The organism is Ruminococcus sp. J1101004sp1_RTP21198st1_B9_RTP21198_201120, assembly GCF_040924245.1.
Taxonomy (GTDB): Bacteria; Bacillota; Clostridia; order Lachnospirales; family Lachnospiraceae; genus Blautia_A; species Blautia_A faecis.
The window spans coordinates 1-54,598 of sequence record NZ_JBCOMI010000011.1; the positions used below are offsets into that span (position 1 = coordinate 1).

At 43.8% G+C, this 54,598-nt stretch carries 70 protein-coding genes, 2 tRNA genes and 1 other RNA gene (1 of these 73 cut by a window edge); 65 read left to right on the forward strand and 8 right to left on the reverse strand.

Going from position 1 to position 54,598, the window contains the following annotated elements:
- Window positions 1–361: 361 nt before the first annotated feature.
- Window positions 362–1,081 (reverse strand): hypothetical protein, encoded by a 720-nt coding sequence (locus AB5618_RS09010; RefSeq protein WP_368366674.1) that lies wholly within the window; start codon window positions 1,079–1,081, stop codon window positions 362–364.
- An 85-nt stretch (window positions 1,082–1,166) separates the two neighbouring features.
- Here AB5618_RS09010 and AB5618_RS09015 point away from each other — a divergent pair, with 85 nt between their 5' ends.
- Complete coding sequence (locus tag AB5618_RS09015) at window positions 1,167–1,340, forward strand: helix-turn-helix domain-containing protein (RefSeq protein ID WP_368366712.1); 174 nt, start codon at window positions 1,167–1,169, stop codon at window positions 1,338–1,340.
- 307 nt (window positions 1,341–1,647) lie between these two features.
- On the opposite strand, the gene AB5618_RS09020 is transcribed toward AB5618_RS09015, so the two are convergent.
- Window positions 1,648–2,022 carry a hypothetical protein gene (locus AB5618_RS09020; RefSeq protein ID WP_368366675.1) on the reverse strand — a complete coding sequence of 125 codons (375 nt, stop codon included), beginning with the start codon at window positions 2,020–2,022 and terminating at the stop codon, window positions 1,648–1,650.
- A 158-nt stretch (window positions 2,023–2,180) separates the two neighbouring features.
- Between AB5618_RS09020 and AB5618_RS09025 the strand changes: the two genes are divergently transcribed.
- A complete protein-coding gene (locus AB5618_RS09025; RefSeq protein WP_368366676.1) occupies window positions 2,181–2,324 on the forward strand; it encodes a hypothetical protein in 144 nt (47 codons plus the stop codon).
- 170 nt (window positions 2,325–2,494) lie between these two features.
- Here the strand turns inward: AB5618_RS09025 and AB5618_RS09030 are convergent, their stop codons facing one another.
- On the reverse strand, window positions 2,495–2,866 hold the full coding sequence (locus AB5618_RS09030; protein WP_148463809.1) for a hypothetical protein: 372 nt from the start codon (window positions 2,864–2,866) through the stop codon (window positions 2,495–2,497).
- 209 nt (window positions 2,867–3,075) lie between these two features.
- Between AB5618_RS09030 and AB5618_RS09035 the strand changes: the two genes are divergently transcribed.
- The 53 genes from AB5618_RS09035 (at window position 3,076) to AB5618_RS09295 (ending at window position 40,734) form a co-directional block, all read left to right on the forward strand.
- On the forward strand, window positions 3,076–3,411 hold the full coding sequence (locus tag AB5618_RS09035; RefSeq protein ID WP_368366677.1) for a hypothetical protein: 336 nt from the start codon (window positions 3,076–3,078) through the stop codon (window positions 3,409–3,411).
- Between the two features lie 144 nt (window positions 3,412–3,555).
- The gene (locus AB5618_RS09040) at window positions 3,556–3,804 is read left to right on the forward strand and encodes a hypothetical protein (protein WP_195992385.1); all 249 of its coding nucleotides are present in this window, start codon (window positions 3,556–3,558) and stop codon (window positions 3,802–3,804) included.
- 87 nt (window positions 3,805–3,891) lie between these two features.
- A complete protein-coding gene (locus AB5618_RS09045; RefSeq protein ID WP_368366678.1) occupies window positions 3,892–4,137 on the forward strand; it encodes a DUF3846 domain-containing protein in 246 nt (81 codons plus the stop codon).
- Window positions 4,110–4,253: a hypothetical protein gene (locus AB5618_RS09050; RefSeq protein WP_368366679.1), complete on the forward strand. Its 144-nt coding sequence runs from the start codon at window positions 4,110–4,112 to the stop codon at window positions 4,251–4,253. The genes AB5618_RS09045 and AB5618_RS09050 overlap by 28 nt, the downstream gene beginning before the upstream one ends.
- A 3-nt stretch (window positions 4,254–4,256) precedes the next feature.
- Window positions 4,257–5,549: an AAA family ATPase gene (locus AB5618_RS09055; RefSeq protein ID WP_368366680.1), complete on the forward strand. Its 1,293-nt coding sequence runs from the start codon at window positions 4,257–4,259 to the stop codon at window positions 5,547–5,549.
- Window positions 5,550–6,701, forward strand: coding sequence for an AAA family ATPase (locus AB5618_RS09060; RefSeq protein ID WP_368366681.1), 1,152 nt, complete (start codon window positions 5,550–5,552; stop codon window positions 6,699–6,701).
- 16 nt (window positions 6,702–6,717) lie between these two features.
- Entirely contained in the window at window positions 6,718–7,164 is a 447-nt protein-coding gene (locus tag AB5618_RS09065; RefSeq protein WP_173772648.1) for a hypothetical protein, read from the forward strand.
- A 3-nt stretch (window positions 7,165–7,167) separates the two neighbouring features.
- Window positions 7,168–8,757: a DEAD/DEAH box helicase gene (locus tag AB5618_RS09070; protein ID WP_368366682.1), complete on the forward strand. Its 1,590-nt coding sequence runs from the start codon at window positions 7,168–7,170 to the stop codon at window positions 8,755–8,757.
- Window positions 8,758–8,759: 2 nt separating this feature from the next.
- Complete coding sequence (locus AB5618_RS09075) at window positions 8,760–10,997, forward strand: AAA family ATPase (RefSeq protein ID WP_368366683.1); 2,238 nt, start codon at window positions 8,760–8,762, stop codon at window positions 10,995–10,997.
- Window positions 10,998–11,213: 216 nt separating this feature from the next.
- Window positions 11,214–11,414, forward strand: a complete 201-nt coding sequence (locus tag AB5618_RS09080; RefSeq protein WP_195409182.1) for a hypothetical protein — start codon at window positions 11,214–11,216, stop codon at window positions 11,412–11,414.
- Between the two features lie 3 nt (window positions 11,415–11,417).
- Complete coding sequence (locus AB5618_RS09085; RefSeq protein WP_368366684.1) at window positions 11,418–11,813, forward strand: RusA family crossover junction endodeoxyribonuclease; 396 nt, start codon at window positions 11,418–11,420, stop codon at window positions 11,811–11,813.
- Window positions 11,810–12,043, forward strand: coding sequence for a hypothetical protein (locus AB5618_RS09090; protein WP_368366685.1), 234 nt, complete (start codon window positions 11,810–11,812; stop codon window positions 12,041–12,043). The genes AB5618_RS09085 and AB5618_RS09090 overlap by 4 nt, the downstream gene beginning before the upstream one ends.
- 3 nt (window positions 12,044–12,046) lie before the next feature.
- A complete protein-coding gene (locus AB5618_RS09095) occupies window positions 12,047–12,325 on the forward strand; it encodes a hypothetical protein (RefSeq protein WP_368366686.1) in 279 nt (92 codons plus the stop codon).
- On the forward strand, window positions 12,312–12,629 hold the full coding sequence (locus tag AB5618_RS09100) for a hypothetical protein (RefSeq protein ID WP_368366687.1): 318 nt from the start codon (window positions 12,312–12,314) through the stop codon (window positions 12,627–12,629). Before AB5618_RS09095 ends, AB5618_RS09100 begins: the two co-directional genes overlap by 14 nt.
- A gap of 4 nt (window positions 12,630–12,633) precedes the next feature.
- On the forward strand, window positions 12,634–12,795 hold the full coding sequence (locus AB5618_RS09105) for a hypothetical protein (RefSeq protein WP_215659648.1): 162 nt from the start codon (window positions 12,634–12,636) through the stop codon (window positions 12,793–12,795).
- The gene (locus tag AB5618_RS09110; RefSeq protein WP_368366688.1) at window positions 12,792–13,103 is read left to right on the forward strand and encodes a hypothetical protein; all 312 of its coding nucleotides are present in this window, start codon (window positions 12,792–12,794) and stop codon (window positions 13,101–13,103) included. The genes AB5618_RS09105 and AB5618_RS09110 overlap by 4 nt, the downstream gene beginning before the upstream one ends.
- Complete coding sequence (locus AB5618_RS09115; RefSeq protein WP_368366689.1) at window positions 13,100–13,249, forward strand: hypothetical protein; 150 nt, start codon at window positions 13,100–13,102, stop codon at window positions 13,247–13,249. The genes AB5618_RS09110 and AB5618_RS09115 overlap by 4 nt, the downstream gene beginning before the upstream one ends.
- Window positions 13,203–13,397 carry a hypothetical protein gene (locus tag AB5618_RS09120; protein ID WP_195992373.1) on the forward strand — a complete coding sequence of 65 codons (195 nt, stop codon included), beginning with the start codon at window positions 13,203–13,205 and terminating at the stop codon, window positions 13,395–13,397. Before AB5618_RS09115 ends, AB5618_RS09120 begins: the two co-directional genes overlap by 47 nt.
- Complete coding sequence (locus tag AB5618_RS09125; protein WP_173772667.1) at window positions 13,390–13,599, forward strand: hypothetical protein; 210 nt, start codon at window positions 13,390–13,392, stop codon at window positions 13,597–13,599. The genes AB5618_RS09120 and AB5618_RS09125 overlap by 8 nt, the downstream gene beginning before the upstream one ends.
- Window positions 13,538–13,996 carry a hypothetical protein gene (locus AB5618_RS09130; protein WP_330602727.1) on the forward strand — a complete coding sequence of 153 codons (459 nt, stop codon included), beginning with the start codon at window positions 13,538–13,540 and terminating at the stop codon, window positions 13,994–13,996. Before AB5618_RS09125 ends, AB5618_RS09130 begins: the two co-directional genes overlap by 62 nt.
- Before the next feature lie 549 nt (window positions 13,997–14,545).
- Window positions 14,546–15,595: a DUF4325 domain-containing protein gene (locus tag AB5618_RS09135; protein ID WP_173773420.1), complete on the forward strand. Its 1,050-nt coding sequence runs from the start codon at window positions 14,546–14,548 to the stop codon at window positions 15,593–15,595.
- Window positions 15,596–15,789: 194 nt separating this feature from the next.
- Complete coding sequence (locus AB5618_RS09140; RefSeq protein ID WP_195992367.1) at window positions 15,790–16,296, forward strand: terminase small subunit; 507 nt, start codon at window positions 15,790–15,792, stop codon at window positions 16,294–16,296.
- Window positions 16,296–17,687, forward strand: coding sequence for a terminase (locus tag AB5618_RS09145; RefSeq protein WP_195992366.1), 1,392 nt, complete (start codon window positions 16,296–16,298; stop codon window positions 17,685–17,687). The genes AB5618_RS09140 and AB5618_RS09145 overlap by 1 nt, the downstream gene beginning before the upstream one ends.
- A 5-nt stretch (window positions 17,688–17,692) precedes the next feature.
- Window positions 17,693–19,300, forward strand: coding sequence for a phage portal protein (locus AB5618_RS09150; RefSeq protein ID WP_368366690.1), 1,608 nt, complete (start codon window positions 17,693–17,695; stop codon window positions 19,298–19,300).
- A gap of 112 nt (window positions 19,301–19,412) precedes the next feature.
- Window positions 19,413–21,503: a phage minor capsid protein gene (locus AB5618_RS09155; protein WP_368366691.1), complete on the forward strand. Its 2,091-nt coding sequence runs from the start codon at window positions 19,413–19,415 to the stop codon at window positions 21,501–21,503.
- A complete protein-coding gene (locus AB5618_RS09160; RefSeq protein WP_148463738.1) occupies window positions 21,496–21,726 on the forward strand; it encodes a transposase in 231 nt (76 codons plus the stop codon). The genes AB5618_RS09155 and AB5618_RS09160 overlap by 8 nt, the downstream gene beginning before the upstream one ends.
- 138 nt (window positions 21,727–21,864) lie before the next feature.
- Window positions 21,865–22,176 (forward strand): hypothetical protein, encoded by a 312-nt coding sequence (locus AB5618_RS09165; protein WP_368366692.1) that lies wholly within the window; start codon window positions 21,865–21,867, stop codon window positions 22,174–22,176.
- A gap of 23 nt (window positions 22,177–22,199) precedes the next feature.
- A complete protein-coding gene (locus tag AB5618_RS09170) occupies window positions 22,200–22,445 on the forward strand; it encodes a DUF6275 family protein (RefSeq protein WP_233456040.1) in 246 nt (81 codons plus the stop codon).
- Between the two features lie 10 nt (window positions 22,446–22,455).
- Window positions 22,456–22,854, forward strand: a complete 399-nt coding sequence (locus tag AB5618_RS09175; RefSeq protein WP_368366693.1) for a hypothetical protein — start codon at window positions 22,456–22,458, stop codon at window positions 22,852–22,854.
- A 32-nt stretch (window positions 22,855–22,886) separates the two neighbouring features.
- Window positions 22,887–23,144 carry a hypothetical protein gene (locus AB5618_RS09180; RefSeq protein ID WP_148462432.1) on the forward strand — a complete coding sequence of 86 codons (258 nt, stop codon included), beginning with the start codon at window positions 22,887–22,889 and terminating at the stop codon, window positions 23,142–23,144.
- Entirely contained in the window at window positions 23,122–23,304 is a 183-nt protein-coding gene (locus tag AB5618_RS09185) for a hypothetical protein (RefSeq protein WP_148462431.1), read from the forward strand. The genes AB5618_RS09180 and AB5618_RS09185 overlap by 23 nt, the downstream gene beginning before the upstream one ends.
- 53 nt (window positions 23,305–23,357) lie before the next feature.
- Entirely contained in the window at window positions 23,358–23,957 is a 600-nt protein-coding gene (locus tag AB5618_RS09190) for a phage scaffolding protein (RefSeq protein WP_148462430.1), read from the forward strand.
- Between the two features lie 2 nt (window positions 23,958–23,959).
- Window positions 23,960–24,916 carry a major capsid protein gene (locus tag AB5618_RS09195; protein WP_148462429.1) on the forward strand — a complete coding sequence of 319 codons (957 nt, stop codon included), beginning with the start codon at window positions 23,960–23,962 and terminating at the stop codon, window positions 24,914–24,916.
- A gap of 10 nt (window positions 24,917–24,926) precedes the next feature.
- Window positions 24,927–25,133, forward strand: coding sequence for a hypothetical protein (locus AB5618_RS09200; protein WP_148462427.1), 207 nt, complete (start codon window positions 24,927–24,929; stop codon window positions 25,131–25,133).
- Between the two features lie 11 nt (window positions 25,134–25,144).
- A complete protein-coding gene (locus AB5618_RS09205) occupies window positions 25,145–25,531 on the forward strand; it encodes a hypothetical protein (protein ID WP_368366694.1) in 387 nt (128 codons plus the stop codon).
- Between the two features lie 3 nt (window positions 25,532–25,534).
- A complete protein-coding gene (locus AB5618_RS09210; RefSeq protein ID WP_368366695.1) occupies window positions 25,535–25,873 on the forward strand; it encodes a hypothetical protein in 339 nt (112 codons plus the stop codon).
- Window positions 25,870–26,253, forward strand: a complete 384-nt coding sequence (locus AB5618_RS09215; protein WP_226815808.1) for a minor capsid protein — start codon at window positions 25,870–25,872, stop codon at window positions 26,251–26,253. Before AB5618_RS09210 ends, AB5618_RS09215 begins: the two co-directional genes overlap by 4 nt.
- Window positions 26,250–26,657, forward strand: a complete 408-nt coding sequence (locus tag AB5618_RS09220; protein ID WP_368366696.1) for a minor capsid protein — start codon at window positions 26,250–26,252, stop codon at window positions 26,655–26,657. The genes AB5618_RS09215 and AB5618_RS09220 overlap by 4 nt, the downstream gene beginning before the upstream one ends.
- Window positions 26,647–27,126 carry a phage tail tube protein gene (locus AB5618_RS09225; protein WP_233456039.1) on the forward strand — a complete coding sequence of 160 codons (480 nt, stop codon included), beginning with the start codon at window positions 26,647–26,649 and terminating at the stop codon, window positions 27,124–27,126. The genes AB5618_RS09220 and AB5618_RS09225 overlap by 11 nt, the downstream gene beginning before the upstream one ends.
- Window positions 27,127–27,162: 36 nt before the next feature.
- Window positions 27,163–27,459: a hypothetical protein gene (locus AB5618_RS09230; protein ID WP_148462418.1), complete on the forward strand. Its 297-nt coding sequence runs from the start codon at window positions 27,163–27,165 to the stop codon at window positions 27,457–27,459.
- Window positions 27,460–27,493: 34 nt separating this feature from the next.
- The gene (locus AB5618_RS09235) at window positions 27,494–27,799 is read left to right on the forward strand and encodes a Gp15 family bacteriophage protein (protein ID WP_270414106.1); all 306 of its coding nucleotides are present in this window, start codon (window positions 27,494–27,496) and stop codon (window positions 27,797–27,799) included.
- A complete protein-coding gene (locus AB5618_RS09240) occupies window positions 27,792–27,941 on the forward strand; it encodes a hypothetical protein (RefSeq protein WP_173773407.1) in 150 nt (49 codons plus the stop codon). Before AB5618_RS09235 ends, AB5618_RS09240 begins: the two co-directional genes overlap by 8 nt.
- Window positions 27,942–27,983: 42 nt before the next feature.
- Complete coding sequence (locus tag AB5618_RS09245; protein ID WP_368366697.1) at window positions 27,984–30,998, forward strand: hypothetical protein; 3,015 nt, start codon at window positions 27,984–27,986, stop codon at window positions 30,996–30,998.
- A complete protein-coding gene (locus AB5618_RS09250; protein ID WP_148462413.1) occupies window positions 30,999–31,385 on the forward strand; it encodes a hypothetical protein in 387 nt (128 codons plus the stop codon).
- Window positions 31,386–31,389: 4 nt separating this feature from the next.
- Window positions 31,390–34,953: a hypothetical protein gene (locus AB5618_RS09255; protein WP_368366698.1), complete on the forward strand. Its 3,564-nt coding sequence runs from the start codon at window positions 31,390–31,392 to the stop codon at window positions 34,951–34,953.
- 5 nt (window positions 34,954–34,958) lie between these two features.
- Window positions 34,959–35,870, forward strand: coding sequence for an Ig-like domain-containing protein (locus AB5618_RS09260; protein ID WP_368366699.1), 912 nt, complete (start codon window positions 34,959–34,961; stop codon window positions 35,868–35,870).
- Between the two features lie 15 nt (window positions 35,871–35,885).
- Window positions 35,886–36,179, forward strand: a complete 294-nt coding sequence (locus AB5618_RS09265) for a PF13754 domain-containing protein (RefSeq protein WP_270414082.1) — start codon at window positions 35,886–35,888, stop codon at window positions 36,177–36,179.
- Entirely contained in the window at window positions 36,163–36,432 is a 270-nt protein-coding gene (locus AB5618_RS09270) for a hypothetical protein (RefSeq protein ID WP_368366700.1), read from the forward strand. Before AB5618_RS09265 ends, AB5618_RS09270 begins: the two co-directional genes overlap by 17 nt.
- A gap of 1 nt (window position 36,433) precedes the next feature.
- Window positions 36,434–36,610: a hypothetical protein gene (locus tag AB5618_RS09275; RefSeq protein WP_173773403.1), complete on the forward strand. Its 177-nt coding sequence runs from the start codon at window positions 36,434–36,436 to the stop codon at window positions 36,608–36,610.
- Between the two features lie 6 nt (window positions 36,611–36,616).
- Window positions 36,617–37,063 carry a hypothetical protein gene (locus AB5618_RS09280; RefSeq protein ID WP_368366701.1) on the forward strand — a complete coding sequence of 149 codons (447 nt, stop codon included), beginning with the start codon at window positions 36,617–36,619 and terminating at the stop codon, window positions 37,061–37,063.
- Between the two features lie 454 nt (window positions 37,064–37,517).
- Window positions 37,518–38,516: a tyrosine-type recombinase/integrase gene (locus AB5618_RS09285; RefSeq protein WP_368366702.1), complete on the forward strand. Its 999-nt coding sequence runs from the start codon at window positions 37,518–37,520 to the stop codon at window positions 38,514–38,516.
- 936 nt (window positions 38,517–39,452) lie between these two features.
- Entirely contained in the window at window positions 39,453–39,911 is a 459-nt protein-coding gene (locus tag AB5618_RS09290; RefSeq protein ID WP_368366703.1) for a holin family protein, read from the forward strand.
- Window positions 39,912–39,942: 31 nt separating this feature from the next.
- Window positions 39,943–40,734, forward strand: coding sequence for an N-acetylmuramoyl-L-alanine amidase (locus AB5618_RS09295; protein ID WP_368366704.1), 792 nt, complete (start codon window positions 39,943–39,945; stop codon window positions 40,732–40,734).
- A 359-nt stretch (window positions 40,735–41,093) separates the two neighbouring features.
- Here AB5618_RS09295 and AB5618_RS09300 read toward each other — a convergent pair.
- Window positions 41,094–41,178: transfer RNA gene (locus tag AB5618_RS09300), tRNA-Leu, on the reverse strand.
- A gap of 66 nt (window positions 41,179–41,244) precedes the next feature.
- Window positions 41,245–41,329, reverse strand: a tRNA-Leu gene (locus AB5618_RS09305).
- A 211-nt stretch (window positions 41,330–41,540) separates the two neighbouring features.
- Here AB5618_RS09305 and AB5618_RS09310 point away from each other — a divergent pair.
- The 8 genes from AB5618_RS09310 (at window position 41,541) to rnpB (ending at window position 50,422) form a co-directional block, all read left to right on the forward strand.
- Complete coding sequence (locus AB5618_RS09310) at window positions 41,541–42,551, forward strand: deoxyguanosinetriphosphate triphosphohydrolase (protein WP_148462392.1); 1,011 nt, start codon at window positions 41,541–41,543, stop codon at window positions 42,549–42,551.
- Window positions 42,552–42,651: 100 nt separating this feature from the next.
- Window positions 42,652–44,445, forward strand: a complete 1,794-nt coding sequence (dnaG, locus tag AB5618_RS09315; RefSeq protein WP_368366705.1) for a DNA primase — start codon at window positions 42,652–42,654, stop codon at window positions 44,443–44,445.
- A gap of 38 nt (window positions 44,446–44,483) precedes the next feature.
- Window positions 44,484–45,611 (forward strand): RNA polymerase sigma factor RpoD, encoded by a 1,128-nt coding sequence (gene rpoD / locus AB5618_RS09320; protein WP_118578714.1) that lies wholly within the window; start codon window positions 44,484–44,486, stop codon window positions 45,609–45,611.
- A 10-nt stretch (window positions 45,612–45,621) separates the two neighbouring features.
- Entirely contained in the window at window positions 45,622–46,431 is an 810-nt protein-coding gene (locus AB5618_RS09325) for a class I SAM-dependent methyltransferase (RefSeq protein WP_173716357.1), read from the forward strand.
- The gene (locus AB5618_RS09330; RefSeq protein WP_368366706.1) at window positions 46,421–47,203 is read left to right on the forward strand and encodes a Nif3-like dinuclear metal center hexameric protein; all 783 of its coding nucleotides are present in this window, start codon (window positions 46,421–46,423) and stop codon (window positions 47,201–47,203) included. The genes AB5618_RS09325 and AB5618_RS09330 overlap by 11 nt, the downstream gene beginning before the upstream one ends.
- A gap of 141 nt (window positions 47,204–47,344) precedes the next feature.
- Entirely contained in the window at window positions 47,345–49,009 is a 1,665-nt protein-coding gene (locus AB5618_RS09335; protein WP_368366707.1) for a nucleoside kinase, read from the forward strand.
- A 38-nt stretch (window positions 49,010–49,047) separates the two neighbouring features.
- Complete coding sequence (locus AB5618_RS09340) at window positions 49,048–49,953, forward strand: type IV pilin protein (RefSeq protein WP_368366708.1); 906 nt, start codon at window positions 49,048–49,050, stop codon at window positions 49,951–49,953.
- 117 nt (window positions 49,954–50,070) lie between these two features.
- Window positions 50,071–50,422, forward strand: an RNA gene (gene rnpB / locus AB5618_RS09345) — RNase P RNA component class A.
- Window positions 50,423–50,682: 260 nt separating this feature from the next.
- Here rnpB and AB5618_RS09350 read toward each other — a convergent pair.
- From AB5618_RS09350 to AB5618_RS09360, 3 genes are all read right to left on the reverse strand, one after another.
- The gene (locus AB5618_RS09350; protein ID WP_118578704.1) at window positions 50,683–51,120 is read right to left on the reverse strand and encodes an aspartate carbamoyltransferase regulatory subunit; all 438 of its coding nucleotides are present in this window, start codon (window positions 51,118–51,120) and stop codon (window positions 50,683–50,685) included.
- Window positions 51,114–52,037, reverse strand: coding sequence for an aspartate carbamoyltransferase (gene pyrB, locus AB5618_RS09355; RefSeq protein ID WP_148462381.1), 924 nt, complete (start codon window positions 52,035–52,037; stop codon window positions 51,114–51,116). The genes AB5618_RS09350 and pyrB overlap by 7 nt, the downstream gene beginning before the upstream one ends.
- A 133-nt stretch (window positions 52,038–52,170) precedes the next feature.
- A complete protein-coding gene (locus AB5618_RS09360; protein WP_148462379.1) occupies window positions 52,171–52,560 on the reverse strand; it encodes a hypothetical protein in 390 nt (129 codons plus the stop codon).
- 114 nt (window positions 52,561–52,674) lie between these two features.
- On the opposite strand from AB5618_RS09360, the gene AB5618_RS09365 reads away from it, so the two are divergent.
- Both AB5618_RS09365 and pheA read left to right on the forward strand, forming a co-directional pair.
- On the forward strand, window positions 52,675–53,967 hold the full coding sequence (locus AB5618_RS09365) for a folylpolyglutamate synthase/dihydrofolate synthase family protein (protein WP_148462378.1): 1,293 nt from the start codon (window positions 52,675–52,677) through the stop codon (window positions 53,965–53,967).
- A gap of 129 nt (window positions 53,968–54,096) precedes the next feature.
- On the forward strand, window positions 54,097–54,598 hold the 5' end (the start) of the coding sequence (gene pheA / locus AB5618_RS09370) for a prephenate dehydratase (RefSeq protein ID WP_148462375.1). The gene runs 629 nt beyond the window's last position; 502 of the gene's 1,131 nt are visible here — the first part of the coding sequence; it begins with the start codon at window positions 54,097–54,099; its stop codon lies off the right edge, out of view.

Here is a 54,598-nt window from a genome sequence, read left to right on the forward strand (position 1 = left end):
TATGTCAATAACTGTTGAGCTTTCAGTATAAAAGGTTGGCGGTTATTTTTCTATACACTGTTTTATTTGACGCTTACCTCATACCGCTCACAGAATTTGAATTTGCCATTTTTCGATTCTTCAACCCACATGATATCATCCTCCTTATACGGACCATTCCGGCAGAATCACCGAGATGGTTTCTTTTTTATTGCGCCGGCGCAAGTGCCGGGAAAAATAAGTACAAAAATAACAGCCAGCGCGAACAAAGGTTCCGCTTGCATGGCTGCCCCGAAGATGATACAATATTTTTGCTAAAGATTGGTATCTCTTCGGAGATCCTTGCCGCTCTGGTGCTGGTAACACTGGGGCGGTTTTTATATCATGAATTGTGAGCAATAACATCTAATACAGATAATATTTTATGAGACTCCTCAAAAGCAACTTGATATTCTTTTGAAGAGGTTTTCATAGGCTTGGTTATTAATGGAATCAAGATACACGGTGTATTGAAATCATTTAAAGTTACTTTTATATATAGGGATTCCACTTTCTTTTTCTGTGTTCGTTTGCCGGTGATTGCGCCTGCAACAGCTCCGGCACCGCCAAATACAGCGCCGCCAATAAGTGCCTGGCCGACTCCGCCGCTTGTTACAAGAGAATCATCTTCCAGAAGCTCGTAGCTTATAAGTGCAGAAAATGGGAACCATTTGTTTGTTCCGGCTTTTTTTCCTCCGGAAATCATTTTTTCAGCAGCTAGTGATAATCCCATTGTACTTACAGCCATGATTCCCTTGAAAGATTTTCCAATAATACCTGTTTTCTTTCCATTGGTCGGAACAGTACCATTTATTTGAAACATATGATTTGCTTCATCTATTTTTACAGCACTTACTTTTTGAGTCACATGCGGTTTTGCTGGGGCAGCAGGTGCTGATACTTTTGAAGGAACGGTTTTCCAGATAGCTGATAAATCCTCCGCTGGCGATTCATCTTCTTTTGGATTTATATTCATTTCACTTGTAGGACAACCGCAGTTAGGACATGCAGATGCCTTACTTGAAAATTCTTTTCCACACTCAGAACATGTTATTAAAGCCATGGCTTTCCCTCCCATTTTTTCTTCCTGTATATATTTTTTTATTCTCTACATACTACATAGTATGAAAATCTTATTGTCCCAAATTATGTATGAGCAACATGTATCTGTACGGCGATTATCAGAGTTAACCGGAATCCCGAAATCAACGATTGGTAACATTATGAATGAAAAGTATTCACCCACGATGGACAACTTGGAAAGGATTGCCCAGGCGTTACAAGTAAGAATTTCTGATCTCTACGACTCACCGTGTAAGTAATTTGAAAAAAGTGTCCAGCATGCTGGACGATTGCGCTTCGTTCCCTATTATTGCCCTTTGTTTGTCGTATAATAAGTATAGGGCAAAAAACTTATCCGAACAAATGTTTGCGAACATATTGCATTCCAGAGTGAAAAGTAGTATATTCAAAACAAACAAACGTTCGAAAAACAAGAACGGAGGGCGTACATATGAATACTGAAGAGAAAAAAGAAAAAATACGTGAGCTTATAGACAAAATAGAAGATGATGAAATGCTATCATTTATCTACAAACTCATCAAAAGATTGATGGACTGAGGATATCCTTAGTCCTTTTCTTTTGCAATTTTTTCTACAATTTTTTCTAATAGTTCCCATTCGGATTCATCTAAACTGGCTAAGGCAAAAATAAGACGTTCTTTAAAGGAATTCTTTTCTCCTTTAAACAGGTCTGCTGTAAGTTTAGCAATTTCGTCTTGGCGATCCAGCGGTTGATCGGGATCACCCTCTCCATTTAATAGCCATTTTTTTCGGATGTGATATTTCTCGCATATATCATCAACCAAAAGTTCACTTGGGTTTCCGGTTTTTACTAATTTGGAGATATATTGCTGAGAAACATTCAAAGATTCTCCAAAAGCAGTTTTGGTTTTTCCAGAACGTTCTAGTACGAATCCAATTCTATCATTGATCGTTTCCATGCCGTCCTCCTTTCTTTGAGACAAGTATACATCGTGAGAAAACAGAAGTCAATATAAAAATACAACTAAGTTGTGCAAAAATAGTTGACAGCACAACATAATAGTGATATTATACAACTAAGGCGTGAGGAAACACAACAAAAAGTGAGGTGAATATTATGTCAGAAAAAGAGAAAGAAATTTTGAAACGCCTTTCTGAAATCCTCCCCAATCTTCCAGATTCTAAAAAAGAAAGAATCTTGGGAGTAGCTGAGGGAATGAGCATTATGAAAGAAAGCACGGAAATCAAAAAGACAGGTTAACAGGAAAGGAGAAGGATATGGAAACATTGTGCTTAGCATGCTGTTTTATTGGCACTGGATTATTAATATTATCAGTCATTCTCTGTATAGTATCTGACAACATAATATTGTGGCAAGTGATTTTAATAATTGGAGAAATAGTAGCGTTTTTCGGCTACATGCCAGTATTTTTAAAACTCTTTTGAAAGCAGGCGAATGCAGCGCTCATACAGCTTATCGGTTGATTTTGAAGCACCATTCTGAAGCACCGTATTAGCAAGTCTGAAAAGAGCACGGCGAGATGATCTGCGCTTACAAATCGCGGCAAGCTTTAAAGCTTGCTTGTAAAAAGTTAAAGCAAATCCGATTCTCTCCTTACCATATTGACAGTGAGAATAAGAATCGGAGAAAAGCTCACAAAGCTTTAAACGTTCGTCTATAGTATGGCTCATTTTGTAAATCTTATACTCCTTAACGGAGTGGATGAGAGCAGTAATTGCTGGAGCAATAATAGCGGCAATAGCTGTTATATACGCAGATGTAACGGTGAAATCATTATCCATAAGATTTAACTTCCTTTATGCATTTGATATTTAAAGGATAAGAGAATCTAAGGGAAAAGTCAATGGCATTTGGAGAAGTAACAGGAAAGGAGATGAAGCAAGATAGAGAATACAGCATTACTGATAAATTTATTTGCAACGCTGTTGAATTCGATAGCAATAATTTGCCTTGCACTTAGCATGAGAAGATAACAGGAGGCGGCTTAAAGATGGTTTATACAGAATCCATACGGGGGTATCCATACATGAAAAAAGAGCAACTCGCAAAGGAATTCCAGATCAGCACTGGAACCGTAAGAACGAGACTATTCGAAATTGAGAATCAGATAAAAAATGGACGCTACAACGATTACGCCATTATCCGGGATGGAAACATTGTCCTGATCAACGTTCTGGTGTTTATTGATTATCTTACTTATCGGCGTCAGCTTCTGGACAGCAATGCCAGGAAGTATACTCCGGCATTTCATCCGGAAAAGCTGGTGCAGATGATCGGTTGGAGCAACCGGGCTGTTGTGGAAGAAGGTGCCGGTGGTGAAGCGTAACATAATCATATCTGTCATCATAGGCACCCTTGCTACATACCTGCCGTTCTGGCAGTGGGACGGACTGCAGGTTGCAGGAGCTATAGCATTATCAATGCTTGCATGGATGCTGATACAGGGCACAGAGCCAGAAGGGAGGAGACCATGATTTTAGAAAAAATGATAGATGAGTTGTATGAGCTTTCGAAGAAAGCTATAGCAAGCGGAATCCATGTAAGTTTCGAAATAGGATTAGCTGGATATCCATGCCGGATTTGGGTGGAGGAACCTTCAGAAAGCAAAATGACTGCTTATGATATCTATCGTGAAGAAGTAATGATGAAAGAATCCGTTAAAAACTACGAAGCAGCCAGGGAGCATCTTACACGGTTGTTAAAAGAAAATGGATCCTGAGAGTGAGAGCTCATCAGGATCCGGTGTCCAAATGGACAAAAACAGTTTATCACCCTTTCATTGTAGAGGAGAAAGAGAGAAAAATCAATGAAAACATTAAAAATTTCAGCAGATAACGAAATCTCAATTATTGATGTGAATTTTGATGATTTCAAGAGTATTCAAAAAGCTTTAGGAGGCCATTTTGAAACTGTCCATACTGTCAAAATGAATAATTACTTTCAGGGACCAGTGATTATGCTGGTGGATGAGGATGGGCATTTCAAAAATCTTCCATTAAACCGTTTGGGAGCTGGATGTATGACATGCCAAGACATGGTTCTCCAATCTTAGGAGATGTGCTCCTGGCGGAAGCGCGTTATGAAGATATTATGGCAGTGCAGGAACCAGAAAAACTGATGGAGAAACTGCTAAATGATTTTGAGTTTTTGAAAAAGGAGAAAAGATAAGATATGAGCATGAAGATTAACCGTCTCGAAATCGAGAATGTAAAACGTATCAAAGCAGTAAAGTTGGAACCTGCACAGAACGGCTTAACCATCATTGGCGGAGATAACCAGCAGGGCAAAACCTCAGTTCTGGATTCCATCGCCTGGGCACTTGGCGGGGAACGTTACAAACCTTCCCAGAGTACAAGAGAAGGCTCCATGGTGCCGCCGAACTTACATATTGTGATGAACAATGGTTTGGTAGTGGAGCGTAAGGGAAAGAACAGTGCCCTCAAGGTTACGGACCCGAATGGTCAGAAGGCCGGACAGCAGCTGCTTAATGAATTTGTGGAACAGCTTGCCCTGGATCTTCCAAGATTTATGGAAGCCTCCGGAACAGAGAAGGCAAAAGTGCTTTTGCAGATCATTGGCGTGGGACCTCAGCTTGCAGAACTGGAAAAGGAAGAAAAAGAGCTTTACCAGGAGCGTCTGTATGTAGGACGTACCGCTGATCAGAAAGAGAAATTTGCAAAAGAGCAGCCCTATTATCCGGAGGCTCCAAGAGATCTGGTGTCACCCTCCGAGCTGATCAGACAGCAGCAGGAGATTTTGGCAAGGAATGGCGAGAACCAGAGAAAGCGTGATCAGGCTGCGCAGCTCCGGGAATCTGTGAAGCGTGCCCATGAGGAAGTAATCAGATTGTCTGAGCTTCTGGAAGCAGCCAAGCTGAAACATCTGCAGCTGGTAAAAGATCTGGATATTGCAGAGACTTCTGCAAAGGATCTGACGGACCAGTCCACAGAAGAACTGGAAGCTAATATCTCCAATATCGAGGAAATCAACCGTAAAGTCAGAGCCAACCTGGATAAGGAAAAAGCGGAGGATGACGCCAAAGAGTACCGTACCAAGTACGACAATCTAACAAAGCAGCTGGAAGAGACAAGGGATAAGAAGAATGAGCTTCTGACTTCTGCAGAGCTTCCTCTTCCAGAGCTATCCGTAAAAGATGGAGAGCTGGTCTATAAAGGCCAGAAGTGGGACAACATGTCCGGTGCGGAACGTCTGAAGGTTTCTACCGCTATTGTCCGCAAACTGAACCCGCAGTGCGGTTTCGTTCTTCTGGACAAGCTGGAGCAGATGGACAGAAAGACACTGCAGGAGTTTGGAGAGTGGCTGGAAGCAGAAGGACTCCAGGCAATTGCTACCAGAGTTTCTACTGGTGATGAGTGCAGCATTATTATTGAAGACGGTTATGTGGTTGGACAGGAACATCCGGAAGAACCACAGCAAAAAGCATGGAAGGCAGGTGCATTTTAAATGGAAATTATCAGAGGTGTGATTCCCTGTGCAAAGAAGGTGGTCATTTACGGACCAGAAGGAATTGGCAAATCCACTTTTGCCAGCAAGTTCCCAGATCCGGTGTTTATTGACACGGAAGGAAGTACCAATTCAATGGATGTTGCGAGACTTCCCAAGGCGTCCAGCTGGCAGATGTTGCTGGACCAGGTGGATTATGTCCGCACACATCCGACTATGTGCAAGACACTGGTCATAGATACCATTGACTGGGCGGAATCTATGTGTATCCGGCATATCTGCGACAAGCACAGAAAGTCCGGTATTGAGGATTTTGGTTACGGAAATGGTTATGTTTATGTAAAAGAAGAATTGGGGAAATTCCTCAATCAGCTGACAGAAGTTGTAGAGGCTGGTGTCAACGTGGTCCTTACTGCACATGCGCAGATCCGGAAGTTTGAACAGCCGGATGAACTGGGAGCTTATGACAGATGGGAGTTAAAGCTTGGAAAGAAAACAGCATCCCAGACCTCCCCACTGATCAAGGAATGGGCGGACATGCTACTGTTTGCCAATTATAAAACATTCTCTATTGCGGTGGATGATAAAGGGAAAAAGAGGAAAGCCCAGGGCGGTGAGCGTGTGATGTATACCACCCACAATGCCTGCTGGGATGCAAAGAACCGCTACGGTCTGCCAGATGAAGTCCCATTCAGTTATGATTCCATCCGGACAATCATTGAGGGAAATGCCGTGCCAGTAAAAGAAACACAGCCAAAATCCGTACCAGCGCAGCAGCCGATACAGGCTCAGCCAACTGTACAGCCTCAGCCGACTACGGTACAGGAAGCTACAAAGACAGAACCTGCTGTTACTGTTGGGGAGCAGATGAACCTTCCGCTTAATGAACCACAAAAGACTCCGGAACCGACAGCAAGGAGCAGCACCATTGATCCCGGAATCCCTAAAGCTTTACGTGACCTGATGGAGAGTAACCAGGTAGATGAATGGGACATCCAGAACGTAGTGGCAGCAAGAGGGTATTACCCCTCTGATGTAAAGGTGAAAGATTATGACATGGACTTTATCAATGGCTGTCTGATCGGGGCATGGCCACAGGTCTATGGAATGATCAAAGAAATGAAAGCGACACAACAGGTGCCGTTCAATTAAAGGAGGATAAAAATTTATGGCAGCAGAAGGAAGAGAGTTAGGCTGGGAGGATTCCATCAAACAGGATGCCCAGGATTATGAGCCAATTCCAGAAGGGGATTATAACGTAACAATTGAGAAATTTGACCGCAGCAGATCTAAAGGTGAGGGGAAGCTCCCTCCATGCAATATGGCAGTTGTTTATTTTACGGTGCATGTTCCAGAACGTGAGGTTACCATCCGTGAAAATTATGTACTGCATACCAGTTTGGAGTGGAAGCTGTCTGAGCTGTTCCGTGGCGTTGGCCTTAAGAAGGAGGGAGAAGAACTCCGGATGGACTGGAGTGCACTTCCTGGCAAGACTGCGCGCGCTAAGATCGGACTGAAGCCTGGAATTAAGGATCCAAACAAGAAGTTCAATTACATTGAAAAGCTGTATCCAAAGGATACCAGTAAACCTGCATTTACACCGGGAGGCTTTTAAAACATGGAACTAAGGCCGTATCAAAAAGAAGCGAAGGAAGCTATTTTTGAACAGTGGGACAGCGGGGTGTTAAAAACCCTGCTGGTCCTTCCTACAGGCTGTGGAAAGACTGTGGTATTTGCCAAGGTAACAGAGGAATGTGTCCGTAAAGGTGACCGCGTACTGATCCTGGCACACAGAGGGGAGCTGCTCGATCAGGCAGCAGATAAGCTGATGAAGACAACCGGGCTTGGATGTGCCTTGGAAAAGGCAGAAAGCTCCTGCCAGGGCAGCTGGTTCCGGGTAGTGGTTGGCTCTGTACAGACATTGATGAGAGAAAAGAGGCTGGGAAGTTTCCCGGCTGATTATTTTAATACCATCATTATTGACGAAGCCCATCACTGTATATCTGACAGCTATCAGAGAGTGCTGCAGCATTTTCCGGAAGCACAGGTGTTAGGCGTAACGGCAACGCCAGACCGTGGGGATATGCGGAACCTTGGCGTATATTTTGAATCCCTGGCTTATGAGTACACCCTTCCTAAGGCAATCAAGGAAGGATACCTGTCCCCGATCAAGGCGCTGACAATTCCACTCAAGATCGATATGAGCAACGTTTCTGTACAGGCAGGGGACTTCAAGGCAAGTGAGATTGGTACTGCGCTGGATCCATACCTGGAAAGAATTGCCCAGGAGATGCAGAAATACTGCATGGATAAAAAAACTGTGGTATTTCTGCCGCTGGTAAAGACCAGCCAGAAGTTCCGGGATCTCCTAAATGCTTATGGTTTCCAGGCGGCAGAAGTAAACGGAGACAGCCAGGACAGGGCTGAGGTATTAAAAGATTTTGATGCTGGTAAATACAACGTGTTATGTAATTCCATGCTCCTGACAGAAGGCTGGGACTGCCCGTCAGTTGATTGCATTGTGGTATTAAGACCTACAAAGGTAAGAAGCCTTTACTGCCAGATGGTGGGACGTGGCACAAGACTTTCACCAGAAACAGGAAAAGATCATCTGTTGCTGTTGGATTTCCTTTGGCATACAGAGCGGCATGAGCTGTGCCACCCCGCAAGTCTGATCTGTGAGAATGAAGAAGTAGCCCAGAAGATGACGGAGAACCTGGAACGAGAAGCCGGCATAGCTATTGATATTGAAGAGGCGGAAAAGACTGCCTCAGAAGATGTAGTCGCACAGCGTGAGGAATCCCTGGCTAAACAGCTGGCAGAGATGAAAAAACGGAAAAAGAAGCTTGTAGATCCACTGCAGTTCGAGATGTCTATTCAGGCAGAAGACCTGTCCAGTTATGTTCCGTCTTTTGGATGGGAGATGGGACCGCCATCTGACAAACAGAAGCAGACACTGGAAAAGCTGGGAATCATGCCGGATCAGATTGAGAATGCAGGGAAGGCAGCTAAGATTCTTGACCGTTTGGACAAGCGTAGAAATGAGGGGCTTACTACCCCGAAGCAGATCCGCTTCCTGGAGGGCAGGGGATTTAAACATGTAGGTACCTGGCAGTTTGACACAGCCAAGAATTTAATTGACAGGATTGCCGGGAATGGATGGAAGATCCCGAACGACATTGTACCACAGGAATATAAAGGAGCGTAAACATGGAGCAGAGGACAAGCCTTACAGAGATAATTGAATACATCGATCCCGGTTCCCTGGATTATCAGGACTGGGTGAATGTCGGAATGGCACTGAAGCTGGAAGGCTATCCGGTAAGCGTCTGGGATCAGTGGAGCCAGAAGGACTTTGGACGGTACCATGCCGGAGAATGTGAGAAGAAGTGGAGAAGCTTTTCCGGTTCTTCTTCTCCGGTAACTGGCGGGACTATTGTACAGATGGCAATGGAGCGCGGATGGGTGCCGGAAAAAGGTCATGAGCTGGACTGGAACGACAGCATACAGGTAGACAGTGACCGTGTGGTAGTGGATAAGAACTGGCTGGAAGGCAGGGAAATCCAGGAACCAAAGAACTGGAACCCGGCAGAGCAGCTGATCACATATCTGGAAACCCTGTTTGAAGCTGGGGAAAACGTAGGGTACGTAACTGGAAGTTGGGAAAAGACAGACGAGAAAGGTACCAGATGGCTTCCACAAAAGGGAAGCTGGGACCGTACTGCAGGACAGCTGATCGAGCAGCTGAATACCTGCAAAGGCGACATTGGAGCTGTGCTGGGTGATTACAATCCGGAAGCTGGCGCGTGGATCCGTTTCAACCCACTGGATGGAAACGGCTGTAAAAACGAAAATGTAACAGACTACCGGTATGCTCTTGTAGAATCTGATCACATGGAAATCGACCAGCAGAACGCCATCCTACGTGAGCTGGAGCTTCCCATTGCCTGCCTGGTGTATTCCGGAAAGAAAAGCCTTCACGCAATCGTGAGGGTGGATGCAGCGGATTATAGCGAGTATAGGAAGCGCGTTGATTATCTGTATGAAGTCTGCCAGAAGAACGGGATTGATGTAGATACCCAGAACCGGAACCCTTCCAGATTGTCCAGGATGCCAGGTGTAGAACGTGGGGAAAAGAAGCAGTTCATTGTGGATACCAACATAGGAAAATCCTCCTGGAATGAATGGTATGAGTGGATTGAAGGTGTGAATGATGATCTTCCAGAGCCGGAAGGTCTGGAAAGTGTCTGGGATAATCTTCCGGAGCTGTCTCCCTGTCTCATTGACGGGGTGCTCCGTAAAGGGCATAAGATGCTGATCTCTGGACCATCCAAGGCTGGTAAGTCTTTCCTTCAGATTGAACTGTGTATCGCCATAGCAGAGGGCAAGAAGTGGCTGCAGTGGCATTGTGCGCAGGGACGTGTGATGTACGTGAACCTGGAACTTGACCGGGCGAGCTGTCTTCACCGTTTTAAAGATGTATATGAGTCCCTTGGCTATGTCTCAGACAACCTGCAGAACATTGATATCTGGAACCTTCGAGGAAAGTCTGTGCCTATGGATAAGCTTGCACCAAAGCTGATCAGAAGGGCAGCAAAGAAGAATTATGTAGCGATCATTATAGACCCGATTTATAAGGTCATTACTGGTGATGAGAACAGTGCCGATCAGATGGCGAACTTCTGTAACCAGTTCGATAAAGTGTGTACAGAGCTTGGCTGTGCCGTGATCTACTGTCATCATCACAGCAAAGGAAATCAGGGCGGTAAGAAGTCCATGGACCGCGCTTCTGGATCCGGTGTATTTGCCCGTGATCCGGATGCACTTCTGGATTTGATCGAGCTAGAGCCGACAGAGGCATTGATGAAACAGGAAGAAAATAAGGCTGTCTGTGGAACTTGTAAAGCATATCTGGATGCACATTATAAGTGGCAGGATGACCTCTCACAGGACGATCTGTTGAGCAGTGCACAGATGTTGGGTTACTGTGAGGCACACCTGGACAAATGGCAGAAAATAGCCCTGGATAAGCAGATAACGGCTGCAAAAGTGGCAGTACAGGCGCGTACTGCATGGAGAATTGAGGGAACCCTAAGGGAATTTCCGAAGTTCGAACCGGTCAATATGTGGTTCGATTATCCGGTACACAGGATTGATCAGGTGGGAAGCCTGAAAGATCTGCAGTTGGAAGATGATAAGCCAGCATGGCAGAAAAAACAAAAATCTCCAGAAGAAAGAAAAAAAGATAAGGAAGATAGTCTGAGGTTAGCGTTTGAAGCGAATGACATGGACGGAAATGGCAGTGTGAAAATATCTGATCTGGTCACATATATGGGTGTTACTTTAAACACAGTTAAGAAATATGTGGACAGCTCAAAAGAATTTAAACGTGAAAATGGAATGATCTTTAAGGTGTCAAAGGTGTCAAAAACAATGAATGACATTTGACAGCGAGGTGTCAAATCTGTCAAAAAGTATAAAATTGACATTTTTGACAGTGGTGTCAAAAGTGTCAAAAACACTAATTTGATAGGTGCAGTGAGGTGTCAAAAAATGGGGTGTCAAATACCCCTATATATATAGGGGTATTTGACACACACCCAATTTTGACACACACACCTCTAAGCAAAATTGACAGGAAGAATTGACAGGGGGATGAAAATAATGGAAACGAATGAAAAGTATTATTGTCCTTTTGCGAAAAATGAATGCATGACTTATGGCTGCGGATTATATAGTCCATTTTATGAAAGCTGTTCGTTTCTCTTAATCGCAGAGGGTATGAAAGAAATTTCTTTTTCTGCTGATGATACAAATTTAGATTGTGCACTAAGAGTTAGCATTCAAAAACCAAAAGGGGAGTAATTTATGAGCAATGAGTTTTTCATGGTAATGGTTCCGCCGACTGTAACCCATCAGGAAAAACAGGTCAGGGTTGCCGGAGGAAAGCCAGTGTTCTATGAGCCACCGGAATTAAAAGCAGCCAGACAGAAACTGGTGGCATATCTTGGTCAGCATGTACCAGATGAACCATATCACTGTGGAGTCAGGCTGATCACAAAATGGTGCTTCCCCAGGGGAAAACATTTGGATGGTACCTACAGACTTTCCAAACCGGATACGGACAATCTGCAGAAACTATTAAAGGACTGCATGACGAAAGTTGGTTTCTGGGATGATGATGCACTGGTGGCTTCGGAGATCGTGGAAAAGTTCTGGGCGGAAGTCCCTGGGATTTATGTCCGGATCGACAGGCTGCCATGATCTGGCTGACGCCCCAGGAACGAAAAGCTCTCTGGGAAGAATATCCGGAAGTACAGGAGATGTATGAAAAGTACAACGGTATTCTTCCGGAAGATGATGGAGCCTGGGAGAGAGTTGCAGAACGTTGTCACCAGATTAGAGAACAATACCAGACGATGCAAGTAGAAGTCGCACTGCTGGATGTAGTGTGGCAGCTGGAATGTCTGGCAAAAAGAAAAAGAGGAGATTAAGCTATGCTACAGGAAATGAAGTTAGAGGACGCATTGAAGAAGTTTCTCCAGGGGAGAAAAGTCCTGGTCATGTACGATGAGACACTGGAAGCTGATAAGCTGGCGTTTACAGTAGAGCCGCTGGAAGAAATGCTGAAAAGAAATCGCTTCCTGGTTGAGGTGCCGGCTGTGGAGAATCCGGATTTTAAAGAGACTGTGCATCAGATGGCAGCATCGGAAAAACTGCCCCCCCCAAGAGCCTGTTCGGGAAGAACCAGAGGTAGTGCCTATGGAAATCAATAAAAGTCTGACGCTGGAGCCAAGAGGATATACCGGATTTTTACATATCCGCTGTGAACACTGTGGTAAGACAAAGACCTTCTGTACCAAACATCAGCTTAGTTATTATGGCTGTAAAGAATGCGGCGAGAAGACGGACCTGAAGAATTTGAAACTGGCATTTATTAACTGTGAATGCGGTGGTATGGCAAGATATTTCACAAATGAGACTGCAGAGCTGATCGAGCTGAACTGTATAAACTGCGGTATGCCTGTTGCACTGAAATACAACGCCAAGAAGAAACTGTATGAAACGATAAGGAGCTGAGACTATGGCAGAAAAATATAAAACCTGTAAACACAGTACCGGCAGGGTGGGAGAGCTGATCGTATACGTTCACCCGACCTGTCCGAGGCTATCAATGATAAAAGGCACCTTATGCAGCAGTAAGATTCGCTGCAGGGAGTGCCGGAGCTGGGAGGAGAGAAGATGACGCTGAATGAATTAACAAATAATCAGAAACGCAAAGAGTTTCTGGACAAATATACAGGATGGAACTTGTGGCTTGCTGTGCCGGAAGTAAGCGAAAAGTATTATTCTTATCCGCTTCCGGACAATACAATGATCATCGTCAAAGAAACTGAACGTGCAAAAGGTGATGACTGGTGGAAGAAAGACGAGCGCGGCGGCTATTACGTTACCACAGAATACTATCTCCTGGAAGGTGATTGGAAAAGATTCGCAGACTGCAAAAAGAGTATGACGCAGATTATTGAGCATCTGAGAGAGGTGAAACAATGATAGACGTAATCGTTGTAATGGGTGTTGGCGTGCTAATCGGAGCCTTTGGCGTGATCGCCTGGGCATTAAGTGCCGTAAACAAGGATAGAGGTGAAAAAGATGACAGAGACCAAGCAGGGAAAGGCAACGGACCGGAAAGCCACTGAGGCGGTGAACACGATTAGAATTTACTGTAAAAACAATGACATTTACGACTGCGTATTTAACTGTGCGATACGGCAGGTATGCAGAGGATATTTTCGCAATTTGAACGTACCGATGCTGTGGCCAGAAGTGGAGGTGCCGGATGATTGATGAGAAGAGAGTGCTGCAGGTTGCCAAGGAATTGAGCATGAACCCGGATAAGGCCAGGAAGCTCCTGGAGGATGCCAGATCAGAACCGGCAATCCTGGCACAGGTACATAGATACGAACTGCTTGTGGGAGGTGATAGAGGTGGACAAGACGGTGCTGGAGCAGTATGTGGAGCTAAAGGAAGAAATCAAAGACCTACATAACCGCATAGACCGGGACAGGCGCAGGCTGGTCAAGATCGAGAATGAGGGTGTGGTTTCTGATACCGTGAAGGGAACCAGAAAGGATGGAACCTTCGGTCCGATCAAGATAACCGGCTATCCTTTTCCAGAAGTTGATCAGGTGAAGGGTATGATCAAAAAGCGGGTAACAAAGCTTCACATACTGGAAGATGAACTGCAGGACGCACTGAATGCAGTAGATGATTTTATCCGGGAAATCCCACAAAGCGATCTGAGAATGATGTTTCGTTTTTATTACCTGGATGACATGACATGGGTGGCGGTAGCAGCAAATATGAACAGCCGGTTTCCAAAACGGAAATATACAGAAGACAGCTGCAGAAAGCGTCATGACCGATATCTTGAAAAAATATTATAAAATTTTCAAAATGTCCGGTCAAGTCCGCTTCGGCTATGGTAGTATGTACACTGAGCTCAGAAGGAAAGACTTCCGATGATGAAATACCCCCACCCATAAGGTATGAACGACTGCCAGGTGTCACAGCCTGGCGGTTGATTCGGTTAGTACCATACCGATGGCCAAAGGTACTGTTACTGCTTAGCAGGTAAGCGGCTGTTATTTACTGTTTTCCACAGTGGAAGAGAAAATGGCGGTTAAGGTGAAAGACACTGTTCGAAAACAGGGTTAGGACCCTGGCTGGACGCTTAGTTGCAGCCAATCCACGGAACACTTCCCCGATCGGGAGGGAGCATGAGCCGTTAAGCCGAGCCGCAGGTTCGAGTCCTGGTGTTCCGATTAGCTTCGAGAGAAGCAATTCTTAGAAAGACATCTGACTAATAATGGTTAGGTGTCTTTTTGCATGACATTAATTCAGAAATAAAGAAATTTCAGCCTTTTTAACTTTACAAAACTATAAATTGATGTTATAGTTAAAAATGAAAAAAATAAAGTTAAAAGGAGGCATCTATGAGTTTTACTAAAGAGAAAAAAGAAAAAATAAAAAGATACATTTTGGAAAAAGTAGACAATTCCCAGAATGATATTGCAAAGAGAACTGCAGAAGCCTTTCAGATATCGTTAAATACAGTGTATCGTTATATTAGAGAACTCGAAGCAAACAAAATAATAAAAAAGAGAGATTCTAACAATAAAAAGTACGAGCTAATCAAGGAAACTCATAATTATGTTTATGATCGTAGAGAAACTCCAGACCTTCAGGAAGATGTTGTTTATGATTTATGTATAAAAGAATATGTTGAAAAATTACCATTAAATGTTCAAAAAATATGGCAATATTCTTTTATGGAAATGATGAATAATGCAATTGATCATTCTGAATCTGATATTATTTTAATAAGAGTTATCCAGGATTACATGAATACTATGATTCTTATTGCAGACCAGGGAGTTGGAATCTTCAGAAAGATTAGAGATTATTATAATTTTCCAACATTAGATGATGCTGTGGGGGAACTGTTTAAGGGAAAACTTACAACAGATACACAGAAACATTCTGGAGAAGGAATATTTTTTACTTCTAGGGTTTTGGACACATTTGCTGCTTTTTCTGATGGAAAAATATTTACACATGATAAATATAATGAAATTTTGCAAGATGCAGATGAAGTAGAGTCGTTGAGCAAACAAAAAGATAGTAGGGGAACTATTATTCTTATGAGTTTGTCAAATTATAGTAAAAAAATTTTGAGAGAGGTGTTTAATATGTTTTCTGATGTTGATGGAGGATTTACAAAAACGCATGTTCCAATCAAAAATATTTTTGACACTTATCCTGTATCGAGATCTCAAGCAAAAAGACTATGTAACAGATTTGAAAAATTTAAAGTGGTAGAATTGGATTTTGCTGATGTTGAAGAAATTGGACAGGGATTTGCGCATGAGATATTTGTTGTTTTTCAGAAAAATCATGCTGACATTAAAATTGTGCCGGTAAACACTAATTTAGAGGTGGAAAAAATGATAAATCATGTAAAAAATACAGAAGAAAATAACTAAAAACATGTATTACCAACAAAGGCAGCTCCCCGGAGCTGCTTTTTCTATGCCAATTTTCGTACAGCGTGCACAGCACCAGCCGTTATTTCTTGCATACGGTCACCTCCTTTCATGATTGACGGCGGCAATCGGCTGTCGTGGATGGTGCTGGCAGGACTGTATTTTATTATATTTTTGAAAGAAGGTGAGCCTGAGTGACAAAAAAACAAAAGAGATTTGTAGATGAGTATCTGATTGACCTGAATGCTACCCAGGCCGCCATAAGAGCCGGATACAAGGCGAAAAATGGTCAGAGAGCTTCTGAGATCGGACATGAATTACTCCAGAAAACCCAAGTTTCAGAAGCAATCTCAGAGGCAATCGCAGAAAGATCCAAAAGAACCGGAATAAATGCTGACCGTGTTCTTCTGGAGCTGGCCAGAATTGCATTTGTAAATGCAGATGATGTAATCAATGCAAAAGACGCAACACTAAAAGAAGATGCTTCCAGGGACGATCTGGCAGCTATACAGTCCGTGAAAGTAAAATCTTTTGGAGAAGATGGCGTGGAAAGAGAAATCAAGCTTGCAGACAAACTGAAAGCCCTGGATATGCTTGGACGCCATTTGGCAATGTGGAATGACAAGCTTCAGCTCAGCGGTATGGAAGAAGAAAAATCAAAACTGGACAGCTTGATCAAGCAGATCAGCGGAGGCGGATAATGAGCAGCATGGATCTCGTGCTGTCTGAAAAATACAAAGCGTTTTTGAAATGCCAGACACCGGTGGAGTTCCTGGAAGGTACCACGGCAGCAGGAAAGACTACAGTAGGAATTTTTAAGTTCATGTTGAAGGTAGCCCAGAGTCCGAAAAAGCTTCATATCCTGGCAGCAGACGACACAGGAACAGCAGAGAAAAACATTATTAACAAAGACCTTGGAATCCTGGACGATTTCGGAAGCCTGGTAGAGTACAACGGATCCGGCACCAAGGATGATAAGATCCCGCATATTCTTTTTCATACTTCATCCGGGGACAAAACCATATACGTTTTGGGATATGGAAACAAGAAGAAATGGAAGAAAGCCCTTGGCGGTCAGTATGGATGCCTGTACATCGATGAGATCAACACGGCAGATATTGACTTTGTCCGTGAAGCTTCCATGCGCTGTGATTATCTCATGGCAACCTTAAACCCGGATGATCCGAGCCTGGATGTGTATAAAGAGTATATCAACTGCAGCCGCCCGCTTCCTGAATGGGAAGAGGACACGCCACAGGAGATTAAAGACGAATTAAAGGAAGAACCAAAGGCAGGCTGGGTTCACTGGTTCTTTTCTTTTGACGATAACGCCGGACTTCCGGAAGAAAAGAAAGACCAGATCATCCGGAATACCCCGAAAGGAACCAAGATCTACAAGAACAAGATCTTAGGCCTCAGAGGAAAAGCAACAGGCCTTGTGTTCAGCATCTTCCTGCGCCAGCGGCATGTCCGCACAAAGGAATGGGCAAAACAATTTGTACAAAGACCGGGAGAACCAAAGAAACACGAAATTTTCATGTGGTTTTCGGCAGCAGTCGATACCTCATACTCCCAGAAATCCCCGGACACAATTGCTTTTTCCTATCTTGGGATTACAAACAAAGGAAAATGCATCGTTCTGGATGAAAAAGTTTACAGCAATGCAGAACTGGACATCCCCCTGGCTCCTTCAGATACAGTAAAGAATTTGATTGATTTCCTTGACCGCAACAAGAAGGAGTGGGGACTTGCACGAAACGTATTCCTGGACAGCGCCGATCAGGCAACCATGCAGGAATGGAACAAGTATAAGCGAAGAAATGGCTGCATTTATACACTTAACGATGCATGGAAGAAGATGGAGATTATCGATCGTATCAATGCGCAGCTTGGATGGATGGCATTTGATGACCAGACAGGCATTGAGCCATGTTTTTATGTACTCGATACCTGTTCGACTTACATTCATGAGATGGAAACATACAGTTGGAAAGAAGATAAAGACAATACACCAGAAGATGGGCATGACCATATGGTTAACTCTGTGCAATACGCATGGATCCCATACCAGGGCAAGATTTACAAGAGGTGATAATTATGAACTGGCTTCAGAATTTTATTGCACGGCTATTCCGGATAGAACCTGCAAGAGACAGGGTGATTACAATCAGAGAAGCTCATACCTTCCGTGAGAACGTGATCCAGAACAAGCTGTGGTATCTGGGAGATGGAGTTACCCTGGAACAGTACTTTAAAAAGACTGCAAAATGGGATGTGGAGAAAGCCCGCTTCTGGGCAGCCACAGCGCAGGGAAATGTAAGAAAGATACACAGCGGAATTGTTGGAACTGTAGTAGACAGATATAAAGACATTGTGCTGGCTGATCTGGACGCTGTTGATTTTGGCGAGAATATGGACATTCTGGAAGAAAGATGGAATGAAATCTTTGAGGGGAGTAAGCTGAACGATGTGATTGGAGATGCTATCGTTGGAGCGTTATCTTCCGGAGATGGAGCCTTTAAGATCACGGCGGATGAGTGCAGCCCTTACCCTATTGTGGAATTTTACGATGCAGAGGATGTGGAATATGTATATATCCATTCGACGCTGCGGGAAATCAAGTTCTACACAACCTACAGAAATCGGAACAAAGATTACAGGCTGCAGGAAACCTATGGATATGGCTATGTAAGATACAAGCTTTACGATGATGCCGGAAAAGAAGCCCCATTACAGTTTCTTCCGGAAACAGCCCATTTGATTGATTTTGGATTCGATGAAAGCCTGATTTTGGCGGTGCCACTTAAAATTCTTACATCCACCAGATATAAGAACAGAGGAAAAGCCCTTTTTGAAGGAAAGACAGATGTGCTGGATGGACTGGATGAAACGATCAGTCAGTGGATGGACGCAATCAGAATGGGCAGGATCAAGCGTTATATTCCGCAAAATCTGATTCCGAGGGATGAGGAAACCGGGGAGCTGCTTCCGGCTAATCCATTTGACAATGACTTTATTGCCATTGGGGACGATATGGGAGAGAATGCCAGCCACCAGGTGGAAATCTCACAGCCTCAGATATCCTACGAAGCTTACGTAAACAGCTACGCCAATTTCCTTGATATGGCCCTTCAGGGAATCATATCACCATCCACACTGGGAATTGATCTGAAGAAAACAGATAATGCAGAATCACAGAGGGAGAAAGAAAAGGTTACCCTTCATGTGAGAGGGAAGATAGTAGACGCTTTGAACAGTACATTGCCGGAACTGTTCAAGACAATCCTGCAGTGTGACGATATTATGAACGGGAACAATCCGGGAGAGTATGAAATATCCGTGAAGTTTGGAGAGTATGCATCCCCAGACTTTGGAACAACTGTGGAAACTGTAGGAAAAGCTAAACAGTACGGAGTTATGAGCCTTGAAACTTCTGTGGATCAGCTGTACGGAGATACCTGGACAGATGAGGAAAAGGAAGCAGAAGTAGAACGTCTGAAACTGGAACAGGGAGTGCAGGATCTGGAAGAGCCGGGGCTTACCATGAAAGCAGGAGAATTTGAAACAAGTCTGGAAGAAGGTGAGAATGATGAAGGTAAAAGTAGGACCACGGATCTACAGGATGAACCGAAAGGAGTACCAGGAGTTTCTGGAAGTAGCAAAAGAGCAGGTACCGATGGGCGTGTACGCTCTGGAAAAGAATGATTATGCTGAGCTTAGAAATGATGCCTGTACCAGCAAAACAAAGCTGAAAGACATGATCCGAATATTCAAAAGCCAGGGCTTTAAGGTATATGCAAACGGGAGGTAACCACATATGCAGAAGCTTAACACCGTCTACGACATTGGAGCTGCCTTTGAAGCCATAGAAAATGAGCTTATATCTTCCATGATCCGTAATATGCGCCGGCACAAGCTGGAAGAGATCGATGAAGATAAACAATGGGCTATGTGGCAGGCACTGCAGCTTAAATCCCTGGAAAAGTATAAGAAGGACAACCAGAAGAAGTATGGCAAGCAGTTCAAGGATATCAATGCACAGATCAAAACACTGATATCCCTGTCCAGATCTGAAGGCGAGATGGCACAGGAGATTGCAATCCTGGAAGCTATCAGAAACGGATTTCCTGCTAAACATATTTCCAAAGGGGCGGCAGCTGAGTTTTTCAAGGTGAATGACAGAAAATTGGAAGCCCTGATCAGTGCTACTATGAACGACATGGAGAAGGCTGAGATTGCTGTCCTTCGAATGGCAAATGACCAGTACCGAAAAGTGATTTACAATGCCCAGGTATATGCAAACACCGGAGCCGGCACCTATGAGAAAGCTGTGGATATGGCTACAGAGGATTTTGTAAAGGCTGGCTTGAATTGTGTGCAGTATGCCAACGGCGCAAGGCATACACTTGCTGATTATGCGGATATGGCAATCAGAACAGCCAGCAAAAGGGCATACCTGCAAGGAGAAGGCCAGAAGCGCCAGGAATGGGGAATATCTACAGTGATTATGAATAAGCGCGGAAATCCCTGTCCGAAATGCTTGCCTTTTGTGGGAAAAGTGCTGGTTGATGATGTGTGGAGCAATGGTCCGAAGGACGGAAAGTCACCGGTTACCGGAATCAAGTATCCACTTATGAGCAGTGCCATAGCCGCAGGCCTGTACCATCCGCGCTGCAAAGATAGCCACACTACATATTTCGAAGGAATCAGCACCCCGCCAGAGAAGAGCAGGTATACCAAAGCAGAGCTGAATGAACTGGTGCGGAAACAGGAACAGGAAAGCCGGCAGCAGTATGCAAAGAGGCAGGAAAAGAAGTTTGGTAGGTTGGCAGATTTTTCTCTGGATCCGGAGAACCAGAAGAGATACGAAACTAGAAGACGCGAATGGAATGTAGAAGCACATCCGCCTTTTAAACCTGCTCAAACAATGGAGGAGGCACAACAGTATGCGCAACAGTTTTGCAAAGAGAGTATGTTGGATAGAGTCTTCAAAGGTAAGGCTGATTACAAGGGCATATCCTTGGAAAATGCAAACAGCATCAATGAAGGACTGAATGACATATATAGCGCGTATGATATTCCGAAAATCAATGGAGTAAAAACGATTGATCCAAAATCAGCAAAAGGAAAGAAAATCTTTACGAGTGAAGACGCGGTGATGGCTTATTCTCCAGTTGAAAACGGAATTTATATCAACAAAGCGGTACTGAAGAATGAAAAGACCCTGGATGACTATAACAAGAAGTCAAAAGAAGCCTGGGAAGTGGTAATGGATAACATAGATACACTTGAAGGAAACAAACGAGAACTTGCAGAACGCTATAAAGCAGCTGGGCGAAGCCTCATAGGAGACGGATCAGCAAAAGATTATATTACGCACGAGATGGGACATCACATCCAGTGGCAACTTTTTGATGCAAAAACTATAAACGAGATAGGTGAGGATGCCAAAAAGTATGCTGGTAAGATATCTGGTTATGCGACAGCAAGCAAAACAGAGTATTTTGCAGAAAGCTTCGCGGCATACATGAAAGGGCAAACCGATATTTTAGATCCTAAGTTTGTAAATTTTTTGGATAAAAAAGCTATTGTAAAAAAGGCACGTAATGGTATAATGAAGAAAAACGAGGATACACTAAAGATGGATTTGCAATTATTTGCTGAAAGCGATATTAAAAATCAAGAATCCGGCTCATTAAAACGTGCAATTCGAAAATACCAGAAAAGAATAAAAGAACATGAAAATAAGCTGGAAAATCCTGCACTCTATTGTTCAGACTGGAATGATAAAATGACCTGTGAACAGGAAGGCTTGAAACGCCATTGGAAAAAGGAAATCCGCAATTTCAACCAGGCAATAGAGGATAGAGTTAATGAATTGATGGAAAGGGGCGATTATAATGACTGATGCATTAACAAGAGAAGGAATTAAATACATGATCGCACGATTGCTGGAAAATGCAAATGAAGCGGCAGAAGAAAGTAAAGCAAACAAAGATGATGCATATTGTGCCGGACGCAAGGTTGCATACTATGAAATGCTTGATATATTAAAAACTGAATTGGATATCAAGGAACAGGATTTAAAAGAGTTTGGACTTGATATTGATTTAGAGAATAAAATTGCATAAAATAAAATACCACCAGTCAGAAAATGACCGGTGGTATTTTATTACCTGAAAATATCAATACAGTTATTAAAACAATGATAGCACGCCATAAGACGTGTTATTTTTGTACTTATTTTTAAGAAAGAGAGGATGAAGAAAATGAAAAAATTATTTATCAGCCAGCCTATGAGAGGAAAATCAGATGAAGAGATACTAAAGGAAAGAGAAAAAGCAATCAAGAGCGCAGAAAAGCAGATGGATGAACCTGTAGAAGTGATTGATTCTTTCTTTCAGTCGGCACCGACAGATGCAAGACCTCTTTGGTATCTTGGAGAATCATTGAAATTATTGGCTACAGCAGATGTTGCTTATTTTGCTAAAGGCTGGGAGAAAGCCAGAGAATGCAAAATTGAGCATACTTGCGCTGTAGAGTACGGAATCCCGACAATTGAAGATTGCAGAAAGGAATAGACAACATAGGACATGAAGAATTTTTGAGATTATGTAAAGCAAAAGTTGCGGAGTACACCAATAGTCACATGGATGTTACAGACCGGCAGCAGGTGACTGTACATGATGTGTATGTGGTATGGAGCTGTAAGACTTTGCAGAATAACAAGGCATTGCTTAGCACTACAGTACCAGATGGCATGTACTATGAGCCGACATATAACGGCGATAAGAATGAACTGTATATGGATGCCTATAAGAAGTTTGAAAACAGAAGTTTCAAAATGTAGGAGGAAGAAAATGAAAAGAAGAGCAACCAAAAGAATTGCAGTATTAATGACACTGGTAATCTTGACATGTTTTTGTGCTACTGGTTGCACAGAAGCTGATCAGGTGAGTGCGAATATTTCACAGGATGCAGATAACTTCAACGTAACTAGAAAACTTACTGTTTTGAATGCCAGAACAGATACAATCCTGTTGGAATTGACTGGAACATTTGCACTGAAGAATAACTCTTCAAGAGAACTGGAAGTAATTATTGAGACCGCAGAAGGAAAGTACCAGAAAGACTATGTTTATTTGAATGACTATACCATGTATGTAGTTGAAGACATTTCTGGATCGGATGTGGATAAGTACCATTATGAGATTAATTTCCTTCCGCAGTGGGGACTTAAAGTCACACACAATGATTAAATTTGCGCCGGCACAAATAGGGGGGAAAGACAATGAAAACTGTAGTAATTGAAGGTAAGGATCTGCTGTTCACACTTTTTAAACTTGCATTTTATATTTGGATAGAGATGTGGAATGTGAGAATTTTGCTGGTAGCAGTTAAGATGGTGATTGCTGTAGGTGGATATTCAACTTATTTGGCGGTAATTTTAGTTTCAGCTTATGGGATTTGTTCTGCTTACAGAGGGTTAAAAAAGACAGTTGCTAAAACAATAAGGAGGTGGTTATTTGAAGGTGATAGTGCAGCATAATTTCCGCGACAAAGAAAATGCTCTGGTTCTTCGTACAGCCGGGGAAGAACTGGAAGTGTCCCGGAAAAGAGCAGAGCATCTTGCAAATCTGCAGTTGGTAAAGACCGTTGAAGATCAGAAAGGCGGTGATCCAAAATCTCCCAGTAAGGCTGAGGGTTAGAAGCCTTATTTTTATGCCCGGAATGGCGTGAAACTACCAGAAAGGAGAAAGACATGACACAGGAACAGTTTGAGGCTCTGGGTATTGAAAAGAGCCTTGCAAAAAAAGCAGCAGATGAATCCAAGAAAGAACTGGAAGGATATGTTGCCAAAGAAACCTATGACACAACCGAACAGCAGCGAAAGCAGCTGGAAACAACAGTGAATGATTATAAAACCCAGTTGGATACTTTAAAGACATCAGCAGGGGATAATGAAGCACTGAAACAGCAGATTGCAGATCTTCAGGAACAGAACCGCCAGAAAGACACAGAACACCAGAATGAGCTGAAGGCTCTTAAGCTTACCAATGCGATTAAAATGGCTATTTCTTCTACTGCACAGGATAGCGATCTGGTTGCCGGCCTGGTGGATCGTAATAAGCTGATTCTTGGGGAAGATGGAAAAGTGACCGGGCTGGAAGAACAGGTGAAAGCTTTAAAAGAAAGCAAACCATTCCTGTTTAAACAGGAACAGCAGACAGGAAAGGGAAAGAAAGGATTCTTCCCGCTGGGAGCGCCAAAAGCTGAGCCAGGAGGCGAAGAAGGCCATGTGTCAATGAAGGAAGCGATTGCGGCAAAATTGAACTTGGGTTCAGAAGGGAAAGGTGAATAATTATGGCAATTACATTAGAAGAAGCTAAGAAAAACGTCCAGGATGATCTGCAGATGGGCGTTATTGATGAATTTCAGAAATCAAATTATATCTTGGAACACATTCCATTTGACGATGCAGTATCTCCTACCGGTGGAGGGGCTACACCAAGCTACAGCTACACACGATTGAAAACACAGCCGACAGCTGCATTTCGTGAGATCAATAAAGAATATGCACCATCTGAGGTAACCAAGGAACGCCACACGGTTGAAATCAAAGTGTTTGGTGGAGCTTATGAGATTGACCGAGTTATTGCGAATATGGGCGGTATCGTAAGCGAAGTGGAGCTGCAGCAGGCACAGAAGATCAAAGCAGCTCAGGCACTTTTCAATGATACCTTTATCAATGGTGATACAGGGGTTGATTCCAAATGCTTTGACGGACTGGATAAGGCACTTACAGGAAGCTCTACGGAATACAATGCAGATGGAGTGATCGATCTGTCCACTTCCGAGCTGGTTACCAAAAACTATCAGTACTTCCTGGATATGCTGGATGAGTTCCTTGGCGGTCTGGATGGTACTCCCACATTCATTGGAGGAAACAACAAACTGATTTCTAAACTGAGAGCTTGCGCGAGACGTGCCAGCATGTATCAGGTAACAAAGGATAACTGGGGAAATCAGGTAGAGAGCTATGGCGGCATTCCTTTTGTTGACCTGAAGACCAAACCGGGTACGAATGATGAAGTAGTACCGATTGAATCCTCAGATGGAAAAACATCCCTGTATGTTGCCAGACTTGCAATGGATGGACTCCATGCAGTGTCTTTCGCAGGAGTAGCACCTGTACAGACCTGGCTCCCGGACTTTTCAACTGCTGGAGCAGTGAAGAAAGGTGAGGTTGAAATGAACGCAGCTATTGCACTGAAGACTTCCAAGGCGGCAGGTGTATTCAGGGGAATCAAAGTAAAATAGGAGGCGAAGAATGAAGATCAAAAGTCCAAATAAAGATTACACAGGTGTTTCCGCTTCTGTTCCTTTCTGTAACGGCGTAGGAGAAACAGAAGATCCTTATCTGATCCAGTGGTTCAAAGACCATGGATACGAGGTAGAAGAAACTCCGGAGAAAGCTTCTAAAGAAGCAGTAGAGAAAGAGGAAAAGCCTGCAAAAGAAAAGAACACTTCGAAATGAGGTGAGCGGTTATGAGCTACGAACCATATGCAACCCCAGAATACTATACGGATACTTACGGCGGAACCCTGATTTTAGAAAATGACATTGAGAGAGCTCTGCAGATTGCGTCTCGGCACATTGATTCCCTGACATACAACCGGATTGTAGGCAGGGGATTTTCCAACCTGACACGATTCCAACAGGATATCATTCAGGATGTTGTCTGCCAGCAGGCAGATTTTGAAACCGAGAATGCAGATGAGATCAATTCGATACTTTCAAGCTACAGCATTAACGGTGTATCCGCCCAGTTCGGCAGCAGCTGGAACATATTCACAGACAAAGGAGTGGCAATGAAAAGAGATCTGTATGCACTGCTGTGCCAGACAGGGCTGTGCTGCAGATTAGCGAGGTGAGCTATGAAATATCCATGTTTAGTACCCAAAAGGCTTTGTAAGACGGATATCGGTTTAGTGATGGAGCAGGAAGGACGGGATAAATATGGGGAGCCTCTTCCGTGTTTTGAATATTCCGGGAAATGCAATTACCAGGACAAAGCAAAGACAATCTTCACAGCTGACAAGAAAATGGTTCAGATTACCGGATCCGCATTATTCCCGGGAGATATCTGCCCGGAGCTTCCGGTAATATCAGGTGGTACAGTAACCATATTTGGTGTCAAGAGAAAGATCCAGGAAGCCAGGAAAGCCAGAAATCCGGACGGTACCGTAAATTACACGGAGGTGCTTCTGATATGATCAAGGTCAATTCGACTGTTAAACTTAACTTTCCGAAGATCAATCAGCTGACACAGGCACAGGTGGCAGCCCTGGAGCAGACAGCAGAAGGTTTACATACAGAAGTTGAGCAGGCACAGGTGTTTCCAAGAGATACCGGTGCTTTGCAGAATGAGAGTACTTTTGTAGATACATCTGAAAGCAGTCACGGAAAAGCAAGTATCATATCCAGTACGCCTTATGCCAGACGCCTGTATTTTCATCCGGAATTTCATTTTAAAAAGGATGAAAACCCGAATGCAAAAGGCAAATGGTACGAGGACTGGCTTCCAGGTGGAAAAAATGCTGATTTTGCAGTGAAAGCATTCAAGGAAAACTACAGGAGGCTGGCTGGTTTATGACGTTATCGGATATCAGAGATTATATTGAGACGCTCACACAGGGGACTGTGTATGTTGGACCAATTCCGGATAAGCCGGAAAAAATAGTTGGTGTTTATAACAGTAAACACCAGCATGAGTATAAGGTGGCAATCGGCGGCCCTCAGCTGGAGTCCTACGGCACGAAATACGTCACTTTACTAGTACACTGGAATAAATCCCAGCGCGAGACCGAAAAAGCCGGAAAAGCCTTATTTGAAGCTGTCAGAGCCACCAGAAATGCAACTGTAAACCATGAAACTATTAAATTTGTCCTGCCAGTCTATGATCTTCAGGATATAGGCGTAGATGATTCCGGTATCTATGAGATGGTTATAGAACTGGCTGTGATTTTTGAAAAGAAAGGAAATAAGGATGAAGAATAAAATTGTGATGAACCTTCAGCTGTTCGCAGGTTCCAAGTCTGGCGTATATCCATGCTACGAGAACCAGTTCCAGATAGACACAGCATCAGGCGGCACTGCTTCACTGAAAAATATTGCAGACTGTGTAACCTTTTCCGTATCTTTTGACAATGGAGTGGAAGAGTGGAACCCATTTGACACAGAAGGATGGACCAGACGTTTAATGACATCCAAGAGTATTACAATTTCAGTAACTGCAAAACGTAATGTGGGGGATGCCGGAAATGATTTTGTTGCAGGACTGGCATGGAAGAACGGAAGAAATGCGGAAGCTGATACGCAGTGGACTTTCCCGGATGGTACTGTTGTGAAGTTTACAAAATCAGTTATCAATGTGAAGAATGTTGGATCCGGAGATTCCACAGCTGTAGCACCTCTTGAATTCGATATCATGAGCAATGGAAAACCGGAGATTACACCAGCCGCATAGTAAATACGGCTTTTAGCAAGAAAAAGGAGAAAACAAATGGCAAAATGTATTGATATTACAGAGAAATTAAGCTTTGATAAAAATCCTGCCCTGATTATCAAGGGCAGAAAATTCATAGTAAATGCAGATGCGGGCACTATGCTTGAAATCATGGGATTGTTTAAAGAAGGCTCTTCTGATACAGAAACGACAGTTGCGGCATATGAAAAGCTGTTCAGCGAAAAAGACCGTAATGAGATTAAAAAAATGCGTCTGCCTTTCAAAGATCTTATGATCGTTATCCAGACCGCAATGGAACTGATCCAGGGAGAAGAAGACCAGGGAGAGCAGTGACCCGTACTATGATCTGATAGATGATTTTGATCTGATCGTATCATCGTTTCAATCACAGTACGGGTTACGTCTTTCTAAGGAAATTCCAGCAGGGATGCCCTGGGACGAGTTTTCGGATCTTCTATCCGGAATAGGCCCGGATACAGCCCTTGGCAGGATCGTAGCAATCCGAGCAGAAGAGGATGAAGAAATCTTGAAGCATTTCACCCCGGAACAGCGCCGGATCCGCCGCGAATGGAGAAATAAACAAGCTATGAAGGTTTCAGAGGAAGACAGAGATAAATTCCTGGAGGCTATGAAACAGGCATTTATTGATATGGCAGGAGGAGCGAATGGATAAAAACAAGGTAAAATGCCCTTTCTGCGGACACGAACAGAAGATACAGTACACCCCGGATGCCAAATGCCGGGGTGTTTTCATCCGGTGCCAAGGGCGCCATTGTAAAAAAGAATTTGAAATAAAGATTAACCAGGACAAGTAGTGCCATGTGTCGATGTCCTCATGATAGAGGAAGGTGGCATATATGGCAACAAGTGTTGGACAGATCGGGCTTGACCTGGTCGTTAATCAGAATCGGTTTCAGTCGCAGATGCGCGGCATTGAATCTCTGGCAAAGAAAGCCGGTGCAACTCTTGCAGCAGCATTTGGCGTTAAAAAGCTGATAGATTTTGAAAAGTCGTGCCTGGAGCTCGGATCAGACCTGGCAGAGGTTCAGAACGTTGTAGACGTTACATTTCCGAATATGACCGCACAGGTTGATAAATTTGCCAAGAGTGCAGCCCAGAGCTTTGGACTTTCTGAGACCATGGCAAAGCAGTTCACTGGTACCTTCGGGGCAATGGCGAAAGCCTTTGGATTTTCCGAGGAACAGGCTTATGACATGGGGGCCAGTCTTACTAAGCTGGCAGGTGATGTAGCGTCTTTCTATAATCTGTCACAGGATGAAGCTTACACCAAGCTGAAATCCGTTTTCACAGGCGAAACGGAATCTTTGAAAGATCTTGGCGTAGTCATGACTCAGACTGCCCTTGACAGTTATGCTATGGCGAATGGTTTCGGGAAGACAACAGCGAAAATGTCAGAAGCCGAAAAGGTAGCTTTAAGGTATTCCTTCGTACAAAACCAGCTGGCAGCAGCCCAGGGGGATTTTGCAAGGACCTCAGGATCCTGGGCGAACCAGATAAGGATACTTACTCTGCAGTTTGACTCCCTGAAGGCTACAATTGGCCAGGGACTGATAAATCTTTTCACTCCGGTTATCCGAGTGATCAACACGGTAATCGGAAAACTAATTACTCTGGCAAACGCCTTTAAATCGTTTACAGAGCTGATTATCGGTCAGAAATCCAGTAACAGTGCTTCCGGGCAGATTTCAGCTATTGGGAGTGCGGCAGCGGGCGCAAGCACCGGAATGGACAATGCGGCCAGCTCTGCGGACAATCTTTCGAAATCCAACAAAGGTGTGGCCAGCTCAGCAAAGAAAGCAGCTGAGAAAATGCGTGCCCTTATGGGCTTCGACCAGATCAATAAACTGGACAGTAATACATCCAGAGACAGTTCAACGCCAAGTTCTGGAAGCAGTATGGGAACGTCTGGCATCGGCGGAACTGGAGTTGATTTTGGAAATCTGTCCCGGGGAGAAACTGTCATAGATAAAACAGACAAAAAGATGTCCGGGTTGTTAAAACGCTGCAAAGAGCTGGCAGCAGTATTCAAAAAAGGCTTTAAGATAGGATTTGGTGATTCTGAAAAGAGAATCAGTTCCATTACGGAAAATATTAAGAATATCGGGAAAACTCTGAAAGAAATATTTACAGATCCGGATGTTGTGAAAGCAGCAAATGATTGTGCCAATTCTCTTGCGCTGTCGTTTGGAAAGATGATAGGTTCATTTGCCAGTATTGGAATAACGATTGCGTCCAATCTTACTGGCGGGATTGAAGGATACCTTTCTAAAAGCAGTAGCTATATACGAGGTAAATTAGTGTCTCTGTTCAATATTGCAGGAGACATTGCATCACTTGCCGGGGATTTCTGGACGGCATTTTCTGATATATTTTCTGTATTCGCTGGATCAGAGGGACAGGGGATTACGGCAGATATTATTGGAATATTTGCTGATGGCTTCCTTGGCGCAGCTGAGGTTGGAGCACAGTTCATAAAGGACATTGAGAAGATTGTAGTTCTTCCTGTAGTTGAAAATTCACAGAAGATCAAACAGACAATAGAAAACACTCTGGGTTCGATCCAAATCGTTTTAGATACATTGCACCAGGCTGTAGTTGATACTTTTGCAAAGATTTCAGAGGTATACATTGCTTATGTAAGCCCATTTATAACTTCAATAGCTGAGGGAATATCCAGTATCGTTGAAACGTTTCTTGATGGTTGGAATACATATATTTCTCCCGTTCTGGATAATCTGGCAGAAAAGTTTTCAACAGTATGGCAGCAGCATATCCAGCCAGCACTGGATGGGATTATTGTCCTGGTTGGAAAAGTGTTTGAAAATTTACAGGCACTTTGGGAGAATTTGCTGCAGCCTTTAATCGAATGGATCATTGAAAACATTATGCCGATTATCGGTCCGATATTGGAGAAGATTGGAGATCTGTTTCTGGATCTGCTTGCAGTGGCTGGTGATGTGATTACTGGAATAACAAAAGTCTTAAGTGGTTTCATTGATTTTTGCACAGGGGCTTTTACAGGCGACTTTTCAAAATGTTTCCAGGGATTAAACGAAATTCTGGATGGCTTTAAGCAGATCGCAAGTTCTGTCTTTAAGTTCTTGCAGGAGAATGTATTTAAGCCATTAGATGATTTTGTTGGAAATGTGTTTGCAACTGACTGGTCAAAACATTTCGGAGTTCTGGGCGGAATACTTGACGGATTTTTAAAAAGCGGAAGAGATACTATCCGGGATATTCAGAAAGTATTTAGTGGACTTAATGATTTTGTGTCCGGAGTTTTTTCTGGAAATTGGGAAAAGGCTTGGAATGGAATAAAGGATATTTTTGTTGGCGTATTTAATGGATTAACAGACATTGCAAGAACACCAATTAATGCAATTATAGGCGGATTTAACAGTGTTCTTGGAATTGTAAACGGCCTTATCAATAAAGTGAATAATATTCGCTTTAAAATCACGGTTCCCGACTGGATTCCTGGGATTGGAGGAAACTGGTGGGGATTTAATGGATTTAATATCCCAACTATAGGAACAATCCCAATGCTTGCTAACGGTGGTTTCGTGAAGGCAAACACGCCTCAGCTTGCAATGATTGGTGATAACCGGCACCAGGGCGAGATTGTTTCCCCAGAGGACAAGCTTCAGGAGATGGCGTTAAAGGCAGCTTCCATGGCAGGTGGAAATATTTCCCGGGAAGAATTGGAAAGCATTATTAACCGTGCGGTTATGAGGATTGTAGCGGCACTTTCTGAGCTAGTTTTCTATATGGATTCCAATCAGGTTGCAACGGCTGTCAGAAATGCGCAGGCAGCAAACGACACCAGATATAATACGGTGGAGGTGAGATAAATGGCTGATGTTTTTACTGATGGTTCCAGCAAAAAGAAAATCCTGTGGTCCGGGAGCGTAGTACTCCCGGCTCCTGTGTCGTTAAGCGTGAACGACGAACTGATCTGGACATCTGATACAGGACGAACTCTTTCAGGACGTATGGTTGGAGATGTAATTGCTGAAAAGAAAAATTTATCAATCAAGTGGGGATTTCTTACAGAAGGATCTGTAAAACTGATAAAGAACACGCTTGTTGCCGGATATTTCCCTTTTTCTTTCCATGATTGCGGTGTAGACATCACGATAGAATCATATCGGGGAACACTGAGTAAGGAACACCTGGGAGACATTGGAGACGGGGAATATTGGTATAAGTCGGTATCTGTAGATATTATTCAGAGGTAGCAGAATGATTAACGCATCAAATGTCTATAAAGAGGCAATCAAGAAAAATAGAATATTACATCATAGAGTAGAAATTCAGTTTCAGGATGGCAGTTCCAAAACGGTAGAGGATATGGAACTGCTTTTATTTCAGATTTTGGATAATACGTCTGGGCAGAACAGCTTTGACCTTGGCTCCGCCATTGCCAAGCAATTGAATATAAAACTGAGTAATATCGATGGCAAATTTACTGGCGTGGATTTTGACGGAGCTACGATAAAAGCAATTATAGGCTTAGAACTCCCGGATGGGACAACAGAGTGGCTGGATAGGGGAATTTATACTGCGGAACCTGGTGAAGACACTGGATCTGTTATAGCCGTAAAAGCATATGACAATATGATTAGATTTGACAAGCCATATTCGTTGAGTAAATTGTCTTATCCGGCTACCTTGGGACAAATCGTACAAGATGCTTGCAGCTGCTGTGGGGTGCGCCTGTCAGGAGATTCGGCCAATTTTGATAATAGTGGGTATGTTGTTAACAGAAGGCCGAATGAGGACAGTCTGAATTTTAGAGACATTTTATGCTTTGTTGGACAGATTGCATGTAAATTCAGCAGAATCAATGCGGATGGAACTTTGTCCCTCAGATGGTACGATACAGACCTGTTGGAAGCTTCCTGGATAAAGGAAGGAATAATAGTAGTTCCAGGAAATAGCAATAAGATCGATGTTGACAATAGCAGGCTTATCCAGATAACAGAATGGAAAAATGGCAGCCTATTGTCAACAGATGACGTTGTGATTACCGGAATAAAAGTAAACGAGGAGAACGAAGGGGGAAGAGAAAACTCCTCGTTATGTGGAACAGGAGAATATGCCCTGGAGATTAGTGGAAACAAATTGGTTCAGGGGAATGGTGAAACTGTAGCTTTATACTTGGGAGAAAAAATCAACGGCTTGCGTTTTAGGCCATTATCCATCAATTGCCAGAGTGATCCAGTTAGGGAAGCTGGTGATGTTGGATTAATTGTGGACCTGAAGGGCAATTATTATAAAACTGTTTTCACTGGAGTAACGTATACTGCGAATGCAGATCAGACACTGTTTTGTGGAGCCGAGACGCCGACCAAAAGATCGGCAACCAGATTTAGTGAAGAAACAAAAGTTTACAAAGATTTAAGGGCAGTCTGGTCGAAACAAAAAACGGAAATAGACAAAGCCTTTGATGATCTGAAGAAAGCAATGGACGAGACGCAGGGACTTTTCCCGGTTTCTGTGAAGCAGGAGGATGGCAGCAGTATTTTATATCTGTGTGATAAGCCCACTTTGGAAGAATCCCGGGTTGTGATCAAACTGAACCGGGAAGGGTGGGGAATGTCCACGGATGGCGGAAATACCTGGAATGTTGGCGCCCTGGTGGATGGCACTACCATTACGAAAATCCTTGATGCAGTGGGGATTAACGCGAACTGGCTGAAGACTGGACGAATTGAAATCATGGACGATGATGGAAATGTCATTTTTGAAGCTGACATTGACAAGAAGTCTGTTTCTATGAATCCGGATAGCGTCCACATTGGGGACAAGACTATTTCGGAAGTTCTGAGTGATAATAAGAACATGACCATGCTCTTGTCTGATGATTACCAGGGGATCCCGGTCGATTCGGACGGAAACTATAAGACCTTCCCCACTGGGATCACGACCACAGCTACGGTCATGTACGGCTCAAATGACATTTCTAAGGATTGTACCTACACGGTTACCACATCATCAGGTGTGACTGGAAGCTGGGATAAAAATTCCCGGACCTATACAGTGACCGGGCTTACAACGGATAAAGGCTGGGTGACGATCCGCGCCACCTATCTGTCAACTGTCTCGGTGTCTAAGAAATTCAATCTTTCCAAGAGTTATGCTGGAAAAGATGGCGCAGATGGTGATCCAGGGGAAATGTACTATTTGAAAAGCTCCAATACCGTCATAAAGCGTGGGGCTGACGGACTTTTGTATCCGGACAGTATTACTTTTTCCGGATATAGAAGCGGGACTGGTGGAAGGCCGCCTTATGCAGGGCGCTTTGTGATAGAGGAGACGGCAGACGGGAACACCTGGAAAACAGTCTACACATCATCCACAGACGAGGCAGAGGTAACCCATCTGCTGTATTCGGCTATCGCTGCCCTAAATGGAAAGCTGCTGACTACAAGGAGTGGGAAGTTCCTGGCAGTGCCAAGGGATTTTGTGGAGCTGAGAGTATCTCTGTATGCTGCAGGCGGCACCACCCAGCTGATTGACAGGCTGAGCATTCCCCTGGTGGTAGATATGGCAGCTTTGACGCATGAGGATATTTTTAACCTGCTTACAGACGATGGCAGGATCAAAGGTATCTATAAGGAAGGCAACCAGTTATACATCAATGCAACCTATATCAGATCGTTGCATGTAACCGGTGACCAGGTGGATGCTAAGAAGCTGAAGGTTGTGAACAAGGATGGATCCGTTACCCTGTATATTGATGAGGATGGAAATGTGGAGATGAAGGTCAGCAGCTTTTCCATCCAGGGAAAAACAGTTGATGATATCGCTTCCACTGTTGCTACTTCAATAGCGGAAAAAAAGGCAAGCAATGCAGTCAAGGGACAGACACAGGAGGATATTTTTAACAAGCTGAGTAAAAACGGTACGATCAAGAGCGTTACCATGGTAAATGGGGAGCTTTACATATCCTTTGATTTCGCCCAGGGCGGTACCTTGAAGCTTGGCGGTGCTAATAATGGAAACGGCCTGCTGTCTATCCTGGATGCATCCGGGAACGAAATCGGATACATTAACAACACAGGTGTACATTTTAACCAAGGTGAGTTTTCCGGGACTGTAACTGCCGGAACTGGCGCAATTGCCGGCTGGAAGATCATTTCCGATTATTTAGAGTCAGATGACGGCAGCATCCGTCTTTATAAGGATGGCCGGATCGTATTCGGCGGAGATGCCGTGTTATCTGCTAACGGGCGGACTCCGATGGTGAAGTATGGGTTAAGTATATATACCCAAAGAAGAACTACGAAAGCTGACGATGGAACAGAATTTTATGACGGATCCGGGGAACTTAATATATATGGTTTGGGTTCTACCTCTTCTGCAAATACCCTGGCATTAAATATGAATAACTATTCCGTTGGTTATGTGGCCAGCTCATCTATGCGCTATAAGACCATTGGAAAAACGGTTCAAGAGGAAGAGTTAGAAGAACTTTACCGGATTAAGGTTATCTGGGCGAAATACAAGGATGATTATCTGTCTGAGCATGATGAGCGCTATGGTAAAGAAATGCCAATGTTCCTGGCAGAGGACATTGACCGCAGATTTCCATTAGCTGTTGACCATAATGAAAAAGGCAAAGCTGAAAACTGGAATTACCGTATTATGATCCCCTGCATGTTTGCCATGCTGAAAAACGACCATGAGAAGGTTCTGGCATTGCAGTCAGATAATCAGATATTACTTTCTAAAATTAATGCTTTATCAGCAGAGGTAGAGCAGTTAAAAGAACTTATCAACAATATTTCACGAAAGGAATGAAAAAAATGAGTGTAAAAACAGTACAGGCTATTGTGAATAGCCAGACAGTGAATTTAAGCTATAACAGTTCCACTGGAAGATATGAGGCTACTATTACAGCACCTGGTAAGTCAAGCTACTCTCAGTCCGGACATTATTACGGTGTGACAGTCAGGGCTACAGATGATGCAAACAATACTGCTACGGTGGATGCCAGTCATTCCACCTTGGGAGGTTCCCTGCAGTTAAAGGTTAAGGAAAGAGTTGCGCCAGTTATTGCAATTACCTATCCTACAGCCAGTGCACTGATTACAAATAATAAACCAGGCATCACCTGGACCGTGACTGATGACGATTCCGGTGTAAATCCGTCAACTATTGGCGTTACCATTGATTCTGGAAGCAAGATCACAGGGGATAGTATTTCTAAGACTGCAATTTCCGGCGGCTATAAATGTACTTATACCCCTGATACGGCACTTGCCGATGGTAGTCATACGATCAAGATTGATGCATCTGATTATGATGGAAATGCTGCTTCCCAGAAGAGTGTGACCTTTAAGATCGATACTGTACCGCCGACACTTTCTGTTACATCTCCGGTAGATGGATTTGTAACAAATCAGGCAGCTTGTAACGTTCAGGGTACTACCAATGATCTTACCTCCAGCCCGGTATCTGTTACAGTTAAGCTTAACAACGGCAATGCAGAGGCGGCAACTGTTGCTTCCAATGGTTCCTGGTCTAAGGTTGTAACATTGGTTGAAGGCTCCAATACTATTACTATTGTAGCTACAGACAGTGCCGGAAAGAGTACCACTGTGACCAGAACAGTGAAACTGGATACTAAGGCACCGGCAATTAAGGCTGTAACTATGACACCGAATCCGGTTGATGCTGGAAAAACCTTCGTAATCTCTGTTGAGGTTACCGACTGATAAGGTGGTGGAAGCATGGTAGTAATGCTTAAAGGAACTATCAACGGGCAGGATATCACGCTTACAAGAGCACAGGGGGACAGATGGGAAGCCATCGTCCCCGCAAGCCTTGACGGTGCTTTTGTGGTAGATCTGACAGCCATTGATGAAGCTGGAAATGTAGGATATACAGCAAAATATATCATTACAATAGATCTGGCATCTTTATGTGTACATATTGAGCCATGTCCATATTATGAGGAACTGTTGGAACCTGAATACTATGTAGAACTGATGGGAGGTTGTGGGTGTAATGACTGTACCGTTTGAGCTTGGAGAACAGAAGCATGTGAGATTGCGAGTCTGCTCTTGTAAAAATGAAAATTTTCTGATCACGGCAGCCTCCTATGAGCTGTATTACCGGGGTGCGAAGGAGCCAGAGGATACCGGACATTCGGAAATCCAGGAACACATTCTGGACACCCTCATACAGCCCAAAAAGAAAGGCATGTACAAGCTTCTGGTCATGTATGAAATACTGGACGAAAAGTTGATTGCAGAAGTAGAAGTGGCGGTGAAGTGATATGGCAAACATATTAATCAGCGATGTGAGGATGACACCGAACCCCGTTAATGCAGGGGCAAGCTTTGTCCTTTCGGTGAAGATCATTGACAAAGTATACGCATTGGTCACCAAAGATGGCAAGTACCTGATGACAAAGAATAATAAAGTAATTGAAAAAATTCCAAGAAAGGATTGAAGAAAAATGTCTGAATCTATACAAAGTACACTAATATCAGCTCTCCCAGCAGCTACCAAAGTATCGGATACGGATATCGTGGTATTGGAGAACGGCTCTACAACCCAGAAGATTACTATAGCGCAGTTGAAAGAGGCGCTAGGGATTAATGCACTAAACACGAATTGTATTGGTTCACATACAGCATATGTAGCATTTACATTATTAGGTGATTATTGGTGGGTTAGCTCTCCAATCCCGTGTTTTTGTGCAAATAAACGGAATATTACATTCGGTTCAAATATTAAAAATAAAACAGATAATGTAAATAGTGAAATTAGTCAAAGTTTGTTTGAAATAAGAAAATATAATGATTCATTTTATGTTTTAACTAATGACCAATCGGTTGCCGGATATATTTTTGGTTCATTGCACCCTAATCGAGTGTGGGAATTTCTTTATAATGTTAGCTGATAAATTATTCAGCAAGATTGGTGCCATCTATAAAGATGCAAAATATAACAGTTTTCTTTTTTGCAAATAGTGGAAACATCCATTGCTTTTTATCTGCGATGAGAATTGCTTAATGTCAAGAAATAGTTCCGTTAATTGATACTAAATATGTTTTTCCATTTTCTATTGAGGAATTAGCGTCAACATTTAAAACAACGCTCCAATGATTGAGTAATTCGCTACAACTAGACAGTGTAGCGTTGTACCATGAGTTGTTAAACACTTTTGCCGATGTTATATTAAGTTTATGTGCTTTATAGTGTTTTGGAATAATAATTACAAATCCCATTCCGTATACCATGAATCCTGGAACCCATCGGTCTTTAAAAGTGCCCTGACCAGTTGCCATTAAATTCGTGTTTTGCGACCTTCTTTCCTCCGGATGCTACAATAAAGCAGAAGGAGGAATAAGGTTATGGATATACGAAATACGATTATTAATAATGTATTGCTGGCGGTGCAATCTCTATTAGATGATCAGCAACTCCAGGCAGTACAGGATGCACTCTGTATTCAATTGAACAGTTACGAAGTGCAAGAGAGAAGCACAGAACTAACTGTAGTGGACAACGCTCCAGACAGTATGCTGGCAAAATATATAGCGACCAAGCGAATTGAGGGAAAAGCAGAATCTACTATCAAAAGGTACTACGATACGTGCTACATGATGATACATGAGATCTGCAAACCGTTGCATGAGATTACAACTTATGATCTTAGATATTACCTGGCAGTATATAAGGAACAACGGAAAATCAGCAATCGGACTCTGGATGGGATGCGCAGGTGCTTTAGCAGTTTTTTCTCCTGGCTTTCTGCCGAGGGGCTGATTGGGAAGAATCCATGTGCAGCACTGTCCCAAATCAAATATACGAAAGTAGTGAAAAAGCCCTACACGGCTACAGAAATGGAACGGTTAAAGCAGGCTTGCACATCAATCCGGAATCTTGCGCTGATAGAATTCCTCTATGCTTCAGGCTGCAGAGTCTCTGAAGTGGTACGGCTCAATCGAGACGATATTAATTTTCAAACCCGAGATGCTGTTGTTTTGGGAAAAGGAAGTAAAGAGAGGACAATTTATCTTACACCAGTAGCACTAATGCATCTGCAAGATTATCTGAATACACGGACAGATACGGATCCATGTCTGTTCGCCAGTGTAAGGACACCACATAAGAGATTGTCGAAAGCAGGGATTGAAAGAACACTAAAGAAGCTTGGGGAGAGTGCTAATGTTACAAATGTACATCCTCATAGATACAGGAGGACTTTAGCCACCAACCTTCTTGATCGGGGAGCAAATATACAAGATGTGGCAGCAGTCCTGGGACATGCTGATTTGAAGACTACCCAGGTATATTGTTACATCAGTCAGAGTAATGTGAGAGCGTCATACAATAAATATTCAGTATAAAGAGATAGAAAAAACCACTCCGGGGAGAACTCCGGAGTTAAAGCTATGCCCGCTGATAAAAGTATCAGGAAGGAAGTTTTTTGTTAGAAATCAGCAAAACACGAATTTTAAATTCTACAGTTCCTTATCTCAAATTGGATTAACAGCATCTGCAACATGGGATCAGATACTTACTAAATTAGCTGATGGTACTGGAATAAAATTTGCTGCATGGAAATCAGACTATCCTAATTTATCAAATCCATGCACAAGTAATAGGCAATCAATAACTGTTTGCAGATTATATTCAGGTTATTCTACTATAGAAGTGTGGGATATTGATAATAACGTTCGCCACTTTACAGCGCATAATGGAGATAACTATAGACCTTGGAAATCATACTAAAGCCACGTTACACTCTATGTTTTTAATGCTGTTGACAATCAGCTGCATTTACGTTTCTTTGTATATAATCTACAAGTATCAACAAATGTTGCCCAATCACTACTGTATTGCCATCTAACTGTATATGTTCAAGATGAAATTGCAAATTCCGGAAAGTTTAATTGAGCATAATAAGCAATACTTGGACATCTTGTTGAATTGGACTATATACTTTTATTTTCCCAGTAATACTTACGTCTCTTGCAACAACGCAACCAGCTATATTAGAACTTGCACCAATAAGAACAGGAAATGATATTTTATGTTCTGGCAGGTTTGGAAATGTATATTCTCTAACCACTCCTGCTGAACACGTTAAAACTTCATTCGTATACTTCGTGTTTTGCTGATTATTAATGCCATTTGAGCGTCCGAAGCTTCGAATACTGACATGACACTAATACACAAGCAAAGAAAGGAAAAATAAGATGAATGAACCAAGGGCAAGACCATAACTGGTCTTATTTTTTTACCATAAAATAATAATAGATAATAAGAAGGAGAACACATAAATGAAGGTGATTGATACGTATAATGCCATTGTTGGCGCTGCTGTTGCTGTATTGAGCTATATTTTTGGAGAACATTGGATCCTGTTTGCTCTGTTCCTGGCGTTCAATATTGCGGACTGGATCACCGGCTGGATGAAATCCCGCCTTGCACATAAAGAAAATTCCAAAGCCGGCTGGAAGGGAGTCCTGAAAAAACTGGCTTACTGGATCATGATTGCGGTAGCCTTTGGAGCATCTGCAGTGTTTGTGGAGATCGGAAAGACGCTCGGCGTTGATCTGGGAATCACAACATTGCTTGGCTTCTTTGTACTGGCATCCCTGTTGGTAAATGAGATCAGGTCTATTTGTGAGAATCTGGTGGAGATGGGAGTGGACGTCCCGAAGATCCTGATCAAGGGACTGGAAGTAGCCGACAAGGCAATCAATAAAGATGGGGAAGATATTGACGAGGGCGAGTGATCGCCCTCCTTTTTGAAAGGAGAATTTCAACATGAAATATTTTATCTGTGTAGGTCACGCGAACTATGGCGGTGGCGTCATCTCATCTGCAGATGGCACCAGCAAGGGTGGTGTGAACGAATATAAATACAACAAAGAATTGGCACCTTATGTGTGCAAATGGCTTAAGGCAGCAGGTCATGAGGCAACCCTGTGTATTGCTCCGGAAGGTCAGCTGCATTCCCTGAATGATGAAATCAAGTATTTCATTGAAGAAGAGCATAAACAGAACTATGATCTGTCCGTCCAGCTTCACCTGAATGCCTTTAATGGTTCTGCCTATGGCTGCGAAGCATACTGCTATAATGCAAACGGACTTCCGGAAGCCCAGCGGATCAGCGCGAAGCTTGGCACTGTCTGGCATGACAGAGGAGCTGAAGAACGTCCAGGTTTGTACTGGACCAGAAAGACCAAGGCAAAAGCTGTCCTGGTAGAATCTTTCTTCTGTGATAACAAGGACGATTATGCCAAAGCGAAAAAACTTGGCATGGATGCTCACGGCAAGCTGATCGCAGAGGGCATTTTGGGAAAAACAATCACAATTGCGCCGGCGCAACCGAAAGCAAAGTATTACATCCAGGCGGGAGCCTACGGAACAAAAGAAAATGCAGATGTGATGGTGAAAGTGCTTAAGAAAAAAGGATTTTCAGCAAGTATCCGCAAAGTAGCCGGCTCCGTCCCATACCGCGTCCAGGTTGGCATCTACAGAACAAAGAAGGCTGCCAATAAGGTGGTAAAGAAGCTGAAGACAGCAGGTTTCACAGTCCTTGTGAAGAACCTGTGATGTCGAATGCTGTCGTACTATCTCGCACGATAAAACTCGACAGATGAGGTAGAATCTGGTACAGTAAAACTGAACATGAGATTTCCCTTAGATAAGAAAAGCCCTTACAATCCCGCGAGTTGCCCCTCAGGAGAGTAAAGGCTTTTCTTCTTATATTATAAATCTTGCTTTATTTTTTCTGGAAAATGTGAGGGGCAAGAATCCTGCCCCTTAAGGGGCAAAATCTCTGCCCCTCGAGGGGCAAAAAAGGGGGCAGAGTTTTGACACACTTTATCTACCTCCTGAACATTCGGAGTCCAAAAAAGCCCGCAAAACAGGCGCTTTGCAGGCTTTTGACATTTCTTGATAAAATAAAAAAATGCGGAAGATGGGACTTGAACCCACACAAGCGCAATGCTTACAAGATCCTTAGTCTTGCTCGTCTGCCAGTTCCGACACTTCCGCATATCGCATTCATAGAGGAGAAACCTCTGCACGATAAAATATGAAATTGTGACTATTAAATAGTCATGCGGAAGATGGGACTTGAACCCACACGAGCGCAATGCTCACAAGATCCTTAGTCTTGCTCGTCTGCCAGTTCCGACACTTCCGCATATCGCGTTTCTCGGAGAAAGTTTTCTTTCTCGCTGCGACGGATATTAGTATAACAAAGGGGTATAGGATTGTCAACACATTTTTTGAAAAAAATTAAAAATTTTCAAGTTTTTTTTGAAAAAAAGAGGAATTTGAAATTTTGTGTAGAATATAATTAATAGGAGGAAGATTATCGGCTTACCTGTCAGTCTTTGGAGGATAGAAGATATATGAATATCAGAGAGAGCATGGAAGAAAGAGAACTGGAACTGCTGAGTCCTTATGCCGCATACAGTGGACGTTCCAGAGGAAGAGACCGGGAGGAAGAAGAGTGTGACGTCCGGACGGTTTACCAGAGAGACCGGGACAGGATCCTGCATAGCAAAGCTTTTCGCAGGATGAAGGATAAGACTCAGGTTTTTCTGGCTCCGGAAGGAGATCATTACAGGAACCGGCTGACGCACACTCTGGAAGTATCCCAGATTGCACGTACTATAGCCAAGGCACTTCGCCTGAATGAGGATCTTGTGGAGGCAATTGCACTGGGACACGACCTTGGTCACACGCCTTTCGGACATTCAGGAGAGACCGCACTTAATACCGTTCATCCTGAGGGCTTTGCCCACTACCGTCAGAGCGTCCGCGTGGTGGAAGTACTGGAGAAGAACGGAGACGGACTGAATCTTACCTGGGAGACAAGAGACGGAATCCTGAATCACCGTACCAGCGGTCATCCGTCCACTTTGGAGGGACAGGTAGTCCGCTTTTCTGATAAGATTGCTTATGTTCATCATGATATGGACGATGCACAGAGAGCGGGAATCATTACAGAGAATGATATTTCTGCCAGTCTCAGGGAGTTTCTTGGACAGACCACAAGAGAAAGACTGAATACATTTGTACATGATGTGATCGAGCACAGCATTGACCAGCCTTCCATTCAGATGTCTGCTCCTGTAGAGCAGGCACTCATGGATCTTCGATCAGAGATGTTCCAGAAAGTATATCTGAATCCCATCGCGAAGCGGGAAGAATCCAAGGCAATCAAAATGCTGACAGAACTATACGCCTATTACATAGATCACCCGGAAGCAATGTCCAGGGAGTACGTTGCTCTTATTGAGAAAAAGGGAGTTCCAAAAGACCGGGCGGTATGTGACTGGCTGTCAGGAATGACGGATCAGTATTCCATGAAGAAATTCAAGGAGATTTTCATACCAAGAGCTTGGGAGGTTTATTAGAACGTGGACAAAACTCTTGCAATGAGATATAATATTTGTTTACGCGAAAGATGTCGCATTTTCTTGGATATGCGGCATATTAAATCAAAGGAGGATAAGCATGCGCTATTCCGACGATATCATTGAAGAAGTGCGAATGAAAAATGATATTGTAGACGTGATATCCCAGTATGTAAGACTGACCAGAAGAGGAAGCTCCTATTTTGGTCTGTGTCCTTTTCATAATGAGAAGACCCCTTCCTTTTCCGTAACGCCGTCTAAGCAGATGTATTACTGCTTCGGCTGCGGAGCTGGAGGAAATGTATACAATTTTGTAATGCAATATGAGAATTATTCATTTGGAGAAGCACTTTCCCATCTGGCAGAGCGTGCCGGCGTGGAACTTCCCAAGATCGAATATTCCAAGGAGGCAAGGGCGAAAGCGGAGAAGCGCGCAACCTTGCTTGAAATCAATAAGAAAGCGGCTCAGTATTTTTATTACCAGCTGCGCCGTGAAGGTGGAAAAAATGCCCACGATTATCTTACAGGCAGAGGCCTCAGCGAAGAGACGATCAGGAAATTCGGCCTGGGATATTCAGATAAGTACAGTGATGACCTGTATAAATACTTGAAATCCCAGAATTACAGTGATGACCTTCTTCGGGAATCAGGTCTTTTCAATGTGGATGAACGCCAGGGCATGTATGACAAATTCTGGAATCGTGTTATTTTTCCAATCATGGATGTCAATAACAGGGTGATTGGATTTGGCGGGCGAGTGATGGGAGACGGCAAGCCCAAGTACCTGAATTCGCCAGAGACCCGTATTTTTGACAAGAGCCGTAATCTGTACGGATTGAATATAGCCAGAACCACCAGGAAAAATTACCTGATTCTGTGCGAGGGCTACATGGATGTAATCTCCATGCACCAGGCAGGATTTACCAATGCAGTGGCTTCTCTGGGAACGGCGCTTACATCCGGACATGCCAGTCTGGTGAAGAGGTATACACAGGAAGTGCTTCTTCTTTACGATAGTGATGAAGCTGGTGTAAAAGCCGCCTTGCGAGCCATTCCCATTCTACGGGAAGCCGGCGTGAATTCCAGAGTGGTGAATTTACGGCCTCACAAGGATCCTGATGAATTTATCAAAGCAGAAGGCGCAGAGGCTTTTGAGAAAAGGCTGGAGGCAGCTACGGACAGCTTTATGTTCCGGGTAAGTATTGCTTCCGGTGATTTTCCTATGGATGAGCCACAGGGACAGAACCGGTTTTTTGAGCGGTGTGCCCAGTATCTTCTGGAACTTTCTGATGAACTGGAGCGGAATCTGTATATTGAAGCAATTGTAAAAGAATACCGCAGATATGGAATCAGTGTGGAAGACCTTCGGAAGCGTGTAAACACCCTTGCTCTGAAGGGTACGCCTGCAGAGAAGCGTATCCAGCCAAAATCCGGCGGCTCTCCAATGAGAAAAAAGGAGAGCGCGGCAGATAAATCCCAGAAGCTGATGCTTACCTGGCTGGTTACCTATCCGGCAATTTTTGATACTGTGGAGAAATATCTTTCCCCTTCAGATTTTGTAGTTCCTCTTTATAAAGAGGTGGCAGAAATGCTCTGGAAGCAGCACGAAGAGGGAGATGTGAATCCGGCCAGACTTCTGAATGCTTTTACAGACAGTGAAGAGCAGAAAGAGGTGGCCTCTCTCTTTAATGCCACGATCCACCTTGAGACAAAGGAGGAACAGCAGAGAGCATTTTCCGATGCTTTGATCCGCATTAAACAGGAGAGTCTGGCGGAGAAAAATAAAAACTGGGATCCTGCAGATATGGGGGCTTTACAGGAGCTTGTAAAGGCCAAGAAGGATCTGGAGGAGCTTGGAAGAAAAAGGCAGCAATTGCATATTTCTTTTGAATAAGGATAAAATATTAACACTATATGGAGGTTAGAGTACCTATGGAAATGAATATGGGCAAATTCAGTGAGAAACTGGTGGGACTTCTGGAGCTTGCAAAAAAGAAGAAAAACGTACTGGAATATCAGGAAATTAGTGATTATTTCAAAGACCAGCCACTGGATGCGGAACAGATGGACAAGATCTTCGATTTCCTTGAGGCAAGTGGGGTAGATGTGCTGCGTATCACAGAGAACAGTGCAGATGACCTTATGCTGGACGATGACATGGATATTGATGGCCTGGACGATGAGGAAGAAGTAGAGCTGGACAAGATCGATCTTTCTGTTCCGGAAGGTGTGAGCATTGAGGATCCGGTTCGTATGTATCTGAAAGAAATTGGTAAAGTTCCGCTTCTTTCAGCAGAAGAAGAAATCGAGCTTGCAAAGAAAATGGAACAGGGCGACGAAAATGCCAAGAAGCGTCTGGCAGAAGCCAACCTTCGTCTTGTTGTCAGCATTGCAAAGCGTTATGTAGGACGTGGAATGCTTTTTCTGGATCTGATTCAGGAAGGTAACCTTGGTCTTATCAAGGCTGTCGAAAAATTTGATTACCGAAAGGGTTACAAGTTCAGTACCTATGCTACCTGGTGGATCCGTCAGGCTATCACAAGAGCCATTGCAGACCAGGCGCGTACCATTCGTATTCCGGTTCATATGGTTGAGACGATCAACAAGCTGATCCGCGTTTCCAGACAGTTACTCCAGGAGCTTGGACGTGAACCTACTCCGGAGGAAATCGCGGAAGAGATGGACATGCCGGTTGACCGCGTGCGTGAGATCCTGAAGATTTCCCAGGAGCCGGTTTCTCTGGAGACCCCTATTGGTGAAGAGGAGGACAGCCATCTTGGAGATTTCATCCAGGATGACAATGTTCCGGTTCCGGCTGATGCTGCAGCATTTACTCTTTTGAAGGAACAGCTGGTAGAAGTTCTTGGCACTCTTACTGAGAGAGAACAGAAGGTTCTTCGCCTTCGTTTCGGGCTTGATGATGGACGTGCAAGAACACTTGAGGAAGTTGGCAAGGAGTTTAATGTTACCAGAGAGCGTATCCGTCAGATTGAGGCAAAGGCTCTTCGTAAGCTCCGTCACCCAAGCCGCAGCCGCAAGCTGAAGGATTATCTGGATTAAGGAGAGGACTATGCAGTTATCCTTACGACTGTCTGCAATCGCAGACCTGGTGACAGAAGGAAACCGGCTGGTAGATGTGGGATGCGATCATGGATATCTGCCGGTATACCTGATACAGCAGAAAAAAATTCCATCCGCCATTGCAATGGATGTGCGAAAAGGGCCACTTTCCAGGGCACAGGAACATATCCGGCAGTATGGACTGGAGGAATACATACAGACCCGGCTCTCAGACGGACTTGAAGGCTTGAAAGCCGGAGAGGGTGACACCCTTGTGATCGCAGGTATGGGCGGTCCCCTTATGGAAAGGATTCTCACAGATGGCAGGTCTGTGAGAAATTCTTTCTCTGAGCTGATTTTACAGCCACAGTCCGACATTCCCCATTTTCGCAGATTTATCCAGTCTGAAGGCTGGGAGATCACAGAAGAGAAAATGGTGGAAGAGGATGGGAAATTTTATCCCATGATGCGGGTGGTGCCTGGGGAAAATGTTCACAGCAGTTTGAAACTTAACGTGGATTCTTTCCCAAAAAATACGTCTGTGAAAGCTGCTTCTTCTGAGAACCTACATGCTGATGAATGGGCAGAAATGCCGGAAAATCCAGCTGCTTACACCTTGGAGGAAGCCTTTGGCAAATATCTTCTTCAGGAAAAGAACCAGGTGCTTTACCATTATCTTCAGCGGGAATCCCGGATCCGCTCCCAGATTCTGGACCAATTGGAAACGGCACCGAAGGCAGAGGCAGTTACTGCCCGCATTTTGGAAGTAAAGGAGGAGGCGCAGCTGATCGCTGCTGCGCTGGCAGAATATGAAGGTTAAAGAACTGACAGAATGGCTGGGAGGAAATTTTCCGGCAGCAGTTGCAGAGGACTGGGATAATGTGGGACTTCTTACAGGAGATGACGAGAGTGAAGTAAAACATGTTTTTCTTGCCCTTGATCTTACCGAAGCAGTGTTAGACGAGGCTATCCGGGCTGACGCTGACATGATCGTTACCCACCATCCTATGATCTTTTCCGGTATTAAGAAGATTAACAATCATAGCTTTACAGGACGGAAGATTATCAGTCTGGTGCGCCATGGAATATCTTATTATGCGATGCATACCAACTATGATATTCTGGGAATGGCAGATTTAAGTGCCAGATATCTGGAACTGTCAGATACGAAAGTACTTTGTGCCACCGGGGAAAAAGACGGGGAGACCATTGGCTTTGGGCGTGTGGGAAATCTGCCTTGTGAGATGACTTTAAAGGAGTACGCCCTTCTTGTAAAAAAGAATCTGAAGCTTTCAGATGTGAAAGTGTACGGAAATCTGGAACAGACTGTGAAAACAGCTGCCATATGTACCGGCTCTGGTAAAAGCATGATCCAGGATGTGCTTGCTGCCGGGGCAGATGTATATGTGACAGGTGATATTGATCATCATACTGGAATTGAAACCGTTGCCCAGGGGCTTGCAATCATTGATGCAGGCCATTACGGTACGGAATATATTTTTATGGAAGATATGAAGGAAAGACTGGCAAAAGCGTTTCCGGAGCTTACAGTTAGCTGCGCAAAGGTGAGAAGCCCGTATACGATATTATAAGGTTAAGACCTGGTGTGGATGGGCGTGATGGTGTTCGCCCGCCCGGAGATAAAATGAGTTGTCAGAATAATATTGTCTGGTTTTGGAAAATGTGATTTATGTTTAGCCTAATTGATCTTTCAGATCAGAAAAGGAGATTTTATGGATCATGCAGTGAAACTTACAATCAATGGGGAAACCAGAGAGTTTCCCATGGGAATTACCTATAAAGAAGTTGTAAAAGAGTACGAAAAGACCAGCCCGGCCCCTGTTATTCTTGTAATTGCAGGAGGCAAGATCTGTGAGCTTCATAAAAAAGCGGAACGGGACGGTGAAGTCCGGCTGGTCACCACAAAAGACAGCATTGGAAATAAAACCTATAAGCGAACTGCATGTCTGGTGCTTTTAAAGGCAATTTACGATCTTGCAGGCAAAGAAAAAGTAGATAAAGTGGTGCTTCATTATTCTGTAGGAAGCGGTTTTTACTTTACCATGGAAGGAGAACAGAAGCTGGATCAGGCATTTCTTGACCAGGTAAAGAAGCGGATGACAGAGCTGGTGAAGCAGAAAATCCCGGTGAAGAAACGAAGTGTAGGAACGGATGAAGCAATTGCACTTTTTCATCATCACAGAATGTATGATAAAGAGAAGCTGTTCCGCTATCGCAGGGTTTCCAGGGTGAATATTTATAGCATAGAGAATTTCGAGGACTATTTTTACGGGGCAATGGCTTACGATACCGGCTATGTGCCATATTTTGACCTGAAGCTGTATGATGAAGGCTTTGTGCTGATTCTGCCGGAGGCTAAGGCTCCGGATGTGCTTCCGGAATTCCAGCCCCAGGAGAAGATCTTCCAGGTGCAGAAGGATTCTGAAGAGTGGGGCAGAAAGCTGGAAATCTCCACAGTAGGTGAACTGAATGACCAGATCGTTTCCCAGGGGATACAGAAGATCCTTCTTATGCAGGAGGCAATCCAGGAGTCTGGAATTGCCAGAATTGCAGAGCAGATCGTGGAGGCTGGAAACAAGAAGTTCGTCATGATCGCTGGTCCGTCCTCCTCTGGCAAGACTACCTTTTCCCACAGGCTTTCCATTCAGCTGGCAGCACATGGAATGAAGCCACATCCCATTGCTGTTGACAATTATTTTGTAAACAGAGAGCATACCCCGCTGGATGAATTCGGGGAAAAGGATTACGAGTGTCTGGAAGCCATTGATGTGGAGCAGTTCAACAAAGATATGCTGGCACTTCTTAATGGAGAGAGAGTAGAACTTCCGGTGTTTAACTTCAAGACCGGGCAGAGAGAATATAAAGGTGATTTTCTCCAGCTGGGGAAGGAAGACATCCTTGTTATTGAGGGAATCCACGGCTTGAACGACAAATTAAGCTATGCGCTTCCGAAGGAAAGCAAGTTCAAAATCTATATCAGTGCCCTCACCCAGTTGAACATTGATGAACACAACCGAATTCCTACCACAGATGGCAGGCTGATCCGCAGAATCGTTCGGGATGCAAGAACCAGAGGAACCTCAGCCAGCGAGACCATTGCAAGATGGCCCTCTGTAAGACGCGGCGAGGAGAAAAATATTTTTCCATACCAGGAAGAAGCGGATGTTATGTTTAACTCGGCACTGATCTATGAACTGGCATGTCTGAAGGTATACGCAGAGCCTCTTCTCTTCGGAATTTCCAAAGAGGAGCCGGAATATCTGGAAGCAAACAGGCTGCTGAAATTTTTTGATTATTTTGTAGCTGTGCCAAGCGAGGAAGTGCCTAATAATTCCCTGTTAAGAGAATTTATAGGGGGAAGCTGTTTTAACACCTGATGATGCAGATGTGCTTGTAAGAAATTGAGGAGTATTTTATGAAAAAAAGTCGCAAAGGCTTTACATTGGCTGAGCTTTTGATCGTGGTTGCAATTATTGCGGTACTGGTGGCTGTTGCAATACCTGTTTTCGGAAGTCAGTTGGAAAAAAGCAGGGAAGCAGCAGACCTTGCAAATGTACGCGCTGCTTATGCAGAAGTGCTGACTGAGGCAAACATGGGAATCTATAATAAAGAGGTTATTGTCAATCTGAAACAGAAACAGTATGACTGGCAGTCAGCGGATGTAATTACAATTGGGGGGATCAGCCATTCGGTAAAAGAAGGCGATACGGATAACTGGATTGGAAAACCAGGAGCAGGTGGAACCTGTAAGGTTTCGTTTGACCAGAAAACGGGAACCAAATTTGTGTGGAGCGGGGATGGGACTTCTGCGTCAAATAGCTATGACATGAGTGAGGATTTCTTTGATGTATTAGAGAAGAGTGGCTGTCTGAAGGATGAGAAAATAAGCTCAAACAATGATTTTGAAATTGATTCGAAAGCAGCGGAGTTTTCAACTTTTGTCCCGAAAATTGAAAAAGTATTGGGCGAACAAAGCCTATTGAAGAATGGTACATGGGCGTTTCTGGGAAATGGAAATTCAGACAAAGCATCTGAAAGATATTTGTTCTGGACTTCATTTGATACCAATAAGGTGGGAGTTGGTAAGAAAATACCAATATTGATTCAAAGAGGAGATGGAAAATATTACGTCTCGAAATCTCTAACGGCAGAGAGAAAAAAAGGAAATGTAACATATGTGGCAATCTCCGATCACCTTTTTAATAAATGGGGGTATGAACGCGTTATTAAAGCAGGGGATGGTAAAGTGTATAACTCTCTGTCAGAAGCCTATGCTGCATATGAGAAGGTACTTGAAGGGTATAAAGACTTACCCCAGTAATTATTTACCGGGTTACTGCTTACTCCGTTTACCGTAATCTTAACAGGTTATACGACAGGGAGAAATGAGAAATAGTGCTTTACATCTTACCACAATAATGTTAAAATAGCACTTGCGCAAGCAGGCCAGGTGATCGCGGCTGGACAGACGAAAGGGTTCAGACGAGGAAAGTCCGGGCTTCACAGGGCAGGATGCCGGATAACGTCCGGTGGAGGCGACTCCCAGACCAGTGCAACAGAAATAAACCGCCATGGCTTGCCATGGTAAGGGTGGAAAGGCAGTGTAAGAGACTACCGCCGTCCTGGTAACAGGCCGGGCACATGTAAACTCCATTCGAAGCAAGACCGAGCAGAAAGCGATACGGCGGCCCGTCGTGCTTTCAGGTAGGTCGCTTGAGCCTTTCGGCAACGGAAGGCCTAGACAGATGATCACTCAACGACATAACCCGGCTTATCGGTCTGCTTGCGTATTTAAGAATCAAATTGTATGATACATATAATATGATATTTAACCTGAGAAGGTTCAGTTCTGCTGGATTTTCCCAGGTTTTTGCTTTATTGGAAATTACTCCGTAATGTTCCGATAAAGCAAAAAACGCTCCGCGAGGATGCGACCAGATGGACAGGAAATTTTACCGGAAATTTCTGTTACAAAAAAAGTGGAAGCTGTATTCAGCTTCCACAATAAAATATCAATATTGTTATAAAAACAATGATTTGCAGAGACGAATTATTTATTTCTGTGACCGGAGTATTTCTCCTCACAATATTTACATCTGTAAACCTCATTCTCCTCATCTGCCAGAACAAACACCTGATCCAGTCCCTGCTCGATGGAAGTGATACAGCGGGGATTCTTACATCTGATCACGTTTACAACCTGCTTCGGAAGACGAAGGTCTTTTTTCTCAACGATCTTCTCATCCTTAATAATATTTACGGTGATATTGTGATCAATGAAACCAAGGATATCCAGATCCAGATCTTCAATCGGGCACTCAACCTTGATGATGTCCTTTTTGCCCATCTTATTGCTCTTTGCGTTCTTGATGATCGCAACAGTACAGTCAAGCTTGTCAAGCTTCAGGTCATGATAAATAGTCATAGCCTTGCCGGCCTTGATATGGTCTAATACGAAACCTTCACGAAGTGCTCCAACATTTAACATGGCAGTTCCACCTCCAATAATGTAAGAATCAGGGCCATACGAACATATACACCGTACTGGGCCTGTTTAAAGTATGCAGCTCTCGGATCGCTGTCCACTTCAACAGAAATTTCGTTAACACGTGGAAGCGGATGAAGAATGTACATGTCATCCTTTGCAAGGGAAAGTTTCTGCTTGTCCAGTATGTAGAAATCTTTCATACGAACATAGTCTTCCTCGTTGAAGAAACGCTCCTTCTGAACACGTGTCATGTAAAGAATATCAAGCTCCGGAATAGCATCCTCCAGACGTTCTACTTCTAGGAACTCGATGTTGTTCTTTTTCAGTACGTCTTCACGGATATAGCTGGGAATACGAAGCTCTTCCGGAGAGATCAGTACAAATTTAACATTGTTGTAACGAACCAGCGCCTCGATCAGAGAGTGAACGGTACGTCCGAATTTCAGATCTCCGCACAGACCGATGGTAATGTTGTCAAGACGCCCCTTTAAGGAACGGATGGTAAGTAAGTCTGTAAGAGTCTGGGTTGGATGCTGATGACCACCGTCACCGGCATTGATAACAGGAATATTAGAAACCATAGAAGCTACCAGCGGAGCACCTTCTTTGGGATGACGCATAGCACAGATATCTGCATAGCAGGAAACAACACGAATGGTATCGGCAACAGTTTCCCCCTTCGCTGCGGAACTGGAATCTGCAGATGAGAAACCAAGAACCTTACCGCCAAGGTTCATCATAGCAGCTTCAAAACTGAGACGGGTGCGGGTACTTGGCTCATAGAAAAGTGTGGCAAGTCGTTTATCGTCACAGGTATGTGCGTATTTTTTGGGGTTTTTCTCAATATCGCTGGCAAGATCCAGAAGCTTCTCAAGCTCCGGAACACTAAGGTCCAGCGGACTCATTAAGTGTCTCATGATATACCTCCGTTATGAGTGTGTGGTTTTGGGGTAGAGTGTTACGGTTCACGAAAACTCTTTCAAAAAGGTTCTTCTGTGAGTGGTAACGCAAAATCTCTTCGACCTATCATATACTACTTGGAATGATTTTTCAAGAAGATTTTGTAAGTATTTTTTCGAAAAACAATCCAGTGAGAAACCAGACCGGGAGATAGTCCAGACGGATGACTCCTTTGTACTGATGGGGCACTCCGGAATAGTCCCAGGGGCACATGTGAAAAGCCTGCAGGATAGAACCGCTGGTAAATTCTGCCAGGTAAAATCCGGCAGTATAAAGGGAGCCTCGCAGAAGTGCCGGAAGGCTTTTCAGCTTTTTGTATACAGGCAGAATCAGGGATGCACAGCCATAAATGGGAAACATAAGAAGAGAGGTAGTCCCTTTCATGGACGCATCTCCCCGGAGCAGGGAATGGAGCCCGGTCCAGAGAATCTCCAGACACAAGCCGGTAAAACCACAGAAGAGAAAAGGGTATTTTTTCATATGCTTGGTCTCCTTGGGTAAAATGATAAAAATAACATTCCCATTCTTGCTAAATTTATGCTGCAAGGTTATAATGGAGAGAAAAAGATATTTGATAAACGAGGAGCTTTTATTATGAACTATCAGGAATGCCGTGCATATATCGATGATTCGGCGAAATACGGTTCCGTGCTGGGACTTGATAATATGCGTGAAATGCTGGACAGGCTTGGAAATCCTCAGGATGCAGTTCCTTATGTCCACGTAGCCGGAACCAATGGAAAGGGTTCCGTGATTGCTTATTTATACACCACCCTTACCCGGGTAGGCTATAAAGTGGGCAGATACATATCCCCAACTCTTTATTCTTACAGAGAACGTCTTGAGATTGCCGGCGAGAAGATCTCACAGGAAGATTTTGCAAAGTATGTGACAGAAATTTCCAGGTCAATTGACCAGATGACAGCGGTTGGCATGAATCATCCTACCCCTTTTGAGATTGAGACTGCAGCAGCGTTTTTGTATTTTAAGGAAGAAAATTGTGATCTGGTCCTTCTGGAGACCGGAATGGGCGGCAATCTGGATGCCACCAATATTGTGAAGAATACCAAACTGGCTGTGCTGGTTTCCATCAGCATGGATCATATGTCATTTCTTGGAAATACCCTTGGAGAAATCGCAGAGAAGAAGGCTGGAATTATCAAACCTGGCTGCCGGGTTGTGACCACAAAGCAGAAGCCGGAAGCGGCACAGGTGATTGCAGATACCTGCAACAAGCTTCATGTACCCTGTGTGGTATCTGACCCTGATGAGGCTGTTTTGGAAAAAGAGAGCGTATTCGGTCAGACCTTTTCTTATAAAGGAGAGGAATTTGCAATTTCCCTTGCCGGTGTTTACCAGAAAGAAAATGCAGTGCTGGCATTAAACGCCCTTGAAGAACTGGACAGACTTGGCTGGACTACTACCATGGAACAGCGGAAGGACGGTCTTCTCCACACAAGCTGGAAGGGAAGATTTACGGTTATCAATAAAAAGCCTCTTTTTATTGTAGACGGCGCCCACAATGCCGGAGCAGCCGACAAGATGGCAGAATCTATCCGACACTATTTTAATGGAAAAAAACTGATCTACATTATGGGTGTTTTTGCAGACAAGGAATATAAGATTGTCCTTGAAAAAACAGCTCATTTTGCGGAAAAAATCTATACCATAGAGACACCGGATAATCCCCGTGCACTGCCGGCAGAGGAACTGGCGAAGGCGGCAAGGGTATATAATTCCAGTGCCGAAAGTACAAAGAGCATAAAAGATGCTGTAGAAAAGGCGTTTTCCTGTGCAGGAGATGACGAGAACAGTGTGATTCTGGCATTTGGTTCACTTTCCTTTATTGGAGCGCTTACAGATGCGGTGGAAGAATATGTCGGATAAGTGTCAGGTACTGAAATGGCAGCGTGTTACTGGTCACGGAGTGAACAGTAATGGCAGTACATTGTGGAAATTGAAGTGTGCAGCAGCTGAATTTGCATGATTAAATACAAAAACTGGAGAGAAAACAATATGACAGATTTGCAGGAATGCAGACGAAAAATAGATGAAATTGACAATCAGATGGTGGAACTTTTTGAGAAGCGGATGAAGGTCTGCGAAGAGGTTGCAGAGTATAAGATCCATACCGGAAAGAAAGTGCTGGATCCGGAGAGAGAGCATGCCAAACTGGAAGAGATCAGGAAAAAAGCGCACGGTGAGTTCAACGAACTTGGAGCCCAGGAGCTTTTTCAGCAGATCATGGCCATCAGCAGAAAGCGTCAGTATCAGCTTCTCACCGAATATGGTCCGAAAGAAAAGGAAGACTTCCAAATGGTGGAGCAGCTTCCCAGAAATAATGTGACTGTTGTTTTCCAGGGGGTAGAGGGCGCCTACAGCTATGGAGCCATGCGCGCCTACTTTCAGGAAGACATTAAGAGCTATCATGTGAAGCTGTTCCGGGATGCCATGGAAGAAGTTGCAGCAGGAAGAGCAGATTACGCAGTCCTTCCTATTGAAAATTCCACAGCTGGGA

What these genes read in the sequence shown, in the direction of transcription:
- AB5618_RS09165 (WP_368366692.1), top strand. Translation starts at nt 21,865, where the DNA reads ATGAAAAAATTATTTATCAGCCAGCCTATGAGAGGAAAATCAGATGAA.
- AB5618_RS09280 (WP_368366701.1), top strand. Translation starts at nt 36,617, where the DNA reads ATGTCTGAATCTATACAAAGTACACTAATATCAGCTCTCCCAGCAGCT.
- AB5618_RS09285 (WP_368366702.1), top strand. Translation starts at nt 37,518, where the DNA reads ATGGATATACGAAATACGATTATTAATAATGTATTGCTGGCGGTGCAA.
- AB5618_RS09050 (WP_368366679.1), top strand. Translation starts at nt 4,110, where the DNA reads ATGCCAAGACATGGTTCTCCAATCTTAGGAGATGTGCTCCTGGCGGAA.
- AB5618_RS09255 (WP_368366698.1), top strand. Translation starts at nt 31,390, where the DNA reads ATGATTAACGCATCAAATGTCTATAAAGAGGCAATCAAGAAAAATAGA.
- AB5618_RS09200 (WP_148462427.1), top strand. Translation starts at nt 24,927, where the DNA reads ATGAAGATCAAAAGTCCAAATAAAGATTACACAGGTGTTTCCGCTTCT.
- AB5618_RS09040 (WP_195992385.1), top strand. Translation starts at nt 3,556, where the DNA reads ATGATTTTAGAAAAAATGATAGATGAGTTGTATGAGCTTTCGAAGAAA.
- pyrB (WP_148462381.1), bottom strand. Translation starts at nt 52,037, where the DNA reads ATGAGACACTTAATGAGTCCGCTGGACCTTAGTGTTCCGGAGCTTGAG.
- AB5618_RS09350 (WP_118578704.1), bottom strand. Translation starts at nt 51,120, where the DNA reads ATGTTAAATGTTGGAGCACTTCGTGAAGGTTTCGTATTAGACCATATC.
- AB5618_RS09325 (WP_173716357.1), top strand. Translation starts at nt 45,622, where the DNA reads ATGCAGTTATCCTTACGACTGTCTGCAATCGCAGACCTGGTGACAGAA.
- AB5618_RS09065 (WP_173772648.1), top strand. Translation starts at nt 6,718, where the DNA reads ATGGCAGCAGAAGGAAGAGAGTTAGGCTGGGAGGATTCCATCAAACAG.
- AB5618_RS09225 (WP_233456039.1), top strand. Translation starts at nt 26,647, where the DNA reads ATGAAGAATAAAATTGTGATGAACCTTCAGCTGTTCGCAGGTTCCAAG.
- AB5618_RS09070 (WP_368366682.1), top strand. Translation starts at nt 7,168, where the DNA reads ATGGAACTAAGGCCGTATCAAAAAGAAGCGAAGGAAGCTATTTTTGAA.
- AB5618_RS09245 (WP_368366697.1), top strand. Translation starts at nt 27,984, where the DNA reads ATGGCAACAAGTGTTGGACAGATCGGGCTTGACCTGGTCGTTAATCAG.
- AB5618_RS09120 (WP_195992373.1), top strand. Translation starts at nt 13,203, where the DNA reads ATGACAGAGACCAAGCAGGGAAAGGCAACGGACCGGAAAGCCACTGAG.
- AB5618_RS09195 (WP_148462429.1), top strand. Translation starts at nt 23,960, where the DNA reads ATGGCAATTACATTAGAAGAAGCTAAGAAAAACGTCCAGGATGATCTG.
- AB5618_RS09095 (WP_368366686.1), top strand. Translation starts at nt 12,047, where the DNA reads ATGCTACAGGAAATGAAGTTAGAGGACGCATTGAAGAAGTTTCTCCAG.
- AB5618_RS09150 (WP_368366690.1), top strand. Translation starts at nt 17,693, where the DNA reads ATGAACTGGCTTCAGAATTTTATTGCACGGCTATTCCGGATAGAACCT.
- AB5618_RS09115 (WP_368366689.1), top strand. Translation starts at nt 13,100, where the DNA reads ATGATAGACGTAATCGTTGTAATGGGTGTTGGCGTGCTAATCGGAGCC.
- AB5618_RS09230 (WP_148462418.1), top strand. Translation starts at nt 27,163, where the DNA reads ATGGCAAAATGTATTGATATTACAGAGAAATTAAGCTTTGATAAAAAT.
- AB5618_RS09080 (WP_195409182.1), top strand. Translation starts at nt 11,214, where the DNA reads ATGGAAACGAATGAAAAGTATTATTGTCCTTTTGCGAAAAATGAATGC.
- AB5618_RS09025 (WP_368366676.1), top strand. Translation starts at nt 2,181, where the DNA reads ATGTCAGAAAAAGAGAAAGAAATTTTGAAACGCCTTTCTGAAATCCTC.
- AB5618_RS09330 (WP_368366706.1), top strand. Translation starts at nt 46,421, where the DNA reads ATGAAGGTTAAAGAACTGACAGAATGGCTGGGAGGAAATTTTCCGGCA.
- AB5618_RS09190 (WP_148462430.1), top strand. Translation starts at nt 23,358, where the DNA reads ATGACACAGGAACAGTTTGAGGCTCTGGGTATTGAAAAGAGCCTTGCA.
- AB5618_RS09340 (WP_368366708.1), top strand. Translation starts at nt 49,048, where the DNA reads ATGAAAAAAAGTCGCAAAGGCTTTACATTGGCTGAGCTTTTGATCGTG.
- AB5618_RS09100 (WP_368366687.1), top strand. Translation starts at nt 12,312, where the DNA reads ATGGAAATCAATAAAAGTCTGACGCTGGAGCCAAGAGGATATACCGGA.
- AB5618_RS09205 (WP_368366694.1), top strand. Translation starts at nt 25,145, where the DNA reads ATGAGCTACGAACCATATGCAACCCCAGAATACTATACGGATACTTAC.
- AB5618_RS09160 (WP_148463738.1), top strand. Translation starts at nt 21,496, where the DNA reads ATGACTGATGCATTAACAAGAGAAGGAATTAAATACATGATCGCACGA.
- AB5618_RS09155 (WP_368366691.1), top strand. Translation starts at nt 19,413, where the DNA reads ATGCAGAAGCTTAACACCGTCTACGACATTGGAGCTGCCTTTGAAGCC.
- AB5618_RS09310 (WP_148462392.1), top strand. Translation starts at nt 41,541, where the DNA reads ATGAATATCAGAGAGAGCATGGAAGAAAGAGAACTGGAACTGCTGAGT.
- AB5618_RS09110 (WP_368366688.1), top strand. Translation starts at nt 12,792, where the DNA reads ATGACGCTGAATGAATTAACAAATAATCAGAAACGCAAAGAGTTTCTG.
- AB5618_RS09055 (WP_368366680.1), top strand. Translation starts at nt 4,257, where the DNA reads ATGAGCATGAAGATTAACCGTCTCGAAATCGAGAATGTAAAACGTATC.
- AB5618_RS09220 (WP_368366696.1), top strand. Translation starts at nt 26,250, where the DNA reads ATGACGTTATCGGATATCAGAGATTATATTGAGACGCTCACACAGGGG.
- AB5618_RS09240 (WP_173773407.1), top strand. Translation starts at nt 27,792, where the DNA reads ATGGATAAAAACAAGGTAAAATGCCCTTTCTGCGGACACGAACAGAAG.
- AB5618_RS09045 (WP_368366678.1), top strand. Translation starts at nt 3,892, where the DNA reads ATGAAAACATTAAAAATTTCAGCAGATAACGAAATCTCAATTATTGAT.
- AB5618_RS09360 (WP_148462379.1), bottom strand. Translation starts at nt 52,560, where the DNA reads ATGAAAAAATACCCTTTTCTCTTCTGTGGTTTTACCGGCTTGTGTCTG.
- AB5618_RS09365 (WP_148462378.1), top strand. Translation starts at nt 52,675, where the DNA reads ATGAACTATCAGGAATGCCGTGCATATATCGATGATTCGGCGAAATAC.
- AB5618_RS09015 (WP_368366712.1), top strand. Translation starts at nt 1,167, where the DNA reads ATGTATGAGCAACATGTATCTGTACGGCGATTATCAGAGTTAACCGGA.
- AB5618_RS09085 (WP_368366684.1), top strand. Translation starts at nt 11,418, where the DNA reads ATGAGCAATGAGTTTTTCATGGTAATGGTTCCGCCGACTGTAACCCAT.
- AB5618_RS09275 (WP_173773403.1), top strand. Translation starts at nt 36,434, where the DNA reads ATGGCAAACATATTAATCAGCGATGTGAGGATGACACCGAACCCCGTT.
- AB5618_RS09090 (WP_368366685.1), top strand. Translation starts at nt 11,810, where the DNA reads ATGATCTGGCTGACGCCCCAGGAACGAAAAGCTCTCTGGGAAGAATAT.
- AB5618_RS09290 (WP_368366703.1), top strand. Translation starts at nt 39,453, where the DNA reads ATGAAGGTGATTGATACGTATAATGCCATTGTTGGCGCTGCTGTTGCT.
- dnaG (WP_368366705.1), top strand. Translation starts at nt 42,652, where the DNA reads ATGCGCTATTCCGACGATATCATTGAAGAAGTGCGAATGAAAAATGAT.
- AB5618_RS09125 (WP_173772667.1), top strand. Translation starts at nt 13,390, where the DNA reads ATGATTGATGAGAAGAGAGTGCTGCAGGTTGCCAAGGAATTGAGCATG.
- AB5618_RS09020 (WP_368366675.1), bottom strand. Translation starts at nt 2,022, where the DNA reads ATGGAAACGATCAATGATAGAATTGGATTCGTACTAGAACGTTCTGGA.
- AB5618_RS09175 (WP_368366693.1), top strand. Translation starts at nt 22,456, where the DNA reads ATGAAAAGAAGAGCAACCAAAAGAATTGCAGTATTAATGACACTGGTA.
- AB5618_RS09250 (WP_148462413.1), top strand. Translation starts at nt 30,999, where the DNA reads ATGGCTGATGTTTTTACTGATGGTTCCAGCAAAAAGAAAATCCTGTGG.
- AB5618_RS09135 (WP_173773420.1), top strand. Translation starts at nt 14,546, where the DNA reads ATGAGTTTTACTAAAGAGAAAAAAGAAAAAATAAAAAGATACATTTTG.
- AB5618_RS09295 (WP_368366704.1), top strand. Translation starts at nt 39,943, where the DNA reads ATGAAATATTTTATCTGTGTAGGTCACGCGAACTATGGCGGTGGCGTC.
- AB5618_RS09180 (WP_148462432.1), top strand. Translation starts at nt 22,887, where the DNA reads ATGAAAACTGTAGTAATTGAAGGTAAGGATCTGCTGTTCACACTTTTT.
- AB5618_RS09335 (WP_368366707.1), top strand. Translation starts at nt 47,345, where the DNA reads ATGGATCATGCAGTGAAACTTACAATCAATGGGGAAACCAGAGAGTTT.
- AB5618_RS09145 (WP_195992366.1), top strand. Translation starts at nt 16,296, where the DNA reads ATGAGCAGCATGGATCTCGTGCTGTCTGAAAAATACAAAGCGTTTTTG.
- AB5618_RS09270 (WP_368366700.1), top strand. Translation starts at nt 36,163, where the DNA reads ATGACTGTACCGTTTGAGCTTGGAGAACAGAAGCATGTGAGATTGCGA.
- rpoD (WP_118578714.1), top strand. Translation starts at nt 44,484, where the DNA reads ATGGAAATGAATATGGGCAAATTCAGTGAGAAACTGGTGGGACTTCTG.
- AB5618_RS09265 (WP_270414082.1), top strand. Translation starts at nt 35,886, where the DNA reads ATGGTAGTAATGCTTAAAGGAACTATCAACGGGCAGGATATCACGCTT.
- AB5618_RS09060 (WP_368366681.1), top strand. Translation starts at nt 5,550, where the DNA reads ATGGAAATTATCAGAGGTGTGATTCCCTGTGCAAAGAAGGTGGTCATT.
- AB5618_RS09035 (WP_368366677.1), top strand. Translation starts at nt 3,076, where the DNA reads ATGGTTTATACAGAATCCATACGGGGGTATCCATACATGAAAAAAGAG.
- AB5618_RS09075 (WP_368366683.1), top strand. Translation starts at nt 8,760, where the DNA reads ATGGAGCAGAGGACAAGCCTTACAGAGATAATTGAATACATCGATCCC.
- AB5618_RS09030 (WP_148463809.1), bottom strand. Translation starts at nt 2,866, where the DNA reads ATGGATAATGATTTCACCGTTACATCTGCGTATATAACAGCTATTGCC.
- AB5618_RS09215 (WP_226815808.1), top strand. Translation starts at nt 25,870, where the DNA reads ATGATCAAGGTCAATTCGACTGTTAAACTTAACTTTCCGAAGATCAAT.
- AB5618_RS09260 (WP_368366699.1), top strand. Translation starts at nt 34,959, where the DNA reads ATGAGTGTAAAAACAGTACAGGCTATTGTGAATAGCCAGACAGTGAAT.
- AB5618_RS09210 (WP_368366695.1), top strand. Translation starts at nt 25,535, where the DNA reads ATGAAATATCCATGTTTAGTACCCAAAAGGCTTTGTAAGACGGATATC.
- AB5618_RS09105 (WP_215659648.1), top strand. Translation starts at nt 12,634, where the DNA reads ATGGCAGAAAAATATAAAACCTGTAAACACAGTACCGGCAGGGTGGGA.
- AB5618_RS09010 (WP_368366674.1), bottom strand. Translation starts at nt 1,081, where the DNA reads ATGGCTTTAATAACATGTTCTGAGTGTGGAAAAGAATTTTCAAGTAAG.